Here is a 53,923-nt window from a genome sequence, read left to right as displayed (position 1 = left end):
CTCGCTGAAACTGAGCGACGCCGGCCAGCGCTATGCGGCGGCGTGTCGGCGCATTCTCACCGAGCTCGAGGAAGCCGACATCTCGGCGGGCGGCGAGCGGTCGGTGCCGCGCGGCACGCTGACCGTCACCGCGCCTGTCGTCGTCGGCGAGGACGTGCTGCGGCCGGTGCTCGATGCTTTCATGGCGGACTATCCGGCGGTGTCGGTGCGGCTCGTGATGCTCGATCGTACCGTCAATCTGATCGACGAGGGGATCGACGTCGCGCTGCGCATCGCCCATCTCACCGATTCCAATTTCATCGCGATCAAGCTCGGCGAGGTACGCCGCGTGGTCGCGGCATCGCCCGGCTATCTCGCGCAGCATCCGCTGATCAGCGAGCCGGCGGATCTGGCGAAGCACCAGATCATCGCCATGACGCATTTCGGGCTCGACTCCTGGAGCTTCCCGCCGGCCGCGAAGTCGAAGATCGCGCGCGCGGTCCAGTTCACGCCGCGGCTGGTCGTCAACACGGTGCGCGCGGCAGTGGCCTCGGCCAGCGGAGGACACGGCGTCACCCGGCTGTTCTCGTATCACATCGCCGATGAAATCCGCGACGGGCGGCTGCGGATATTGCTTGCCAAAGACGAGCATCCGCCGTTGCCGGTGCATCTTTTGGCGCCGCAGGGCCGCTTCGACGTGCCCAAGGTGCGCGCCTTCGTCGATTTCGCGACGCCGCGGCTGAAGCGCTATTTCGAGCGGCTGTCGCGCGAGGCCAGCAAGGCCGGCGCGAAAGCCCGATGACGTCAGTCGTTCGCGCCGCGGAAGAGTGTTTGCCGAATAGCGGGCATTCGCGCGGAAAGCGGATGTATCTAGCTTCCCCTCCATCGAAGCGGCGCTGGGTCGCTTCAGCAACAGATGGAGAGAGATCATGGGTGCAGAGCAGAAGGTTGCCATCATCACCGGTGCGTCGCAGGGCCTCGGTGAGGCCATCGTCAAGGGCTATCGCGACCGCAACTGGCGCGTGATCGCCAATTCCCGCAGCATCAAGCCGTCGACCGACAGCGACGTTCTAACCGTCGCCGGCGACATCGGCGACCCCGAAGTCGCCGACCGCATCGTCAAGCAGGCGCTCGGGCGCTTCGGCCGCATCGACACGCTGGTCAACAACGCCGGCATCTTCCTGGCGAAGCCCTTCACCGACTACACCGACCAGGACTACGCGCAGGTGCTGGCGACCAATCTCAACGGCTTCTTCTACATCACCCGGCGCGTTGCCAGGGAGATGGAGAAGCAGGGATCCGGGCACATCGTGCAGATCACGACCAGCCTCGTCGACCACGCCAACAGCAACGTTCCCTCGGTGCTGGCCTCGCTGACCAAGGGCGGCCTGAACGCCGCCACCAAGTCGCTCGCCATCGAATATGCCGCCAAGGGCATCCGCGTGAACGCGGTCTCGCCCGGTGTGATCAGGACACCGATGCACGCGCCCGCGACGCACGATTTCCTCGCCAGGCAGCATCCGGTCGGACGCATGGGTGAAGCCAAGGACATCGTCGATGCCGTGCTGTTCCTGGAGAATTCGGGCTTCGTCACCGGCGAGATCCTGCATGTCGACGGCGGCCAGAGCGCCGGCCACTAGCGAACACGATGGAGCGTGCCATGCCTATCGTCACCATCCAGGTCACGCGTGAGGGGACGGCGCCGGGTGCGTCGTCCACCACGCCGGAGCAAAAAGCCGCACTGATCAAGGGCGCCAGCGAGCTGCTGCGCGACGTGCTCGGCAAGCCCATGGAATCGACCTTCGTCATCATCGAGGAAGTCGACACCGACAATTGGGGCTGGGGCGGACTGCCCGCGCTCGACTATCGCAAGAAGCTCGCTGCTTCTGCGGCGGCATCGTCCCGCTGACGGCTTTCATCACATCGAACCGCGCACCTCTCCCGATCGGGAGAGGTGCGCTGCGATCGCCGTGAACGATTGCTGCGATCGCAACTAATCATTTTTCACGAACGGCCGGAGCGCCTACTGCGATGTCCATGTCAGCCAATGTCGATCATCACAGCCGCCATCATCACGCCGAGCGGCACCGGGATGCAGGCGGGCCGCTGTGGCTGTCCGCGGCCGCGGGGCTCTGCGCCTCGCTGGTCGGACTCGGACTGGCGCGCTTCGCGTATACGCCGCTGATCCCGGCTTTGATCGCCGCAAAGTGGTTCACGCCGGCGGATGCGGTCTATCTCGGTGCCGCCAACCTTGCCGGCTATCTCGCCGGCGCGTTGATCGCCCACGATCTCGGCGCGCGCATCGGTTCGGTGCGGGCGCTGCGCGGCATGATGGTGCTGGCCGCCATCACCTGCTTTGCCTGCGCGGTGCCGATCTCCTTCATCTGGTTCTTCGGTTTCCGCTTTCTCGCCGGCGTCAGCGGCGGCGTGATCATGGTGCTGGCGGCAACGGCAATCCTGCCGCATACCGCGCCGAGCAAGCGCGGCCTGGTCGGCGGCGTGATCTTTGCCGGCGTTGGCCTCGGTGTCGCCGCATCAGGAACGCTGGTGCCGCTGTTGCTGCAGCAGGGCGTCAAGCAGGCCTGGTACGGCCTTGGCGTGCTGTCGGCGGTGCTGACACTGATCAGCTGGAAGGCGTGGCCCGCCGAAGCTCCTGCCGCGCGTAACGTGGCGGAGCAGCCCGTCGCGTCGCATGGCGTGCGCTCGCCGCTGGTGATCGCGCTGTGCCTGGAATACGGCCTCAACGCGCTGGCGCTGGTGCCGCATATGGTGTTCCTGGTCGATTTCGTCGCGCGCGGGCTCGGGCAGGGGATTGCGGCGGGATCCCAATACTGGGTGCTGTACGGTATCGGCGCCGTGGTCGGACCGTTGCTCACGGGACACCTCGCCGATCGCGCCGGCTTCGCCGCGGCGCTGCGCGCGGCGTTCCTGATCGAGGCCGCTGCGGTCGCGCTGCCCGCCGTGACGAATTCGCCCGCCGCACTGATCGTGTCGAGCCTGATCGTCGGCGGCTTCACGCCCGGCATTGTGCCGCTGGTGATCGGCCGCATCCACGAGCTGATCCCGCATTCCGCGGCGAGCCAGCGCTCGGCCTGGGCGCGGGCCACCACGACCTTCGCGCTGTTCCAGGCGGCGGGCGCCTACGGCCTGTCGTATCTGTTCGCGCACAGCGGCGGCGACTATGCGCTGCTGTTCGTGATCGGCGCGGCCGGTGTGACTGCCGCGCTGGCGATTGAATTGCTTGGCGTCGTCGGACGGCGGCACAAGTCCGGCTAGCCGCGCAGCGATTTCGTGAGCACGGCGACGAGGCGGTCGACATCGGCCTCGTCGTTGAAGACGTGCGGCGAGATCCGCATCCGGCCGAGCCGCAGCGCGACATGGATGTTCTCTGCGGCGAGGCGCGCGATCAGTTCCTTCGGGATGCCGCCTGCCATGCCGAGGCTCAGGATATGCGGCGCGCGCACGCTGCGCGCCGGCACGTCGAGGCCGAGGTCACGCACGCCGCCCGCGATCCGCTCGTTGAGTATCCCGAGCCGCGCGCTGACGGCAGCGGCGCCCCATTCCGCCATCATCTCCATGCCGATCGAGGCCATCTCCAGCGTGATGAAATGATCGCGCTCGCCCATGTCGTAACGCGTGGCGTTGTCGACATAGGCGAGATCGCCGAAATAGACCGGGTTCTCGGAATTGACGTTGCGGCGGCCGCTGGAGGTCTGCTCCAGCGGCACGCCGTTCTGGTGGCGTTTTGCAATGTAGAGGAAGGCGCGCCCGTAGGGGCCGATCAGCCATTTGTAGGTCGGAAACATCACTGCGTCAGGGTCGAGTCTTGTCACGTCCATCGCCACGACGCCCGCGCTTTGCGTCGCGTCGATCACGAACATCGCGCCCTGCTGACGCAACGCGGCCTGCACCTTGTCGACGTCGATCATGCTGCCGTCCGACCAGTGCACCGAGGAGATCGAGGCGAGGCCGACCGGCGGCGCGCCTGGCCGCTCGATCGTCGCTGATACGGCCGATGTCCAGTCGCCATCGGCGGGCTGGCGCACGGTGTCGACGACAAAACCCTGCGCCTCGGCACGGGCGTGCCATTCCAGCACCGGCGAGGAATGGTCGTTTTCCAGCACGATGACGCGGGTGCCACGCGGAATGCTCAGTGCTTTCGCCACCGTCGCGACGCCGTAGCTGATCGCGGGGATCAGCGCGACATCGTCCGGTGCGGCATTGATCAGGCGGGCCGCCGCGCTACGGGCGCGCTCATGCTGGCGGCTAGCGAAGCCGGGATCGATCGTCCAGGGCTGGCCCTTGCGTCCCACCGCCGCGCGGCCGGCGTCGAGCGTCTTGAGCGGCAGCGGGCTGTAGGACGCCGAATTCAGGTAGCAGACCTCGCGTGGAATCTCGAACAGATGGCGCTGGGAGGGAAGCATGTCGTCTCGTTGCTGGCATTTGCGGATAATAGCGTGACGCGGAAGAGCGCGCGCTCAGCCGTCATACTGGTCCGGCCCCATCGCCCATGGCGCCTGGTCGTAGCCGTTGGCGAAGGTGCGGTTGGTCTGCGCCGGATTGCGGTTGACCAGGGGCCGCAGATACATCGGGTGGGTGGCGCTGCGCACCTCGTGCTCGACGGTGAACAGATGCCGGCCGTCGACGGGATCGACGATGTCGCAAAAGCGGTACTGGTATTGATTGTCTTCGCGGGAGATCAGATTGCGTTCGCGCAGCCGCTGGTAGGGGCCCGAGAAGTCCGTGATGTAGATCTGGATGTGATGGCCGTCGAATTCGCCCGGCGCCGCGTCGCTCTCGCGGAATTGCAGATACTGATCCTTGCCGACTTTTGCCCGCGCGACTGTGCCGTCGCCGTTCACCACGCTGGCGGGGATGCCCATGATCTCCGGATAGAACCGGCTGATCGCCTCAGCCGTGCCGCGCGGCACCTCGAACTCGACATAGGGCATCCCGAGCGCGATGCGCCCGAACCGTTCGGCGTCCGGCTCAAAGCAGCGCAGGCGGTTGCCCCAGGGGCAGATGGCCTCGACGTGATCGTTGCGCTCGCGATAGCTGAACGCGGTGCCTTCGAGCTTGGGTGCGACCGCGGCGAGCCGTTGCAGCAGGGCCTGCCGCCCGGCGATCACGATGCCGGTGTGGCCGCGCAGTACCTGCGGCCGGCCGCTCGGCAGATGGAACTGGCTGCGGCCGACATTGACCCACATGTTGCTGTCGGAGACCATCAGATAGGGATCGCGGGTCAGCCCGATGCCCGCGACGTAGAACAGCGTGGCGAGGCGCTGGTCGGGTACCTGCACGTTGACATGTTCGAGATGAATGGAGTTGCCGAGGTCTTCTGCGGCGCGGTCGAATGGCTGCTGCACGGCGCGGCTCCCTGGATGCGGTGCCGCGCATGATAGTGCAACGGTGTGGCCGATCCAGCTGACCGGCCATGAATGTTTCGCAGGGCTACCCCCCGTAACTCTGCACCAGGCTGCCGGCGACCAGGGCCCAGCCGTCGACCAGCACGAAGAAGATCAGCTTGAACGGCAGCGAGACCACCACCGGCGGCAGCATCATCATGCCCATCGACATCAGGACCGAGGCGACCACGAGGTCGATGATCAAAAACGGCAGGAACAGCAGGAAGCCGATCTCGAAGGCGCGTTTCAGCTCGGAGATCATGAAGGCCGGCACCAGGATGCGCAGCGACATCTCCTCCGGCGTCGCCGGCGGCGGCTCGCCGGAGAGGTCCATGAACAGCTTCAGATCCTTCTCGCGGACGTTCTTCTGCATGAAGCCGCGCAAGGGGACCGAGGCGCGCTGCAGCGCGTCCTCGACGCCGATCTGGTTGGCGACCAGCGGCTTGATGCCGTCGTCATAGGATTTCTGCAGCACCGGCCCCATCACGAAGGCGGTGAGGAACATCGCGAGCGCGATCATCACCGAGTTCGGCGGCGCGGTGGCGGTGCCGAGCGCAGTGCGCAGCAGCGACAGCACGACCACGATGCGCGTGAACGACGTCATCATGATCAGGATCGACGGCGCGATCGACAGCACCGTGAGCAGCGCGATCAGCTGGATCGCGCGCTCGGTGACGCCGCCATTGCCGCCGCCGAGATTGATGCTGATATCCTGCGCCATCGCCGGATCAGCGAGGGATCCGGCGGCGATCAGGACAGCGATGAAAAAAACTCTACGCGGGACTACCCTTGGCCTCACGAAGGATTCTTCGGTCGGCCGAGCAGCGAGGCCATCTCGTCCTCGAGATTCTCGAACCCGCTCTTCTGTCCGCCGGCGGGCGGGGCGGGCGGCTCGCTGCGCTGCGGGCGCACCGGCGGCGCCTCAGGCGCAACCGGCGGCGCGACGGTCTCGCCGGCGCCGGTCGGGCGGCGCAGCGCCGCTTCGAGCCGTTGCGCCATCTCGGCGAGATTGGCGTCGGCGTTCGATGGAGGCGGCGCGGCCGAAGGCGCTTGCGTCGCGGCCGGCGGCGGTGCCTGGGGAGGCGGTGGCGGCGTCACGGCGCGCTCGGTTGTGCGCAGCGGTGGCGGCGCCTTCGGCGGCTCGGCGGCGCGCGGCGGGCGCGGGACCACCGGCTCGGAGCGCGGCGGCAGGCGTGGCGGCATCGGATCGGGCCGCGGCTCGCCGCGTTCGGGCGTGAAGCCCGCGAGCGGATCGCTGCGACGCTCTGCGAGCGGCGGCGGGGGCCGGCGCAGCTCGTCGGCGAAGGAGGGCCGCGCCTGACGCGGCGGCAGCTCCGGCTCGGGAAGCTCGAAATTGTCGGAGCGGGCGGCTTCGCTCTCGTTCCAGGCTGCGTCCGGAAGCGGCGCCACACGCGGCGGCGCTGCATCGGCCGCGACCGCGGGGCGGGTCGACATTTGATCGCGCGCGGGCATCGCGCGGACGATATTCGGCTCGACGACGATATCGGTGGGGCCGCCGATCATCAGGAGATGCTCGATATTGTCGCGGCGGACCAGCACCAGGCGGCGCCGCCCGTCGACGGCGGCAGCGTCGATCACCGCCAGGCGCGGCATGCGTCCTCGGTTGGCGTTGGCCCCGAGGCGGTTTCCGGCGAAGCGGCGGACGAGCCATGCGGTCACGCCGATCAGCGCCAGCACGACAACGAATGCCAAGACGAATGTAATGACCTGCATATTGGAGTCCCCGGCCATCTTGGCCATCCTCAGCTTTCGCCATCAACGGGCGCGGATTGACAGGTGCGGTTTGCGCAGCGAATCGCGCCCGAGATTCGCCTTATTTCTTAATTCCCAGCGGCTTGCAGCCCACTGTTCTATTAATAAACCAAGAATCGCTTGTCCCAAAACGACTTCTCAGCGCCCCGCACTGTCTTGGTTTATGCTGGTTAACGCAGCATTCGTGGCGAAAATGCGCTCGCAGGCCGCAGTTGCGGCGTTCTCCACGGATCCGTCCGGCATTTTAACCACCCGTTAACCATACACCGGGCAAATTCTGCCTACCTCGGAAGAGCCCAGAGGTTAACGGAGCCGCGGCGATGGCCATGAACGATCTCCCGATCCTGTCGGCGTTGCGCACCAAGATGCAGTGGCACCAGGAGCGCCAGCGGGTGCTCGCCGAGAACATTTCCAATTCCGACACGCCGAGCTTCCGGCCGCGCGACCTGGTCGAGCCGAAGTTCGACCGGGCCGGCGCCACGGTCGGCGGCGGCGTGGGCACGCTGCCGATGATGCAGACCAGCGCCACCCACATGGCGGCGTCCGGGGCGCCCGACAGCTTCGACAACGATCGCGGCAAGAGCGGGTTCCAGACCCGTCCGGCCGGCAACGCGGTCAATCTCGAGGAGCAGATGCTGAAAGTGTCGGCCAACCAGATGGACTATGCGGCCGTCACCTCGCTCTACAGCCGTAGCCTGCATCTGCTGAAAACCGCAATCGGCAAGGGCTAGAGCAAGAATTAGCCCGCCTGACGACGGCAGGAGGATCCCATGGCAGATGGAACAAGCGATTTCGCCCGCTCGATGAGCATCGCGACCTCAGGCCTGCGGGCGCAGGCGGGGCGCATGCGGGTGATCTCGGAAAATATCGCCAATGCCGATTCGACGGCGCAGACCGCGGGCGGCGACCCCTACCGCCGCAAGGTGCCGACCTTCTCCTCCACGCTCGATCGCACGCTCGACGCCCAGGTCGTGGCGCTGGGCCGGATCCGCCCCGACCAGTCTTCGTTCCGTGTCAAGCACGAGCCGGGCAATCCGGCGGCGGACGCCTCGGGCAACGTCAAATATCCGAACGTCAATGCGATGGTCGAAATGACCGACATGCGCGACGCCCAGCGCTCCTACGAGGCCAACCTCAACATCATCAGCGCGACGCGGCGGATGATCCAGCGCACGCTCGACATCCTCAAGTCCTGACGCAACAAGAACAGGGAACCTAAATCATGGCTTCACCGACAGTCGCCGCCAACGCCTACGCCAACCTCGCCAAGATGATGGAGCGCGGCGGCGCCGAGAAGGCCGGGCAGGCCGTCGCCGGCCCATCGTTCAGCGCGCTGCTGAAGGACTCCGTCGGCAGCGTCCTGGAGGCGGGCAAGAAGTCCGACGCGCAGACCATGGCGATGGCCTCGGGCAAGGCGAACGTGATGGACGTGGTGACGGCGGTCGCCGACACCGACGTTGCGGTGTCGACGCTGGTTTCGGTGCGCGACCGCGTGATCCAGGCCTATGAAGACATCATGAAGATGCCGATCTGACGTCGCTTGCGACGTCATCCCGGGGCGATGCGCAGCATCGAGCCTCAGATGTGCAATTGCACATCAAAGATCTCGAGGTTCCGGGTCCGATGCGTTGCATCGCCCCGGAACGACGGTGCAAACAACTGACAGCGAGAACTCAACAATGACCGGCCCCGAAACCCTCGACGTCGCGCGCGATGCGATCTGGACCATCGTGGTGGTGTCTTCGCCCCTGATGGTGGTCGGCCTCGTGGTCGGCGTCGTGGTGTCGCTGTTCCAGGCGCTGACGCAGATCCAGGAACAGACCCTGATTTTCGTGCCGAAGATCCTCGCGATCTTCGTCACATTGCTGCTGGCGCTGCCGTTCATGGCGGACTCGCTCTCCAGCCACATGATGCGGATTTCATCGCGAATCATCGGCGGTTGATGCACTAATGCCGCGGTCATGCGCATCGATGTCTCCCTGGTGCCGGCGCTGGCCGCGATCTTCGTGCTGGTCTTCGCGCGCGTGGGCGCGATGGTGATGCTGCTGCCCGGTTTCGGCGAGAGCAACATCCCGGCGCGGGTCAAGCTGTCGATCGCGCTGTTGCTGACGCTGATCATCCTTCCCCTGCATCGCAACGCCTATCATGTCGACCTGACGTCGATCTCGTCGCTCGGCGTCCTGATGGTGCATGAGCTCATCATCGGCATCGTGCTCGGTGCGACCGCGCGGGTGACGCTGTCGGCGCTCAACGTCGCGGGCTCCGTGATCGCGCAGCAGCTCGGCCTCGGCTTCGTCACCGCGGTCGATCCGACCCAGGGGCAGCAGGGCCAGATCATCGGCAACTTCCTCACGATCCTCGGCCTCACGCTGCTGTTTGCGACCGACAGCCACTATCTCGTCATTGCGGCGCTGAGCGAGAGCTACCGCATCTTCTCGCCGGGCGAGATCATGCCGACCGGCGATGTCGCCGCACTTGCGACCTCGGCCTTCTCCGCCGCCTTCAAGATCGGCCTGCAGCTGTCCGCGCCGTTCCTGGTGTTCGGCCTGGTCTTCAACATCGGGCTTGGCGTGCTGGCGCGGCTGATGCCGCAGATGCAGGTCTATTTCGTCGGCGTGCCGCTCTCGATCATGGTCGGGTTCCTGATCTTCGGCGTCGTGCTCGCCGCGATGATGAACACCTATCTCGACTATTTCCTCGGCGTCATGCGCCAGCTCGCTCCGATGAATTAGGGGGAGAAGAAGTGGCGGACGATACCGAAGACAAAACAGAAGACCCTACGCAAAAACGTCTCGATGAAGCCCTCGAGAAAGGTGACGTCGCTAAGAGCCAGGAGGTCAACACCTGGTTCGTGATCGCCGGCGGCACCTTGGTGCTGTCGACCTTCTCGGGCTCGATCGGCAGCGGCATCTTGATGCCGCTGCGCAACCTGATCGCCAATTCATGGATGATCCGCACCGACGGCGCCGGCCTGCTGGCGCTGACACAGTCGCTCGGCTACGCGGTGGTCGCCGCGATCGGCGTGCCGTTCCTGTTGCTGGCGCTGGCCGCGATCGCGGGCAACATGGTGCAGCATCAGCTGGTGTGGTCGGGCGAGCAGCTGAAGCCGAAATTCTCCAAGATCTCGCCGGCTGCCGGCTTCAAGCGGCTGTTCGGCAAGCAGGCGGTGGCGAATTTCCTGAAGGGCCTGTTCAAGCTGATCGCGCTCGGCGCCGTGATGGTCGCGGTGCTGTGGCCCGATCGGATGCGGATGGAATCCTTCCTGCGGGTCGATCCGGCCGAGCTGCTGCCCGCCATCACCGGCATGACGGTGCACCTGTTGGCGGCGGTGGTGGCCATCCTCGCTGCGGTCGCGATCGCCGATTACTTCTTCCAGTACCGGACCTGGTACGAGCGTCACAAGATGTCGCTGCAGGAGATGAAGGAGGAGTTCAAGCAGTCGGAGGGCGACCCGCACGTCAAGGGCAGGATCAAGCAATTGCGGGTCCAGCGCGCCAAGAAGCGCATGATGGCCCAGGTTCCGAAGGCCTCAGTGATCATCACCAACCCGACCCACTATTCGGTGGCGCTGGCCTACGACCGCAGCATGTCGGCGCCGATCTGCGTCGCCAAGGGCGTCGACATCATCGCGTTCAAGATCCGCGAGATCGCCAAGGAGCACGACATTCCGATCGTGGAGAACGTGCCGCTGGCCCGGGCGCTCTATGCGACGGTCGAGATCGACCGGGAGATCCCGGTCGAGCACTATCACGCGGTTGCCGAAATCATCGGTTACGTGATGCGGCTGAGGCGCGGCCTGTCCGGCCTGCGTCAGTAAGGGGCGGAAAACCCGCTTGAAATGCGCGTAACTTGCGAAATTGACACCTGATGGACTTGCGTTTTCGGGTCCGATTCAGGCACTCAGGGGCGAGGTGGCCGGCCGGTCGCCTTCGTGATGCAGACGAGCCATGTCTCTCCAGATGACCGCCGATAGCAACGATCCTTCCGTGACCGAGCCGTTCGTGGCCCACGGGCCAGCGCGGCGGAACGGCAGCATCCTGCTGGTGGTCCTGATTGCCGCCGGCATCGTCGCGGTGGCGGTCTGGCTGATGACCATCGGCCGCAGCCAGGCGCAGCCCTATATCCTCGGCGTGCTGGCGCTGCTCGCCACCGTCGGGCTGTTCAACCTGTTCGCCCTTGCCGCCGGCATCATCCGCTTCTCCGACCGCGCCACCGATGATCCGGTGATGGCGCGGATCGCCGACCAAGCCCAGGAAGGGCTCGTCGTCACCGACTCCCGCGGCCACGTGGTCTATTCCAACGCCGCCTATCTCACGCTGACCGGCGCGGCCGGGCCGCAGGACGTCCGTCCGGTCGAGCGCGTCTTCATCGGCAACCCCGACGTCTCCGAGGCGGTGTTCCGCCTTTTGAAGGCTGCCCGCGAGGGCAAGCGGCAGCAGGAGGAGGTCCGCGTCGCCGGCCACGAGGCCGGCCTGGGCCGCTGGCTGCGCCTGCGGGTCCGCCCGCTCGGTGAGGGCAAGCGCGATGCGAAATACGCAGTTTGGTCGATCGCCGACGTCACCCGCGACCGCGAGCGCCAGGAAGACGTGTTCCAGGAGCTGCGGCACGCGATCGAATATCTCGATCACGCGCCATGCGGTTTCTTCTCGGTCAATCCGGCCGGCGAGATCGCCTATGTCAACGCCACGCTGGCCAACTGGCTGGATTACGATCTGGCCGAGATCGGCTCGGGCGGCCTGAAACTGACCGACATCGTTTCTGGCGACGGCGCGGCGCTGTTGACTTCGATTGCGGCGGTGCCGGGCGAGGTCAAGACCGAGGTGTTCGACATCGACCTGCGGATGCGCGGCGGCAAGACCGTGCCGGTGCGGCTCTATCACAAGCTCGCCTTCGGCGCCGACGGCGCGGCGGGCGCCTCGCGCACGCTGGTGATCAGCCGCGCCCGCGACGAGCATTCCGATCCGGAGCGCGCCGCCGAAGTGCGCTTCATGCGCTTCTTCGACCATACGCCGATGGCGATCGCGACCGTCGATCGCGGCGGCAATGTGGTCGGCGCCAATGCGCGCTATGCCAAGCTGGCGCAGGGCCTGAACGGCGACGGCGGCGCCGCCAAGTCGATCTTCCGCGCCGTCAATCCGCGCGACCGCGGCCTGCTGATCGCCGCGATCAACCAGGCGGCCGAGGGCCAGGGTGACATCGCGCCGGTCGAGGTGATGCTCGACGGGCCCAAGGAGCGCTTTGCCCAGTTCTTCGTCACCACCGTCGAGAAGGACGAGCGCGACGCCGAGACCGCGATCGTCTACATGCTCGAGACCACCGAGCGGCGTGCGCTGGAAAACCAGATCAACCAGTCGCAGAAGATGGAGATGGTCGGCCAGCTCGCCGGCGGAATCGCGCACGACTTCAACAACGTGCTGTCGGCCATCATGATGGCCAACGACTTCCTGCTGAACGCGCACAAGCCGACCGACCCGTCGTTCCAGGACATCATGCAGATCAAGCAGAACGCCACCCGCGCCGCGACGCTGGTGCGGCAGCTGCTCGCATTCTCGCGCCGCCAGACGCTGCGGCCGCAGGTGCTCGATCTCGGCGATGCATTGAGCGACCTCACCATGCTGCTGCGCCGGCTGATCGGCGAGAAGGTCAAGCTCGACCTCGTGCATGGCCGCGACCTGTGGCCGGTGAAGGTCGACGTCTCGCAGTTCGAGCAGGTGGTGGTCAATCTCGCGGTCAACGCGCGCGATGCGATGCCCGACGGCGGCAAGCTGATCATCCGCACCGCCAATGTGCCGACCGAGGAGGCCGCCCAGCTCGCCAACAAGGGCATGCCGGCGGCGGACTATGTGAAGATCGAGATCGCCGACACCGGCACCGGCATTCCGGCCGAGATCATCGACAAGATTTTCGAGCCGTTCTTCTCGACCAAGGAAGTCGGCAAGGGAACCGGCCTCGGCCTGTCCACGGTCTACGGCATCGTCAAGCAGACCGGCGGCTTCGTCTATGTCGATTCCGTGCCGGGCGGCGGCACCACGTTCCGGATCTATCTGCCGCGGCATCGCCAGGAGCAGGAGGTCGCGCCCGAGGCCCAGGTTGGCAACGGTGCGGCCAGGGAAACCGCCGTGGAAGCCGCCAAGCCGAAGCCCGATCTCACGGGGCAGGGCACCATCCTGCTGGTGGAGGACGAGGACGGCCTGCGCTCGCTCAATGCGCGCGGCCTGCGCTCGCGCGGCTACAGCGTGATCGAGGCGGCGAACGGCGTCGAGGCGCTGGAGGCGTTCGAGGAGAAGAACGGCGCCGTCGATCTCGTCGTCTCCGACGTCGTGATGCCGGAGATGGACGGCCCGACGCTGCTGAAGGAAATGCGCAGCCGCAACGCAGAGCTGAAGATCATCTTCGTCTCAGGCTATGCCGAGGACGCGTTCGAGAAGAGCCTGCCGGAGAACCAGCAGTTCGCGTTCCTGCCGAAGCCCTTCACGTTGACGCAGCTGGTCGCCGCGGTGAAGGAAACCATGACGGCGAACTAGCCGCGCGGCGGTGCGCGCTGCGGATTCACCTGTTCCTGGGAGCTGGCGGGCGGGTGCTGTTCCGGTTGAACCTCGGCCGCATCTCGGGCTAGGACGCGCTGTCGCAGCCACAACGACCATAGTGTCACATCTCCGCGACCGAGCGCCGCAGCCGCGGTTCCCGTTTCCCGCTTCACTTTTAACCGGCCCTGCCCATCTTAGGGGCGTTTCCCCATGCCGGGGAATCCTTTGAGGAAACCAACATGAATTTCTCGCAACGCACGCGTGGAATTGTTCGGGCGATCGCCGTCGCGATGGCGCTGGCGCTGCCCGTGATGATGACCGTTTCGGCGGCCGACGCCCGCGTTGGCGGCGGCGGCTCGCGCGGCTCGCGGACATTCTCCGCGCCGCCCTCGACCAACACGGCGCCGGGCTCGGTTGCGCCGATGAACCGGACCTTCAGCCAGCCTGGTAGCCCGAACATGGGCTCGCCGGCGGCGGCGAATTCCGGCGGCCTGTTCGGTCGCGGCGGAATGGGCCGCGGCCTGCTCGGCGGCCTGGCCGCGGGCTTCCTTGGCGCCGGCCTGTTCGGCATGCTGTTCGGCGGCGGGCTGTTCTCGGGTCTCGGCGGCCTGTCGTCGATGCTCGGCCTCCTGCTGCAGATCGGCCTGATCGTGCTCGTGGTTCGCCTTGCGATGTCGTGGTGGCAGCGCCGCAACACGCCGGCAGCCGCCTATGCGGGTGGCCCCGACGTCGGCCCCGGTCCGCAGGCGAACGCCCGCTCGGGCTTCGGCTTCGGCCTCGGCGGCGGATCGAATGCGCCGGTCGAGATCGCGCCTGGCGACTACGAGACGTTCGAACGCCTGCTCGGCGACATCCAGACCGCGTGGTCGAACGAGGACATCGCGAAGCTGCACACGCTCGCGACGCCGGAGATGGTGTCGTACTTCTCGAAGGATCTCGAGGAGAACAAGGCGCGCAACGTCACCAACAAGGTGACCAATGTGAAGCTGCTGCAGGGCGATCTCGCGGAAGCCTGGCGCGAAGGCGACAGCGAGTATGCGACGGTCGCGATGCGCTACTCGCTGGTCGACACCGTGCTCGAACGCGGCACCGGCCGTCAGGTCGGCGGCAGCACGCAGCCGGAGGAGGTCACGGAGGTCTGGACCTTCGTGCGCCAGCGCGGCGGCAATTGGGAGCTTTCGGCGATCCAGCAGACCAACTGATCGATTGCCGGAGATGACAGATACAAGGCGCCGCGGCTTGGTCCGCGGCGCCTTTGTTTTGCGCGTTCATTCACACGTCGCGGCGCCGGAATATCTGGACAGGCCGCGGGTTGATCTCAGCGGACCATAACAACCATCGGGAGGATTGAGATGAAGATCATGGCGCAGATCGCGGTTCCGGCCTGTCTTGCGTTCGTCGTCGTGGCCGCGCCGCCGGCGGCGGCGCAGACCGCCGACACCAGCTTCTTCCTGACCAGCAACGGCATCGGCAACGGCGGCAATCTCGGCGGCCTCGCCGGCGCCGACAATCATTGCCAGACGCTGGCGCAGGCCGCCGGCTTCGGTGCGCCGAAGACCTGGCGCGCCTATCTTTCGACCCAGGCGGCCGACGGTAAGGCAGCGGAGAATGCGCGCGATCGCATCGGCAAGGGACCTTGGAAGAATGTGAAGGGCGTCGTGGTCGCCAAGGACGTCGCCGACCTGCACAGCGCCGGCAACAACCTCACCAAGCAGACCGCGCTGTCCGAGAAGGGCGAGGTCGTCAACGGTGCCGCCGACACGCCGAACCGCCACGACGTGCTGACGGGATCGCAGGCAGACGGTACGGCGTTTGCGGCCGGCGAGGACCGTACCTGCAAGAACTGGACAAGCAGTACGCAAGGCGCCGCCATGCTTGGGCATTTCGACCGCAAGGGCCTGCGCGACGACGAGCCGTCGAAATCCTGGAACACGTCGCATCCCTCGCGCGGCCCGGACGGCGGCTGCTCGCAGGCCGACCTGAAGAGCACCGGCGGCGACGGCTTGCTGTACTGCTTCGCGGCGAATTGAGGGAGATAACGAACAGAGAATGAGCGGCGGTCGTCCGGTGCCGCCGCTCTTGTCTCAAGCGATCGCTCAGCTCTTCTTGCGCTTCACGGTTTTCTTAACCGTCTTCTTTGCGGTCTTCTTTTTCTTCGCGGTTTTCTTCTTCGCCGCGAAATAGGCTTCGACCTTCTTCGAGGAATGTCCGACCGCTCCGACCGCGGTCTTGAGCCGGGCAGGGGTCACCTTGAACTTCTTCGACCAGTAGCGGACCTCGTAGGGCTCGCTGATCGCGATGCGCGCGCGGTCGGCGGCCTTGTGGCGCTGCTCCTTGAAATAGGCTTCCACCTTCTTGGCGGAATGCCCGACCTTCTTGACGGCAGCTTTCAGCTTCGCCGGCGTGACCTTGAACTTCTTGGACCAGTACGCAACTTCGTAGGACTCGCTCAACGCGATCAGAGCGCGATCTGCCGCGCCCCGCTTGTTCTTGCTATCCGCCATAAGATGATCCTTCATCGAAGATTCGACGTTGGAACCTTAGCAGCCTCTGTGCGGTTCGCACAGGCAGCGGTGCGCGATGGACGATCTGACCGCGGCGTGGCTACGGCCGAGCTGAAGCGAAGCGATGCGGCGAAGTTTTCGGAGGTAAGTGCATGCACTATCAGCTTTACTACTGGCCGATGATCCAGGGCCGCGGCGAATATGTCCGTCTCGCGCTCGAGGATGCCGGCGCTGGCTACACCGATGTCGCGCGGGCTAAGGGCGGCACGGGCGCCATGATGAAGATGATGGAGGCACACAAGGGCACGCCGCCCTTCGCGCCGCCCTTTCTCAAGGCCGGCAGTCTCGTGATCGGGCAGACCGCCAACATCCTGCTCTATCTCGGCGTGCGCCACGGCCTCGCGCCGAAGGCGGAGGGCGGAAAGCTCTGGGTGCACCAGCTGCAGCTGACGATCGCGGACTTCGTGCTGGAGATCCACGATACCCATCATCCGCTCGGGCCGTCGCTGTATTACGAGGACCAGAAGGCTCCGGCGAAGAAGCGCACCGAGGAGTTCTGGGATTCGCGGGTGCCGAAATATCTCGGCTATTTCGATGACCTCGTGCGAGCCAACCGCGGTGCGTTCGTCACCGGCCGCCGGCTGACCTACGCCGACCTGTCGCTGTTCCAGATCGTGGAAGGCCTGCGCTACGCGTTTCCGAAGCGGATGGCGGCGTTCGAGAAGACCGTCCCGCGGCTGATCGCGCTGCGCGATCGCGTCGCCGAGCGGCCGAACATCAAGGCGTATCTGGCCAGCGAGCGGCGGATTCCATTCAACGAAGAGGGCATTTTCCGACGATACAAGGCGCTGGATTTGTAGGCCTGGTCATTCCGGGGCGCGAAGCGAACCCGGAATTTCGCGCCACAATCTCTGGATTCCGGGTTCACGCTCCGCGTGCCCCGGAATGACGGAAGGCTACCGGTTCCTTCCATCCACCGGCGTCATCGCGATCTTCGACAGATCGATGCCATCGATGCAGCTGACATTCAGCGCCACGATGTCGGTGCCGTCCGGCTTCTTGCCGCGCGCGAACACGTCGACGCCGCAATCGACGCAAAGCTGATGGCGGATCGCATGGCGGTTGAAGAGATATTCCTTGAGGTTCTCGGCGCCGGCGCGAAGCTGGAAGCTCGACGGCGGCATGAACACGAAGTGCAGGCCCTTCTTGGTGCAGATCGAGCAGTTGCAAGCCGTCACCATGGCCATATCGGTGGTGCATTCGAAGCGGACCTGTCCGCAATGGCAACCGCCGGTGTAGGTCTTGCTCTCCGCCATGATGATCCCTCACCACAGCCCGGGCACGAGGCGGTAGCGCACCCGTGCCGCATAATCGGCGTAGCCTGACAATCCCGTCACCAGCGTGCGCTCTTCGATCCGGGTGCGGATCGCGAACATCACGAAGAACACCGGCACGAAGGCGAGGCCCCACCAGGAGCCGAGCGTCAGCGGCACTCCGATGAAGAACAGCATCACGCTCGTATACATCGGATGGCGGACCAGTGCGTAGGGACCGGTCGAGATGACGTGATGGTCGCGCTCGGTCTGCACCTTCACGACCGGCGCGGCGAACGAGTTGGTGCGGAACACCCAGAGGATCAGCACGGTCGACAACAGGTACAGCGCAAGGCCGAGCACGATCAGCGGTACGCCGTCATTGACGCCGTCAAAGCGCCGGTCGAGCCCCATCGCGACGAACCACAGCACGGCAACGACCAGGAACACCAGCATGAACCGCTTGTCCTCGGTGGGCTGGCCTTCACGCGCGGTGAGGCGCATGCGCTCGGCCAGCAGCCCGGGATCGACCTTGGCAAGCCACAGTCCGCAGGCCGGGCCGATCAGGGCCGAGGCGATCAGATAGGCCCATGCGCCGGGCCAATGCAGCGTACCTGCGAAGGCAAACAGCAGCACGGCCATGGCGATGACGAAGAAGGTATTCTGCAGAAGGAGCTTTGCGATCATGAGCGGCTCCGCGCGATTCCAGTCGATATTATCGCACCCTTTTCCCGGCAAACATGCGACCGCAGCGATCAACTTTCGGAGCAGGCGGGACGTTCCTGCGTCGCGACTGTATTGACAGCCATATAAGCGACCGCTTATATATCTTTATGCCCGCCGCCGCGCAGCTGACCGATGTGTTGAAGACCCTCGCGGACCCGACGCGGCGGGCGGTGTTCGAGCGGATTGCGCGGGAAGGCGAGATCGCCGCGACCGGCCTGGTGCAGGGTTCAAAGGTGTCGCAGCCGGCGGTGTCGCAGCATCTGCGCGCGCTGCGCGATGCCGGGCTGGTCGCCGAGCGGCGCGAGGGCCGGCATATCCATTATCGCATCGCGCCGAAGGGGCTCGGCCCGCTGATCGACTGGCTCGGCCACTACGAGACGTTCTGGGCCGAGCGCTTCGCAAACCTGGAACGGCTGTTGAAGGAGAGTGAGTGATGGGTGAGACGCACGCGATCACGGTCGAGAAGGTGCTGCCCTACGCGGCCGAGAAGATCTGGCGGACGCTGACGACGAGCGATCGGATCACGAAATGGCTGATGCCGAACGATTTCGTGCCGGCCGTTGGCCATCGCTTCAATTTCCACACCAAGCCGATGGGCGACTGGGACGGTGTCGTGCATTGCGAGGTGCTGGATTGCGATCCGCCGCGTCTGTTGCGCTACTCCTGGAAGGGCGGCGCTGATACCAATCCGCAATACGGCTCGAGGCTCGATACGATCGTCACCTGGACGCTGACGCCGGTCGAAGGCGGCACCCATCTGCGGATGGTGCATGACGGCTTCGTGCTGCCGGGCAACCGCTTCGCCTTCGACATGATGAGCCCGGGATGGGGCAGGGTGCTCGACGCCATCGCGCGCCTTACCAGCGAAGGCTGATCACTCGTTGTTGCCGCGACGAACCGTGATCGAGGCATCGGTCTTGTTGCGGGTGCATTCGAGATTGAGGCGGCGATAGCGCATCGTGATGGTGTTGCCGCGCAGGATGCCCATGCGCTTCAGGCAGCGCGAGGTGCCGGTGACGGCGTCGTCCTTCGGCACGGTGAAGATCAGCGCCGTGGCGGAGCCGACCAGGTTGAAGAACTCCGGCTTCATCTTGCGATCGGTCTTGGCGTAGAGCTCGATCGAATAATCCTTGCCGCGGCAGCCGAGCGACAATTCCTTCGCCGCCGGGTGCGTGAGATAGGTGACGTTGGCGGCGCTGAAATTCACCTTCAGCCCGTCGATCTGGCCGGCGAGCTGCTTGGCGATGTCCACGCAGGGATCGGCATGCGCAGGCGCTGCGACGAAAACCGTCGCCAGCGCGATCAGCGCGGCCGGCAGAGTGGAGCGGATGCTCAAAGGCAAGCGTCGGCGCAACGATGCTGTCACGAAATACCCCCCGCGGTATGAAAATACGCGAAGCTACATGCAGGCTCCCGCGGAGCGCGTCAATATGGCCGCGTCAGGACGAGCACTTGCCGTCCTGCGCCCTGGAAGCCCCGGCCGCTCGGCGCTCGCAATCATTGCCATAGGTCTTGCCGTCGCAGCCGCATACGGGCTTGAAGATCTTGTTGCAGATCGTCGGCCGGAACGCGCAGGTGCCGGTCTGGTCGAAGCGGCCGCAGGTCCCGGGCTTGAACTGGCAGAACTGGCCGCGACTGCCGCATTGCAGGCCGGCAAGGCCGCCGCACGGCTTGCCGAGGCGGGCGGCATCGGCGCCGGTCGGGACCGCGATCAGCAAGGCGAGCGCCGCGAACCAGACGAAGAGCGCTGTCTTCATGAAGGTCTCCTGATGATTTCCGGATAGTTTCCTTGGCCGTTTCGCGGCTTGCCGGCGTTGTGGCAACCTGGGATTACGATGTCATGAAGCATAGCACGTGGATTGCCGGTCTCGCGCATGGCTGGAAGGCGGCCAGCTTCCCTTTCCTTTGTCCGAAAAAGGCTTAGAACGGCTCTACATTGCCGGCGGCCCCGCGGCCGGCACCGGCCTTTCGAAACCGACGAGCAACTCATGAACGCCCCCTCAGCCTTCCCCGACCAGCAGAAGCCCGTTCCGCCCTACAAGCACACGCCTCTGTTCCCGCTTGGTGCCGACACCACGCCCTACAAGAAGGTGACGAGCGAGGGCGTCCGGGTCGAGAAGGTGTTGGGCAAGGACATGCTGGTGGTGTCGCGGGAAGCGCTGCGCGCGCTCTCCGAGGCCGCCTTCGGCGACATCAACCACTATCTGCGCCCGGGCCACCTGAAGCAGCTGCGCTCGATCCTCGAGGACAAGGAAGCCAGCGACAACGACAAGTTCGTCGCCTTCGACTTCCTGAAGAATGCCAACATCGCGGCCGGCGGCGTGCTCCCGATGTGCCAGGACACCGGCACCGCGATCATCATGGGCAAGAAGGGATGCAACGTCATCACCGACGGTGACGACGAGGCCGCGCTGTCCGAAGGCGCGCGCGATGCCTATCTGCGCCGCAATCTGCGCTACTCGCAGGTAGCTCCCTTGTCGATGTATGAGGAGAAGAACACCGCCAACAACATGCCGGCGCAGTGCGAGATCTACGCCGAGGGCGATGATGCCTACAAATTCATGTTCATGGCCAAGGGCGGCGGCTCGGCCAACAAGAGTTTTCTGTTCCAGGCAACGCCCTCGGTGTTGACCAGGGACCGGTTGCTCGCCTTCCTGAAGGAGAAGGTGCTAACGCTCGGCACCGCGGCGTGTCCGCCATATCACCTTGCGATCGTGATCGGCGGCACCTCGGCCGAGCTCTGCATGAAGACCGTGAAGCTCGCCTCCGCGCGCTATCTCGACGCGCTGCCGACCCACGGCTCGGCCGACGGCAATGCGTTCCGCGACCTCGAGATGGAGCAGGAAATCCTCAAGATGACGCAGTCGCTCGGCGTCGGCGCGCAGTTCGGCGGCAAGTATTTCTGCCACGACGTGCGCGTGATCCGCATGCCGCGCCACGGCGCCTCGCTGCCGATCGGGCTCGGCGTCTCGTGCTCGGCGGACCGCCAGGTGCTCGGCAAGATCACCAGGGACGGCGTCTATCTCGAGGAGCTCGAGCATAACCCGGCGCAGTATCTGCCCGCGGTGGAGCAGTCGCTCGGCGGCGAGGTGGTCAAGATCGACCTCAACAAGCCGATGAAGGAAATCCTCGCGACGCTGTCGCAATATCCGATCAAGACCCGCGTCTCGATGACCGGCACCATGATCGTCGCGCGCGACTCCGCGCATGCCAAGCTGCGCGAGCGGCTGGAGAAGGGCGAGCCGCTGCCCGACTACTTCAAGAACCACCCGGTGTATTACGCGGGTCCGGCCAAGACGCCCGATGGCTATGCCTCCGGCGCGTTCGGCCCGACCACGGCGGGCCGCATGGATTCCTTCGTCGACCAGTTCCAGGCCGCCGGCGGCTCGATGGTGATGGTCGCCAAGGGTAACCGCGCGGTCGCGGTGCGGGAGGCCTGCAAGAAGCACGGCGGCTTCTACCTCGGCTCGATCGGCGGCGCCGCGGCCAACCTCGCCGAGCACTGCATCAAGAAGGTCGAGGTGGTCGAGTATCCCGAGCTCGGCATGGAAGCGATCTGGCGCATCGAGGTGGTCGACTTCCCGGCCTTCATCATCATCGACGACAAGGGCAACGACTTCTTCAAGGAATTGAATCTGGGTTGATTGCGGTCGGCCTCGACGGGTTCTCCAGGGGCTGGATCGCCGTCACGGTTGACGGCGACCGGCGCAGCATTTCCTTTCACACCGATATTGCGGACGCGCTGTCGCGTCCGTTCGACCGCGCCGGGATCGATATCCCGATCGGCATGACCGATGACGGCAAGCGCGATTGCGACCTGCTTGCCCGCGCGCGTTTGCGTCCGCACACCTCGCGGGTCTTCACCGGCGCGCGGCGCTGGCTGTGGCAGCGGTTTGACGATCCCGATCTCGCGAATGCGGAAGCGGTGCGCCGCGGCCAGACCCGTGTGTCGCGCCAGCTCTGGCATCTTGGCAACAAGATCATGGAGGTCGACGCGTTCGTGCGCGCGAACGCCGCGCGCGACATCCGCGAGGTGCATCCCGAACTGGTGTTCCTGCGGCTGAACGGCGGCGAGCCTTTGCCGCGCAAGACGTCGGAGGAGGGCGATGCGCTCCGCCGCAGGCTGCTGAGGCGATCAGGCTTCCTCGAGATCGATCGCTGGCTGACCGTGACGCGGATCGGCACTGGTGCAAAACGCGACGACGTGCTGGATGCGTGTGCGGTGGCGTTGGCTGCGCGCGAACCTTGCGGAGGCGTTCCCGAGGCAGCGCCGCGAGACGCGCATGGTTTGCCGATGCAGATCTGGTTCTAGCTGCAGTTCGTCACCTGGTTGGAACACAGGCTGCGCCACCAGCCGCGCACGCCGTCATGGCTCTCCACCAGTGCCCAGTGCCCGCTGCAGGCGAGGATGCGTTTCGGACCATCGTCGGTATCGAACTCACCGCCGAGCTTGCGCAGCGCCGGCGTCCACTTGGCATCGACGAAGGGCGCCTGGAACAGCCCGCCCATGCGGGTATAGCCGTTGGCGTAGCTCGCGCCGACCTTGTTGGCGGCGACCCATCCGCGCCCGGCATAAGGCTTTGGCGCGTTGCGCGGATAGCGCTTGTCATCCTCATAGGCCTTGCCCGGCGGCATCGCGCCCTGGATCAGAAACCAGCCGTCCTTGAAACCGATGATACGAAACTCGGTGAGCCAACCGCCCTCCGGCGTGTTCTCGGCCCCGCCCATCTTGAGATGGTAGGGCGGCGGCAGCTTGCCGAGCACGCGTGCCTTCGCCGACGGCTCCGCGCGCACGTTGAGGCCTGCGAGGTCCTTGTCCTCCGACCAGGCGCCGAGGTCGCATGGTTCGGTGCCAGCGGGCAGTGCGCTTCGCTTCGCGTCAAGTTCGGCCTGGCGGGCGGCAAAATCATTGTCCGTCCCATCGGCGTTTCCGGTCGCGATGTCGCTGGGACCGCGCGGCTTCAATTCGGCCGATAGCGCACGCGTGCCATCCTTGCTTAGCGTCACGACCATCATCTGACGTGGCGCGAAGACGCTTGTCGGCGTCTTCGGGTCGTCTGCGCTCGCGGCATAGACCGCAAGGTAGCCGGTGGTGCCAGCGGCATCCGTGCTGGAAGAGGTGCCCGCAACATATCCGGCCGGCACCAGCGCGACCGCGCTTGCGCGCCACGCCGGTTCGGCTTCGCTTGCTTGCTGCGCGGAAGCCGTCGTGGCTGATAACGCCATGACGGCAACGGATCTCAGGATGCGCATGCGTGCGCGCGTGCTGCGGTTACGCTCGCGTGCCGGTGAACGGGAAGCTGCCCATCGGGCCGATACCCATCTCGCCGGAGATGCCGTCGCCAGAGACCTTGCCGGTGAATTCGAGCGTCAGCGGCATCGGGTTGGTGATGGAAACCTTCCAGGCGACGTCGTCGCCGTTCACGGTGCCGTCGAAGATTTCGGTGGAGTTGCCCTCGGCGCCCTGCGTGCCGGTAAGCGTGCCGCCGGAGCTCGCCAGCGACAGCGTCGCCTTGCGCTCGCCCATCGGCGTCGTCATCGTGAGATTCCAGTTTCCGTCCACCGCCATTGATGTCTCCCCTCGAGATGTAAGCGTGCGCGGGTATAGCCCATCTTGCCGCGCGCGCCTAGTTCGCGGCTGCGGCGATCAGGCGCGGGCGGCGGCGCGCAGCCGGCTTCCGACCAGGAAGCGGAAGGCGACATACTGGATCGCGAAGGCGGCGACCTTGGCGCCGACCAGCACCACCGACACGTAGAACGCCCACAGCTTCATGTCGCCGGTCGCTGCGATCACGATGGTGCCGGCGGCCAGGATGAACATCAGCCCGGCCCAGGCATAGCCGGCGAGGGTGGCGTATTCCGGAATCGTCTCGGTCACGATCGGCGGCAGATAGCGCAGCATCCAGCCACGCTTGAGCATGATCGCGCCGATCGCGATGTGGCCGATCGCGGGCTTCGCCAGCACGAAGCGCGGATCGTTGGTGAAAAGCGTCGCGCCGCCGAGCACGATCACCAGCCCAAGGCTCGCCCAGGTCATGTAGCCGAGCGCTTGTCCCTTGACGCGCGCATAGACCACTTGGGCAATCGCGCCCGCGATCGCAACGCCGGTGGCGATCAGGACGTTATCGGTGGCGAAATAAACCATCAGGAAGACGATGGTGGAGAGGAAGTCGCTCGCAAGCCTGGCAAATACGCTCTTCATCGTCGTGGTTTCCGTTTCCTCGGGATGATCGTGGTGATGTTGTTATGGCAGCGTTTAGCGGGACGGCAGCGCGCCGGCCGGCGGCGCCGCGTCCTTGGCCGCCCGATAATGCGGATACCAGTGGGTGAAGCCGACCGCGGCATTGCGTGCGGCGAAGGCGATCAAGAGGCCGGTCCACAGCGGCAGCGCCGGCACGTAAAGCACCGCAATGTTGCCGATCAGCATGAGCAGCATTGCGGCGGTCCAGGCGCCGGTGATCAGGTAATTGGCGTGGAGGAAGCCGGGCAGCTTCGCGGTCTCGGCATCGACCTGCTCCAGCGCATATTGCCGCGTGAAGGGATGGCCGATCATGATCGAGCCGAGCGACACCAGCAGGATGCCGGCATCGACCGCGATCTTCACCGCAGTGCTGCTCGGCGTCGCGTCGACGAAGGTGAGGTAGCAGCCGATCGCGGCGAACACGACGACCGAACCGGCGCCGAGGATCTTGATGCTGCGGCCGCGTGCGACATCGAACGCGATCACGGCAAGGCAGATCAGTGCGGCACAGAGCAGGCTCACCGTGGCCGAGGTCACCAGCATCAGCATGGCGAAGGCGCCGTAGGGAGCGAGGATCAGGAAGATCGTCATGGTGAGCCTCATCGGCTGATCTTTACATTGTAAAGATACCCTAGAGGCGAGCAATGAAAGCGTCAAGCGAAATCTTTACAGTGTCAAAATCGTGAGGTGACTGAGAAAAAACAAGACTTGGCAATGACATAGAGTGGCCGCCGCACTTGGCGTTCGCCGGTCCCGTTGTCGTGGCCGGGCTTGTCCCCGGCCATGACGGTCTTTCCGGTGAACAAAGACGTGGATGCCCGGGACAAGCCCGGGCATGACGAATGGAGAGATTGGCGCTCTGATCCGGAGCGATCGTTCGCTACTCCGCCCCCACCCAATTGCCGTGGAATCCATCCGGCACGCGGTGACCGAGATGGACCAGCGCGGTCGGGCCCGCTTCGACATCTTGCGCGTTGAACACGGCGAGGTCGCTGCGGTTTTCGCGGGCGCGCCAGACCACCGCGAGCAGCCAGCCGTCGCCTTCCGCGGCGTCGGCGCTGCGCTCGACGAACACAGGCTCGGAGATCGTATCGCCGGCGGGCAGCAGATAATGGCCGAGCCGCTTGCCACGCCCGTCGACATGCACGACGCCCGACAGCGCACCGAACATCGGCAGATCGGGGTTGGCGCAGGCGTACCAGCCGTGATTGCTGGCAAATCCGGCGCGGCGATCGTCGACGCGGGGAAATTCTCCGGTGAGGTCGTCGAGATAGGTTTGCGTGAAGCGGTCGGTGTTGCCGGAGAGGTCGAAGGTCCAGCGGCAATAGCGCGCGCGGTTCTTGCGCGGGTCGGTCGGCGAGCCGTCGGGATGGTTGAACAGCGGCGCTTCCTCGAACTGCATCACGTCGGCGATGATGCGGTTGCCGTCTTCCCATGCGTTCATCACGTGGAAAACGTAGCAGGTCTCGGCGCGGAACCAGACGATATCCTTTGATACGCCGCTGCGCTTCATCACGCCGACATAGGCGCCTTTCTCCGGCTCCCAGGCGTAAGGCTCCTGTCCTTTCATCGCGCGCTGCATGCTGCCGGTGATCGGCAGGATCGGAAACAGCACATGATTCTCGGTGACGATGAAGTCGTGCACCATGCTGGCATAGGGCGCCTCGAAGCGTTCGAACCGCGTAACCACGCCGGACGAGCTCACCGCGCCGAACGACAGTGCCGGCGTCAGCGGGCCCGCGGCATTGTAGCTGAAGAACACCATCTCGCCGGTGACCGGATCGATCTTCGGATGCGCGGTAAAGGGGCCGGTGATCGCACCCTTGTAGTCGCAATAGCCGAGGCGATTGAGCGTCCCGGGCTCGATCTCGGTCGGCAGATGGCCTTCCTCCAGCGCGAGCAGGCGGCCGCCATGGAAGATGATGTTGGTGTTGGCGACGCCGCCGTCGGTCGTGGTCGTTGCCGGCGCATCCGGCAGCTTGCGGCCGAAGCCGCCGAACAGCGCGCGGCCGGCATCGTGCTCGGCCTGCCATTTCGGCGTGCGGACCCAGCGGTTGCGATAGCTGGCGCGACCGTTCTCGAGATGGAAGGCGTGCAGCATGCCGTCGCCGACGAACCAGTGCGCACCCGGCGCCTCGAACTGCGGATTGGGACCGTTGCGATAGAGCGTGCCGTTCAGCTCGCGCGGCAATTCGCCCGAGATCTTCAGGAACGGCGCGTCGGCCTCGAATGGGATCGGCGCCAGATTGGTGCGCGCCGCATTGGATGTGACCTGGTCGAGCATTCCGCATCTCCCTGCACTATGATCTTTACATCGTAAAGATATCAGTAGGGTTGACGCCGCCGATCGTCAAGCAAAATCTTTACAGTGTAAAAATTGCGACATATAACGGCCGCATGGCAAGAATCTCCAAAGAAAACAAGGCGACTCGCGCGGCACGCGCCCCGACCCGCCGGATTGCACGGACCGCGGCAGCTCGTCCGGCCCAGCGGCGCCGCGCCAACGACACGCCATATCATCACGGCGATCTGCATGAGGCATTATTGAAGGCCGCCGAGCGCGTGCTCGAGCGTGATGGATTGGCGGGACTGACATTGCGTGCGGTGGCCCGCGAGGCCGGCGTGTCGCACGCCGCTCCGACGCATCATTTCGGCGATCTCACCGGTTTGCTCAGCGAACTCGCGGCGATCGGTTTCCGGCAATTTGGCCTGGCGATGGCGGCTGCGGACGCTTCGGCGGCCACGACGCCCGAGAAGGGCGTGGCGAGCGCCAAGGCTTATGTTGCCTATGCGCAGGCACATCCCGGCATGTACGGGCTGATGTTCCGCAGTGAGCGGCTCGATCATTCGCGGCCGTCGCTGCACGAGGCGTCCGAGGCTTCGTTCGCGGGGCTGACCCGCGGCGTCGGCGCCAGCCGGCACGAGCAGATTTCCAAGGAGCAGCTTACGTTGGACCAGGCCGCCGCGATCGCGTCCGCCTGGTCGCTGGTGCATGGTTTCACCATGCTGCTGCTCGACGGACGCCTCAAGACGATTCTGGATCGGTCGCCCGAGGGCACATCCGCGGAAATGTTGTTGACCGCGATGCTGCGATTGTCCGCAGGCCGCTCCGCGCGGCCGTAACGAAGCAACCCTTGTCGTGCCGGCGCGTTGACCGCGGCATGGCACGATCACCGCGCGTTCCCTGGAAACCTCCGAACCACCCGAACCGGCGTCGACTTCGCTCGAAGACGCTCGCTAGCGTTTGGTCAGCGACGTGGTCCGGCCGCTCTGTCCGATCGTCTTCACCGGATCCGTGCCGCATTTGAAATCGCGGGCGAAATCGTCGGCGACCTGCCGCGCCAGCGCGTTGGCGTCGGGATTGGCCGCGACGTCGACATAGGCGACATGACAGACATCGCCCGGCGGCAGCCGGGTCACGGCGAGCATCGCCCGCGAGACGGGGCCGCCGCGCTTGTCCTGCTCGCTGTTGTCGGCGATCTGCCAGCGCTGGATGATCGCGAACGGCTTGCCGCCGGCTGTACGCCATTCGACCGTATCGCCGGTCGAGCTGAACGGGCCGAACCAGGCCTGCGCCGCCGGTTCCCTGGCTGCCGCCTCGCGGTTTCGGCCCACCGAGACCACTTCGCGCAGATCGCCCTCGTTGATCAGCACCACGAGCCCGGATTTTCCCGGACAGACCCTGGTGGTGCTGCCATCCTCCTCGCTGGGCCTGCCGATCATGCGGCAGGCCTTCGGCGCGGTCGATGTGTAGCTGCTGCTGATCGTCTCAGAGCCGGCCCGACCAGGATTTGCACCGGCAAGCGCCATAACGACTGTTGCAAAAGCGAGGTATTTCATCGGGGGAAACCTGGGATCCGGACGTTACTTTGTGTCTGACATATGCAATCTGGGGAAGGTTCAATAGACACGCGGGAAACACCTGACAGGCGCGCGGAATCGTCCTAGAAGGGCGGCTTCGCAACTTCTGTCGCGTGCACTTGCGTGCCGTAACCTTGATCGTCATGCCCACGATATCATCCAACAAGCCCTATCGCGTCGGCCGTTCCCGGACCGGTCTTGGCCTTTTCGCCACCAAGCCGATCAAGAAAGGCACCAAGATCATCCGCTATTTCGGGCCGTTGCTCGATTCGAAGAAGAAGGATGAGGACGCGATCGAGAACAAATATCTGTTCGAGCTCACCAACCGTTGGACCATCGACGGCTCGGTCCGCGAGAACGTCGCTCGCTATATCAACCACGCCTGCAGGCCGAACGCGGAATCCGACGTTCGCCCACGCAAGCGCAAGGTGTTCATCCGCGCCATCAAGGACATCGAGCCGGGCGACGAAATCAATTACGACTACGGAACCGACTATTTCAAAGCCTATCTGAAGCCGATCGGCTGCAAGTGCGATGCCTGCGAGAAGAAGCGCAAGAAGAAGCGCGCGGAGGCGAGGGCGGAGCGGGTGCGGCTGAAGGAAAGGGCCGAGCGGAAGGCACAGCGCAAGGCCGAGAAGCTCGCCGAGGAGCGGGCCAGGCAGCGGAAGGCGAAGGCGAAGAAGGCTGCCCAAGCAAACGGCAAGCTCGCCAACGGCACGGCGCTGAACGGCAAACACCTCAATGGCCACAGCCTGATTAACGCGGCGGGCAAGAAGGTTGCCTCGTCGAAGCGCGGCACCGCTCGGGCGCTGAACGCCTGAGAGATCCCTAGCCGCTCGGCCGGTGCGCCGCCCGTGGCAACGGGGCATTGCCGAAATCCAGCGTCGAGCGCTGGATGATCGTGCCGTGCTCGTCGATGACGAGACGGAAACGCTTGCTCCCCGAGAAGAATGTGAGGCGATGGCGTCCCTGATCGGCGTCGAGCCCGCGCTCCGAGCGCGTCGTGATCGCGCCTGAGCGCATCCCGGCCTGCAGCAGCGGAACTGCGATACCGAGGCCTTCGGCGACGATATGGGCGTCAACCTCGAACGCGCCGTCCGCGAATGCGATCGTCTTCATGATGCCCTCGCGGTATGGCGGAGGGGACGCGGCAGGTAGGCGCATTCGGCGAGCGTCGTTCCGTCGAGCTCGCGCATGAAGGCCTCGCGTGCCGCCGCAAGCTTCGCCTTCAGCCGGCAGCGCGGCAGCAGCAGGCAGTCTCCGCCATCATCCCTGAAGCATTCGACCAGCGGGCTGCCGCCCTCCAGCGCGCGCACCACCTCGCCGAGGGTGATGGTCTCCGCCGGCCGCGCCAGCGAGAAGCCGCCGCCAGCGCCGCGCTGGGTGGCAATGAAGCCGGCCTCGGCGAGGTCGCGCACCACCTTGGCAAGATGATTGCGGGAAATCTCGAATTCGGCCGCGATCTCGCCGGTGGCGAACGACCGGTGCGGCTCGCCGGCCAGCCGCATCAGGGCGCGGAGCGCAAAATCCGTGAACGATGTCAGGCGCATGGAAGCCCTTCGAAATCAGCACTTGGCGGATCAGTTATAGCAGTCTAAATAGGCATATGAAATACTTATTTAGGATGTGAGCCATGACAGGGGCGGAGCGCCGCGAGCAGATCACCGCCGGGATTGTCGCGCGGACCGGGATCACCGAGGCCATGATCGAGCGGCTGGTGCACGCCTTCTACGCCAAGGTCCGCAAGGACCCGATGATCGGGCCGGTGTTCGAGAGCAGGATCAGCAATTGGGAGCCGCATCTGGCCCAGATGTGCGCGTTCTGGTCCTCGGTTGCGCTGATGACCGGGCGCTATCACGGCACGCCGATGGTCAAGCATATGCCGCTGCCGATCGACGCCGCGCATTTCGACCGCTGGCTCGAACTGTTTGAGGGGACCGCGGCCGAGCTGTGCCCGCCCGCGGCCGCGGCGCATTTCATCGATCGTGCGCGGCGCATCGCCTCGAGCCTCGAGATGGGCGTCGCCAGCGGACAGGGCGTGATGCTGGCGGTCGGCGAGCGTTACAGGCGAAGCGAAGCAGGAGCAGTGTAATGAGGAACAGGGCGAAGGCAATCGCGCGCGCCATCGACGGCGCATGGTTTCATCAGGATCAGGCCGATCCGTTTTCCGGCAGCAGCCTGGTGCCGATGCTGATCATCGGCCTGGCGCTGACCTTTGCCGGCATGATCGTCGCGGTCGTGCTGAGCTGACAGAAAGGGCCGCCGCGTTTGCCGCGACGGCCGCTCGTCACGTCCGGTATTCGGTTTACGCCGCGACCGCCTCACCGCTGCGGCGCAGGCCGACATATTGCAGCTCGGCGAACACGCCGGTGGCGATCGCCTGGGCGAGGATCACGATGGTCCCGAAGAGGTTCGGCGACACCGCGCCCGACAGCAGCAGCGCGATGCTGGCGAGCGTCCAGGCCGCATTGCCGACGACCACCAGCATCACCAGCGGCTTCGGCACCGACATGCGCGTGCCGAGCCAGCCGACCAGCGCGGTATAGGCGATCAGGAACAGCCCGGTCTCGCGCAGCAGCGCTTCCGGCAGGCCGAGCAGCGGCGCCAGCGCGCCGGCGTCGAGCACCATGGCTATGGCGGATACGCCGCTGAAGATCGCGTCGGCAAGCAAGGCGCGGCGCAGCAGCTGGGACGAATGGATCATGGCAGGATCTCCTCTGGTTGGCGTGGGTGGTCAGCGGAACAGGGACTGCAGCTGACGCCACAGTCGGAGCGGACACAGCGCCTTGCCGACCCTCATCTCGACCGCATAGACCTGCGCGAACACGAACACGCCGGTCGCGTGCACGAGCGGCTGCGGCATGTTGAGCGAGCGCGCCAGCAGCCAGGTGGCCAGATGCACCAGCCACGGGAGCAGGACGGCGAGGGCGCGGACAAGGGACAGCATCAGCATGGTCATCTCCTGTGCCGTCAAAGATGAGCCGGCCGGCGCGCCAATTCGATTACCTCAGGCGTAATGGAACGGGCGAATTCCGCATGGTAGGTTTTGCACCATGAACGCACATGCATCCATGGCGCGGGCCGAGCCCGCGAAACCCGTCCCGATCGGCGAGCATCTGCGCGAGTGGCGGCAGCGCCGTCATCTCAGCCAGCTGGACCTTGCCGTCGATGCCGAGATCTCGGCGCGGCATTTGAGCTTCGTCGAGACCGGCCGCTCGGCGCCGTCGCGCGACATGGTCCTCAAACTGGCGGAGCGCCTCGACGTGCCCCTACGCGAACGCAACGTGCTGCTGGTCGCCGCGGGTTTCGCGCCCGCATTCCCGCAACGCTCGCTGGACGATCCGGCGCTGAAATCGGCGCGCGAGGCGATCAACCTGGTGCTGAAGGCGCACGAGCCCAATCCGGCGCTGGCCTATGACCGGCACTGGAATCTGGTCTCCGCCAACCGCATGGTGGCGCCGCTGCTCGAGGGCGTGCCGCAGCGGCTGCTCGGCCAGCCTTTCAACATCCTGCGGCTTGCTTTCCACCCAGAGGGCCTCGCGCCGCGCACCGTGAACCTCGCGGAATGGGCCGCGCATCTTCTGGAGCGGCTGCATCGGCAATGCGAGGCAACGGCCGATCCGGAGCTGCTCAGGCTCTATCAGGACCTGAAGTCCTATCCGATCCCGGCGCGGTCGGCGCCGATCACCACCGACAACAACGTCGCGCTTCCCTTCAAGCTCCGCCTCAATGGCGAGATCCTGAGCTTCATCTCGACCACCATGGTGTTCGGCACGCCGGTCGACATCACGCTGCAGGAACTGGCGCTGGAGACGTTCTTCCCGGCCGATGAGCTGACCGCCGAGCGGATGCGGCAGATGGCAGCCAGTATGAAATAGCGGCTTGTCTCGGGCCGCTTTCGGCCTACCTTTGCGGTTCCATTTCCGCCGGGAACCCCGCCATGAGCGATCTGAAGCCGCTTCGCCTCGACATCGTCTCCGACGTCGTTTGCCCCTGGTGCTATATCGGCAAGCATCGCATCGAGGATGCGCTCAAGCTGGTGCCGGATGTGCCGGTCGAGGTGCATTGGCGGCCGTTCTTTCTCAACAATTGGGTGCCGCGCGAGGGCATCAGCCGCGAGGAATATCTCACCGCCAAGTTCGGCTCGGTCGAGGCCTACAAGGGCATTGCCGGCCGCGTGGTTGCCGCCGCCAATGAGGAGGGGCTCACCTACCATCCCGAGCTCGTCAAGCGGCAGCCCAACACGATCGACTGCCATCGCCTGATCCACTGGGCCGAGGCCAGCGGCAAGGCGGCCGAGATGAAGCAGCGGCTGATGGAGCTGTATTTCCGCGACGGCGGCGATCTCACCGACAGCAACGTGCTGGTGCAGGCAGCAAGCGATGTCGGGCTCGATGCCGACGACGTGCGCAAGCGTCTTGCCACCGACGAAGATGTCGCGCTGGTCTCGGCGCAGGCCCAGGAAGCCGCCGAGAAGGGGATTTCGGGCGTGCCGACCTTCGTGTTTGCGCAGAAATACGCGGTGTCCGGCGCTCAGCCGGCCGAGCAGCTCGCCCGCGCCATCCGCCAGGTCTCGGCCGAGATCAACGCAGAGGCCGCGGAGTAGTCCGCAATCCAGATCGAAAGCCCGGCTCATGCCGGGCTTTTTCGTTTGCCCACATCGTCCATCGGAAACAGTCAGGGAGACCATCATGATCTATGAGCTGCGCACCTACACGGTACGTCCAGGCGCCGTCGGCGAGATGGTGAAGGCGGCGAGCACGATCTCGCGCGATATCCGCGCCGACAATTTCGGCAAACTGGAAGGCTACTGGATCACCGAGATCGGTCCGCTCAATCAGGTCATGCATATGTGGAGCTACGCCGATCTCAACGAGCGGACCCGGTTGCGCGCGGAGCTCGCCAAGAATCCGCGCTGGACCGGCGAGTATATTCCGGTGATCCGTCCGCTGCTGGTGCGGCAGGAGGTGCGGCTGCTCAATGCAATCATCCCGCCGGTGGCGCCGGCGACATCTGGCAACATCTACGAATTCCGCAACTATCGCGCCAAGCCGGTCGGCGGCGCCAAGCAATGGCTCGATCTGATCACCGGCGTGATGCCGGAGCGCGAGAAATACTCCAAGATCGTCGGCCTCTGGACCACCGAAGCCGGGCAGCCCAACGAGGTCTGCCACATCTGGGCCTATCCCGATCTCAACGCCCGCGCTGCCGCACGCGGCAACGCGATGAAGGATCCGGCCTGGCTGGAATTTTTGAGCAAGGGCACGCAGGTGCTCGAGGAGATGCACTCGACCATCATGCTGCCGGCGACGCATTCGCCATTGCAGTAAGGCAGGCGCTGGTCGCGCCGCGGCGCGCCACCTTCCCAATGGTTCGCCGAGCGCAAGACAGGGTGGCCGCCGGTTGAGGCGGCCTTTTCGTTTTTGGCGTCAGGACGTCGCGAGCGCGGGCAAAAAGCCCCATCCAATGTTTCCATCAGATGAGGCTTTCGAAGCAAGGGCGCGCGCCGTCTGAGAACCAGCGCGCCGCAACGCTAGTCGGGCCAGCTGACACCAACCTGACGGCGGCGGCGCGTTGTTTCCCGATGTGTCTGCATGCCTACGAAAGGGTAAACCGCATTATCCGGGCTTGCCGCGCCGGCTGCGGATGAAGCGGACGGCGCCGCGCGCGGCTTCGTAGGCAAATTTGTTCAGGGTCAGCGCGGCGTGAATGGCCGGCACCAGCGGATCGCGGCGCCGCAGCGGCAGCAAGACGTCGCCGATCGCGAAGCGGCCGCGCCAGATCGGGTCGATCATGGGGTGGCCGGGCGCCGCGGTGGAATCGGCCGACTTGATCGCGGGATCGGCGCAGAGATGGCGCGTCAGCTCCAGCGTCAACTGCGTGCCGGGCGAATGTTTCGCAAAGCGCTCGTCGACGCCGATCTTGAAGAAGAAGGCGCGGTCCTGGTGGCGAACCACGATACCGCCCGCGACCGGCGTGTCGCCCGCATGCAGCGTGATGATCTCGCAGCGGCCGGCTTCGGCCATTGTCGACGTCGCGCGGCGGATGAAGGCCGCATCGCCGGCATGCTGGCTGAGCGCCGTGCCGCGCTCTCCCTTCCAGCCACCGGCTTCGAGGACAAGGAAAGTCTCGAGCGCCGTCGCAACCTCGTACGGCGTGCGGGCGACATCGAAGCGCACCGCGCCATGGTCGGACAGGCGATGGTGCTGACGGCGCAGCTCCTTCAGCTTTTTAGGCCCGAGCGCATCGCGCAACAATTCGTCGGCATCGCGCGTCGCATCTAGCTCGGCGCGCTGATAGGCGCTCAGTATCCGCGGCTGCAACCCGTCTCGCGCCAGCACCGCGCGGATCGCCGCCATGGCGGGGCCCTCGAGCGACATGGTGCGCAGGATCAGCGCATGCGCGCCCGCATTTCGCGCCTGCCGCAGCATCTTGCCCACCGCTTCCTCGGCGGCGTCGCGGTCGAGCAGCGGCGTGCACAACGTGCCATAGGGTTCGGCGCCGACCAGCGCGGGCAGGGGAATGCGGTAGATCCGCCGCATCGGAACGACCGGCAACAACCCGATCAATTGCCCGCCATCGCCGGCGGCGCTGAGCAGCGTCGCGCCGGTGCGGCCGCGCGCGGAGGCATCGACCGCCAATTCCCAGTCGGGCTGATAGTAGCCATTGGCCTCGATCGCGCGCGCGGCAAGCGCACGCCATGCATTGAGCGGCGCGGCCGACAGCGGCGGCAACGTGCGATCGTCCGTGGCATCCCTACGCGATGCACGGTGGATCATTGCCTGGTCAGCAATATCGGCCACGTCCCTGTTTCCCCAGTCCGCGAGGCCGATCGGCCTTGCGTTCGTCAGGGCAACGCTAGCGGAAAGAAATGCAAAATGCCGTTGAGGCCAGCAGGCAATTTGAGCGGTCGTGTTAACCGGCCGTTCAGCATACCGGTGCGCGGCGGCCCGGCCGGCTCGCCGGCTCACGCCCTAGGGTTTGGCACTCCGTTGCGCTTCCGCCGCAACGGTGCTCTCGACCGGCTCGTAAGTCTCCGTCACGCAATTGTCGTCGGCCTCCACCTGCCGGCGATCGAAGATCGCGCCTTCATTGATGAAGACACGATAGGTCTGCGTCCCCAGCGGCTTGCCGATCACCGATGTCAGCTCGGCGCGCACGCAGGCGGTCCAGCCGGTGCCGCGCGGGTCGTGCAGCGGGGCGGAGACCCGCACATGGGTCGGCTGTGAACCGGCGGTGAACACCGAATCCAGCTTGCCTGCGACCAGCCGTTTGACGTCCGGAGGCGTCTCGAGCGGCGCCGGCTCGGCGGCCTTGACCTTCAAGGCCTCCGGCCATACCGCGTGGCTGTCCGCCAGCCCGCAGCCACTCAATATTAAGGCGGCGCCGGCCAGCAGCGCCGCCAGATGTACTTGTCCCTGTCCCATTGAGCGAATTTAATGTGCCACCGCCAAGATTGCGCCCCCCTGGTGGCGCTGAATTCGCATCATGCGGCGGTTTGTCGATCAACAAATGTCGAGCGACAAGTTATCGTTGGGGTAGAGGTATTACCGGATGTTGCTGCGGCGGCGGGGGAGACAGACTGACATGAAACGCTTCACGGTTGCTGCCGTCATTCTGGCGCTGCTCGCGACACCCACGCTGGCCCAGGGCCGGCGCGGGGGCGGTGGGGGCGATACGAAGACGGAGCAGAAGCCCAAGGTCGACGAGAAGGCCTACAAGGCTGCGCTCGATCGGATCCCCGAGCCCAAGGAGAAATACGATCCCTGGGGCGTCACCAAGCCGGCAGCCGATCCGGCCAAGAAGCCCAAATAGAAGCCGAAATAGCCGGGCTCGCGAGGTCTCGGCAGCCATTCGACATCCGAAGCGGCGTCGGTCGGCAGCACATTGCCGCACGGCATGAACCTTGGCCTGACGGCCTCCGACCCATCTGCGATGTCATTGTCGGAGGCCGCCATGCTTCGCCGTTCGCTCATCAGCCTGATCGTTCCGGCAGCGATCCTGCTCGGCGCCGTGCCGGTGTCGGCGGAAAACCGGCTGGCACTGGTGATCGGGCAGTCGGCCTACAAGTCGGTGCCCGCGCTGCCGAATCCGGCCAACGACGCCAGGGCTGTGTCGCAGATGCTGACCGATGCCGGATTTGCGGTGACGGCCGCATCGGACCTGTCGCAGGACGAGATGCGCGCACGGCTCAGCGATTTCGCCGGTCAGGTGGCGGCGAAGGGCGCCGACACCGTGGCGCTGGTGTTCTATGCCGGGCATGGCCTGCAGATCGACGGCGAGAACTATCTGGTGCCGGTCGATGTCGATCCGAAGCGCGAGGCCGATATCCCGATCCAGGCGGTTCGGCTCAACGACATCCTGAACACGCTGACCTCGGTGCCGAGCCGGATGCGCATCGTGCTGCTCGATGCCTGCCGCAACAATCCTTTCCCGGAGCTCAGCAAGACCGCGGGGCACGGGCTCGCCATCGTCGATGCCAAGGTCGGCGCGCCCGGCACGTTTGTCTCGTTCTCGACCTCGCCGGGCGCGGAAGCGGAGGACGGCAGCGGCGCCAACAGCCCCTACACGACCGCGTTGCTGGCCTCGGCGAAGGAGCCGGGCATCCCGATCGAGGACACCTTCAAGCGCGTTCGCCTCGCGGTGAACAAGGCAACCGACGGCCGCCAGACGCCGTGGGACTCGTCCTCGCTCACCGACGACTTCCGCTTCATCGCGGGGGCTGCGACGTCGCCCACACCAACGCCGCCGCCGGCCGCGGCCAAACGCAGCGTCGACGAATGGAAACGCGAATTGCAGGGCAAGCCGATCGAGGCCGCGAATGAGATGATGGTCGTCGACGGCACCGACGAATCCTACGAAGCCTTCGCCGCGATCTTCGCCGGCACGCCGCGTGGCCTGCAGGCACGCGACTGGCTCGATCGGCATCGCCGCATGATGGCGTGGAATAACGCTGTTCTCGCCAACACGGCGGCGGCCTATCGCGGTTTCCTCGCGCAATATCCTGACACCGACCTGACGGCGACTGCGCGCAAGATGATCGAACGGCTGCGCTACCGTCCCGATCCGGCACCCGCCGTCGCGCTCAGTGTGCCCGCGACCAACGTCGCGCTGGCGGCGCCGACCTGTCCCTGCAATGCCGCGCCGCCCCAACAGCCGCTGCAGCAGAGGGCCAACGTGCCGGTGAAAAAGCGTGCCGATCCCGATCCGCCGCGGCGCGCGGGCAAGCGCCCGCCGCGCGTCGTGGTCGAGGACGACGTCGTGGTGGTGCGCCGTCCGCCTCCAGCCGTGGTCTATGAGCCTGCCGGACCGCCGATCGGAATCGGGATCGGCATCGGCATCGGTGGCGGCGGTGGTTATCGCGGCAACTACGGCGGCGGCAATCGCCGGGGTGGATACTGACGCGTCGATCGCGTAAATGCTTTCTCCGCATGAGATGCGGTGCCTGGTGATCGCATCCTGGGGGAGGACGCGATGCGGTCGCTGCTTTGCCTGCTTGCCGCGCTGCTGCTGTGTTCTCAACCGGCGCGCGCCTGGGAGTATTGGGGCGGCGGCCGCGGCGGACAGCGCTTCTCGCCGCTGACGCAGATCACATCAGACAATGTCGGCACGCTGGTGCGCGGCTGGGAATTCCGCACCGGCGATCTCGATACCCGCCCGCCCGAGGTGATGAGGCGCACCAAGTTCGAGGTGACGCCGCTGTTCGTCGAGGACAGCCTGATCTTCTGCACGCCGTTCAACGAAGTGATCGCGCTCGATCCCGGCACCGGTACGCAGAAATGGCGTTTCGATCCGAAGGTCAGCATGGCGCAGCGGCCGGCCAATCGCTTTGTCTGCCGCGGCGTCGCGCACTGGACGGATGAACGTGCGGCGGAAGGCGCGGCCTGCAAGTCACGCATCTTCACCGGCACCAACGACCGGCGCCTGATCGCGCTCGATGCCAGGACCGGCAAGCCCTGCGCCGATTTCGGCAACGCTGGCGGGATCAAGATAGACGTTGGGATGAAGCTGGAATGGCCGGGCGAGTTTCAGATCACGTCGGCGCCGGTGACGGGACGCGGCGTGGTCGTGGTGGGGTCCGCGATCGGCGACAACCGGCGGGTCGACGCGCCGCTCGGCGCGGTGCGCGCGTTCGATGCGCGGACCGGCCAGCCGCGCTGGAGCTTCGATCCGCTCGTGCACAATGGCATCGAGGCCGGCCACAGCAATGTCTGGGCGCCGATGTCGGTGGACGAGGAGCGCGGCCTGGTGTTCCTGCCGACGACATCGCCCAGTCCGGACTTCTGGGGCGGCAAGCGCCCCGGCAATGACGAGCACGCCAATTCCGTCATCGCGCTGCGCATCGAGACCGGCGAGCTCGTATGGGCATTCCAGACCGTGCATCACGACGTCTGGGACTACGACTTGCCGGCGCAGCCGACGCTGGCGCGGATCGACACCGGCAATGGTGAGCGCGACGTCGTGATCCAGCCGACCAAGCAGGGTTTTGTCTTCGTGCTGGATCGCGACACCGGCAAGCCGGTGTGGCCGGTGGAAGAGCGCGCGGTGCCGCAGAACGGAGCCGAGGGCGAGAGGCTGTCGCCGACGCAGCCGTTCCCGACCCATGTGCCGCCGCTGCTGACGCAGCGGATAACAGCCGATGATGTCGCCGGCCTGCTGCCCGGTACCGGGAGCTCGGCCTGCGAGACGCTGCTCGCGCAATCCCGCAATGAGGGCCTTTACACGCCGCCGACGACGCAAGGCACTGTGATCTATCCGATGACCGGCGGCGGCGTGAACTGGGGCGGCGCGGCGTTCGATCCGGTCAATCAGATCCTCTACGCCAATGTCAGCCATGCGGCGCACATCGTCACACTGATTCCGCGCGACCAGGCCAAGGGCTTCAATCCGCCGCCGGGTCACGAATTCGGGCAGCAGGAAGGGGCACCGTTCGCGATGTCGCGGGCGCTGGCGAAGTCGGCGGTCGGGTCGCCCTGCAACAAGCCGCCATGGGGCGAGACGGTGGCGGTCGATCTCAAGGCCGGCAGGATCCTCTGGCATGCGTCGGTCGGCACCAGCGAGGATCTCGCGCCGCTCGGCATCGCGCTCAATACCGGCACGCCGCTGGTCAATGGCGTTATGATCACCGCGGGCGGCCTCGTGTTCACCGGCGCGATGGATGCCTATCTGCGCGCGTTCGACGCCAGGTCGGGCAAACAACTATGGCTCGGCCGGCTTCCGGTGCCGGGCGTCGCCAATCCGATGACCTATCTCTGGAAGGGCGAGCAGTACGTCGCGATCGGCGCCGGCGGTCATTCCGAAGCCGGCACATCGATCGGCGACAGCGTGGTGGCATTTCGCCTGCCGCGTCAGGGCGAGGGCGTTGCGCTGTGGTCGCGCCTGATCGATCGCCCGGGCGGACGGTTTACTGCCAAGGCTGTGGCCGGCGGTCTCGTCCTCGTCGCCCTCGTTGCGCTGTTGTGGCGCTGGCGGCGGAGCCGCCGCTCGCGATCCGCTTAGCTGCTCCCTGCCGCAGATGCGCGCTGCCAAAATATCGAAAACAACCCCATGCAAAGGAGCCGGCGGCTGCCGAGGTTCGAGAAGCAGCTTGACACGCCGGGCAACTCAGGGGTATGTTTCTAATATTCCGAAATGGTGCAGGCGCCGCCTCGCTCCCGCGAAAGCGGGATGAATTCAGGTTGAATCAGCTTGGCGGCATCTCCCCCGCAACCGGAGAGGGAGCGCAGGTTGTTCGGTTGAGGAAGAGTTTCCGACGCGCCCCGATCCACGCAACAAGCGAAGAGCGCTGTCGCTTCTTGGCCCGTTCGAGACATCCGGCGATATCTGCTCTGTGGCCGCTATCGGGGGAAAGTGGAAGTCCCCCGGCGTGCGCAATGTTGGGCGCGGACTGGCACGGCTATCCAGTTGCCCGCGGGTCGGTTACCGGCTTCTCGCACGAGCGTTCGCGCGCCATCGCTCGGGGAGGCTCTGCGGCGAGGCGGCCGGTTTCCACTGCAGGGACACGACCCAGTTGTCGAAGACCGTGTTGAAGCTCCCGGACTGGTACGAGAAGTTCTCGCCCGCCGGCCAAAAGTAGCCGGCATCGGCTGCGTAGGTAAAGAGCGTCCAGGTATGGGGCTTCTTCCAGAACGCGTTGCCGCCGTCCGGGTCCGCGTCGAGGGCGCTGAAGTCGAGGAAGAGCCAGAGAGGTGCATTCTTGGTGCCGAGGTTCGTATCCGGCGAGTTGAACTGCAGCGCGTTCCAATAGATCCCAGGTCCGGCTCCGGGATCAGCATCGTCCACGAGCTTCTGGAGCCGCCAATAGAAGCTCGCGTCGCCGGTCATAGCGGTCTCGCCGGTGAACGTGATCAGGCCAGCCTGCGGGCCTGACCGGATGATGCCGCTGATGGAGGTGGTCCCGCTGATTGTTCCGCTCCCTTGTAGTATGCCGCCGGGAGCAGGCGAATCGGTGCCGGTCGCTGCAATGGTGACCGGGCCCGAGACCGTCCCACCGTTCATGAAGAGTGTGCCAGACTCGCCGACAACAACCGCGCCGGACACCGTGCCGGCGACCTCCAGCGTCGCCGCGTAGGATACCAGCACCTCGCCGGCACCCGTTGCTGATCCACCGGTACCGCCGGCAATCAGCGTACCCCCATTGACCCTGATCAGACCGGAAAGCGTGCCGCTGCTGTCTGCACTCAGGGTCAGCGTGCCGGGACCGAAGATCGTCAGGCCCGCCGATCCCTCGATGGCGGCTGCGATCTGCGAACTACCGCCGGTAGCATTGGTGTAGATCAGGCCTTCTGCCGCGCCGAACGAAAGGCTCGCAGTAGCGATGCTGCCGCCGTTCATGATGAGGCCCGCGGCGTCGCCGCTCGCCTGGCTTCCGACCAGAATGCTCGCATCGCCGCCCGTAATCGCCCCGCCGTTCACTTCGAGCGCCGCTACCTGCGGTACACCGTCGCTCTCGACCGCCTGGCTGTCGACGACCTCGTAGACGGCATCGGCCGGAACGTCGTTGATGCTGACATCCGTCGACGACACGGTCGCCGCGCTCGCGAAGCCCTTGGAGGGCGAATAGGTCAGGAACTTGCCCGAGCTGGCCGCGTCGTCGTCCTCTCCGAGAATGTAGGGAGCGACGATCCCGTTCGTGACGATGGGCAGGTTTGCTCCCGTTCCTGCTACGAACACCTGTTGCGTCAGCCCAAGCTGGGCCATGCCGCCGCCCGGCACGATAACAAGAGTCCCGCCGGAGTTGCGGACAATGTTCGTCAGGGTACCGTCATCATTGCCCCCGATTACGACGCGATAGTTGCCGCTTCCGGAAAGCTGCAAGGCGCCTCCCGTAGAGCCGATGACGAACGTCGCCAGAGATCCCGAGGCGATCTGCACATCGACCGTCGCGCCGTCCGAACGAAGCTCGAGTATTCCGCCGTTCGTCACCGTCACCCTGAAGCTGCCAAATGGTGTGCCGGATGTCCGGGTACTTGCCAGCGTCCCAGCGCCGACGGTGTTGTGTCCTATCAGCTGGTTCGTGTTGGTGAGCAGGAGCGTGCCTTCGCCGTATTTGTGGAGGCCGCCCAGCCCAGAGATCGGCGCGACGACGGTCAGCGTGCCGCCGTTCGTGTTGATGACCTTAGGCTGGTTGATCGTCCAAGTGCTGGGTTCATATCCGGATGTCGAGGGCAGCGCCGACGGCGAGATCGCCCAAGCTTGCCCCTGCCAGAGCACGGCGTAGACGCCCCACCCGGTGAGCGCGTCGGTGACGACCTGGCTGTAGTCTTCGGAGGGTAGCGGCAGATTTTCCAGCGTCCATCCGCTGGGCATCTGCGCGATCTGGACGGTCTGCGGATTGCTAGACGGGAGGTTGGGTACGTTCTCGAACGAGGCGGGGAAAGCGTTGTTGATGGTGATCGTGCCGCCCGTCAGGTTCACCGTGAGCGGCGCGAGGACATGGCCGCCGTTATTTTCCATGTATCCCTTCGTCGTCTGGGAAGCGGAATACCAGCCAACCGCGAAATTGGCCAAGACGATCGTCTGCGGACTCTCGGACACGTTCGGGGCCAACTGATCGGCGAGCCACGCGAGGTCCGGATTAGAAGTGCTCGTCAAATTATAGAGATCAGGCCCGATTCCGCAGGCCGACAGATAGTCGGCCATCCCGTTCGTCATACCGTCCACGAAGCTGCCGCTCTCGCTCGACGTTCGCATCAAGCCCGCGACCACGCTTTCTAGGTTGATTGCCACGGGGTCGTCCTCGCCGTTGTAGACCACAGGAGCAACCTGCGTGAAGCCGTTTGCAGACAGCCAGTAGAGGCCCATGACCATCGACGTCGGGCCGCAATAGGCTTCACCGTCCCCCGGCAGGCTCTGCCCGAAGGGCCCGAAATCGGTCTGGATGATCGAAGGCGTGCTCTTGATGGGATCTTTCCACATGGGGCTGGTCCACTCCTGTCCGACAGGGCCACGGTGCGCGCTTGAGCCGCAAGTTAATGTCCCGTTAAATTGCGTGGCACAACTTGTAGATACTTTATCGAGTCTATGCTGTCTAAGAGTGTATAGCGGAATCTTGAAAGTACACAAGCTGGGTCTCAAGCTTGGCCGGCAGGGACGGCTTAGGAGTTCAAGCGCGGGCCGCCGAGCGGCAGCATGTTCATCGTGAGTGGCGCATATCTGCCACCAGCGGCGATGTCCTGCGGCAGGGCCTGATAACTGGTGGTGCTGTGGCCGGTCCGCGTAACGCGAACGTCTACTTCTGAGGCGTGCTGCGAATCCTGGAAAGTGGAACCTTTGAGATATGGCGACCGGCTCTGAAGATGTCGGTTCATTGGGGTAGACCGGAAGTATCCGACCGACTGCAAAAACGACGCGTTTGACCCTGAGCGGACATTCACCACAGCATCGCCGATGTCGGCTCTTGAGAGCGACACGGACCTCGCACACGCCCCGTTCCCATCACGCATTAGCGCGGCGCCGTCACAAATCAGAAACACGAATTCTCAATCCGTGCACTGAAGCGACATGCAGGCAAACTTGCGCGATGTCATGCTTGCGTTAGGCGACGCTGCGCAGCTCCTCCCGCGACGAAGGCGAGGCCTTTGCGCGGGGATGAGGAGATACACCGTCTATGATGCGAGAGGCCTATCCCGGCAGCATCGCGAAGGCGCTCGACACCATCGCCACCGGCTTGTTGTCGGCGGCGGAGGATAGCGTGACGCGACCAAAGCTCATGGTGCGGCCGAGCCGGACCACGCGGGCGTCGGCCAACACGTCGGAGGCGGTCACCGCGCGCATGAAATGCGTGGTCTGGTCGACCGTCGTCATCGGGCGATAGCCCTTGTTGGCCGCGAGGTTAGCCAGCACCATCGCGGTGTCGGCGAACGCCATCAGCGCCTGGCCGCAGACGATGCCGCCATTGCGGCACAGCCGCTCGGAAAACGGCATGCGCAGGATGGCGCCGGGCTGCCAGTCGGGATCGCCGCCGGCGGGCGGCGCAATGTCGAACAGCTCGACCGCCAGATTGAGGTCCTGCACCCAGGGCGCAAAGACGTCGCCGAGCACGCGTTTCGCGTCGTCGATCCCGAATTCACCGGTCTGCTGCATGACGTCCCGCTTCCTCCGCTGATGGTTTTGCCATTTATTGCCTAGTTGCGCGTGACATGCACGCGTGGCGTCCTGCCGTCATTCCACTTGCCGTCGATCGCCCGTTCGATCTGGGCGGCGAGCTGCAGGAGCAACCCGTCATCGGCCTGCTTTCCGATCGCCTGGATGCCGAGCGGCAGGCCGTGCTCGTTGGTCGCGAGCGGCAGCGAGATCGCGGGGATGCCGCAGAGATTGGCGAGCGGCGTGAAGGCGAAGTTGCGCCAGAGATTGCCGAACCAGTCCAGCACCGATGGATTGTCGCTGATGGTGAGATATTCCGTGGTGCCGACCTTCGGCGTCGGCAGCGCCGTGACCGGCGTCAGGATGATGTCCCAGTCCTCGAAGAAGGCGCCGAAGCCGCGTGCCGTGGTGTTGAAGACGGCCTGCATGCGGGCGCGGTCGGCGAAGCTGTAGTGCCGGCCGTGCTCCCAGATGCGGATATTGATCGGCTCGATCAGGTCCGCCGGCGGCCGCTCCAGTCCGCGCGCAGCGAGCATGTTGCCGATCACGACGGCGAAATTGCTGATGTAGCAGGCGGTCTGCGCCGCGAAGGCTTCCCGGTAGTCGATCGCCGGCAGCGCGTAGTCGACCTGATGGCCGAGGCCTTCGAGGAAGCGTCCGACCCGCTCGAGTTCGGCTGCGATGTGCGGCGTCGCGCGATAGTCCCCCCACGTGTGCGACAGCGCGATCCTGAGCCGGCCGGGGTCGCGCGCGATCATCGCGGTATATGGCTCGGGCGAGCTCCAGAACGGCATGAACTCACCGGGTGCAGCTCCGCGGCAGGCGTCGACGAATGCTGCGGTGTCGCGCACCGAGCGCGACTGGCAGCCCTGAATCGAGACCAGCCCGGTGAGATCGGACAGATGCGGCGCGAGCGAGAACACGCCGCGCGAGACTTTCAGCCCGATATTGCCGTTGACGCCGGCGGGGATCCGGATCGAGCCGCCGCCGTCGGTCGCATGCGCGATCGGGACCGCGCCGGCGGCGACCATTGCCGCGCTGCCGGCCGACGAGCCGCAGGTGGTGTAGTCGGTGTTCCAGGGATTGCGCGTGACATAGACCGCGGGGTTCTCCGCCGAGCTGCAGACCCCGAACTCCGGCGTCGTGGTGCGGCCGATCAAATTGAGGCCGGCCTTGCGCATCTTCGTCGTCAGGAAGGTGTCGGCCGCGGCGCGATTGCCGCGCATCATCAGCGAGCCCATCTCCTGCAGCCGCCCCTTCAAGGTCGGGCCGAGGTCCTTCATCAGGAAGGGCAGGCTGGCGAACGGGCCGTCGAGGTCGGCGCCGTCGCGCGCGGGGTCGGCGATCACATCGTCGAACAGCTCGACGACACCGCAGAGAGCAGGATCGACCTTGGCGACGGCGCTGGCTGCCTGCGACGCCAGCTCACGGGGCGTCAGCTCGCCTCCGCGGACGCGCTCCGCGAGCGCCGTCCCGTCATGCTGCGTCCACTCGTCCCAGCTCATCGCCAACGTCATTTGATCGATTCCTTTTCTGCTTTGTTGCGCACTGTAATTTGCGCGGCCGCCCGGTCAAACCGACGCGCTTGCGCTGCGTTCCGATGCGCGCTTGCGCTACGTTCCGACGCGCGATTGCGCTACGTTCCGACGCGCGATTGCGCTGCGTTGCAAGCGCCGTGCCCGGCTTGAAAATGCCCCAGTTTCGGCGCCCAGTCGCCTCCTCGCGAGTGGTGGGGGCGTACATGTTCCGCAGGTTGATGGTGCTCGGCGGCGTGGTTGCGATCGGGCTTGCGCTCAGCGGTTGCACGCGCTGCGGTCCGATCTGGGACGACTGGATGCAGTCGCCGAAATCCTGCAAGTCAGACCATCTCTAGGGCCGGGGCAGGCGCGCTTGGCGGCGGCTTTCTTGCGGTGATATACCGGCGACGAAAATGCAAGGAGCGTACCCATGAGAGTTTTGTGCGCAGTCGCGGTTGCGGTGCTGCTGTCGGCGCCGGCCTACGCGCAGATGCCGAACGTCAACCTGATGCCTGAGGTCAAGACCAAGACCCAGGAGGAGAAGGAGCAGGACGCGGTCAGGGACAAGGCCTACAAGGACTCGCTCAGCAAGATTCCCGATGCCAAGGGATCGGCCGATCCCTGGGGCGTCGTACGCAGCGATCCGCCGAAGGCGGCCGCCCATCCCGCCAAGCCGAAGACCAAGACCGGAAGCTCGGCGCAGCCCGGAAGCGCCGCGCCGCGCAGCCAGTAACGCCCGCTCGGGGCGACTTCATCCGTCTCCCGCAGACTCGGATTCTCCCGCCGCCGCCCCTATATTGGGGTGTCGTCAGTTGGTCCGGAGTTGCGGCATGGTGTCTCGTCCGCGCGATCTCGCCAGCCGGATGGCCGAGCGGCGAAAGCCGGACGACGGCTATCTGCGCGAGACCTTCAGCCTGCCACGCGATCAGGCCCGCGCGAGGGCGCGTGACTTTCTCAAGCGCTACCCGAAGGCGGCCTATATGAGCGCCGTCGAGAGCTGGCGCGAACTCCCCGGCGGCGACATCGAGTTCACGATGCGGCGGCTGGCAAGCGCGGACTGAAGCGTTTCAGGGCACCGCAGCGTGCACGATGGACCGTGCCTCAGTCCCCATTGCTGCCGCGGGTGCGTTCCCGCTCCAGATTGTTCAGTTCGCGATCGATCCGCAGCTGCACGCGGCGGATCGCCAGAAGATCGAGCTTTGCTTCGGTCTTGCCCGTGAAGACGCGATCGCCGATCTGGAAGCGCCATTTCCAGACGCCGGCCATCAGCTGGGTGACGCTGAACTCGATGCCCCTGTGGATCATCTGTAACGGTTCCGCGAATGAAGGCGGTCGTCGATACTTAAACCATTAGTTGCGGTAATGATTGGTACCCGTAAAAAGATCGTGTGAAAGGCCGCGCCCGTTCGAGCCGTCGTTGTGGATTAAGGGGTTCGTCCGTCGGCAGCGTCGCCAGGGAACGGTCGCCAGCCGTGTTGCCTGCCCAGCGCGGCGCAATTCGCGTTGGTTGAGCAGGCCAATGTTACGAGCACTGGCGGAACCCGAGTCTTCCGTCGAACGCTACGGAGTTTTTCCAGGGCTCAGGAGGGGTACGAAGGTAGTATGCAGATTGTGCCAGGCAGTTTCCCGACGCCGTCGAGCTTGTCAGGCTAACTGGTTGATTATCAGGGGAACTTCGGGCGCGCGGCACATCGCAACGCCCGGAACTTTGTTCTTGGCCGGAGAACTACGGAATTTTAAACGGCCCCAACAGGGGGCCGCCAACCCGTCCCGGAGGCGGGTTTTCCTCCAGCAGTCGGGGGGCTACCTGTCTGGCTGGAAGCCCTCAATTAGAGGCACTGCCGGATCGATTGTTCCAGTAAACATTCCGCGAGAACAGATCGCGACCCGCAGAAAGTTATGGGGCCAGAACACCTGAGAGCCTCCTCAGTAGTCCTACCGAGAACATCGGCTAACCGTTGGTTGCGATAGGGTTAAACCCAAACCGGGCCACTCGGAAAATCAAAGCAGGCCACTAGGGATGGAAACAGGCCAGCGCCTGCCTGTCGGTACTGTCCGTATTTAAGCCCCCGTGTCCTAAGTTGATTTTGGGAGTGTCCTAATTCCGATTAGGCGAACAGTAACCATCCCTTGGCCGCTGTTCTCAGTAGTCCTACCGAGACGGCATATTCCATGTCCTGGGCATATAGATTTGGACGACCCCCGATTCGTTCTCAATCAACTGCGGAGACGGATTACCGGGGGTTCTCCGTGCGTGAACGTGACCATATCGGTGAATTTTTATAGGTATGTCGGCTTCAATGGATATGCAGTTTGTGCCAGTATCGCTGAATGAACCGAGAACGGGATCGACGTGCGCTAGAAGCGCAGTTGAAATTCTGCCGCGCTCTGGCCGGAGAGTTTCCGGACGGTCCAACCGCTGACAATCTGCAAAGGCTGGAGAGCGAAATCATGCGCCAGCTCGACGCAATTGCTGATGAGGCTCAGCGAGAGATTCTGCGCCAATTTCAAATGAGATTGAATTAAGGCCGCCTCAGTTGGCGGCCTCAAGCGTTCTTGCCAGTAGTGCTTGCGCGGCGCTGCATCTTTTTGATGAACAGGTCCAAATGGGCTTTTAGATCATCAAAACTTTCAGGCGACAAATCAGCTGGAAACGAAAGAACCACGTCCCCCTCATCGAGGGTGATTACTTCCTGCCGACGCACTTGATGGCCCCCCGGGAAGTGATCGTCGGGAGGTAAATATGGCGCTCCAAGATGTTGAGTTTTTGGCTCACTAGCCGGGGTCATAATCGTTGGCTCCGCAGGTTGACCCCCACTATACCCGCCTGATTCGCTATCCACAAACGTTTTTGTATCGCGATAGGCCCGAATGGCTGCATCGGCAGCGCTCGGAATGAACTTATTAGTCAACAGGTAAGAGCGGATTGCCTGATCGCTTGCCTTGCCATCAGGAAAACGAGTGTCCAGTTCGGCGAACAAATCAGCATTCTTGGCTGCCTGCACGAGGGCTGCCATCCGGTCGGGCGCACCCGGTGGATGAGCAATGATAGAGACCGCTAAATCAGAGACTCGCGTTTCATCCCCCCGGCCCTCAATCAAGCCGAATTTGGTTAGCGCCGACAGCACGGGCAAGGACGCGCCACTAAGCCCCTTGTAGCCCATATGCTCGGCGAGCACGGCCTTGGGTAGGCGGTTCTGGTAGTCCTTGTCGTAGATCATTTTCACCCGCTCCACCGCCTCCTTAAGGCTGATCGCGGGGTATTCCGGGCTGCGGGCGCGCGCCATAGCAGAGTCCTCCTGATGCCGGAACTCATAGCCGATTGCATTTTTCTCCGCAAGAATTATTTATCTAGATAGCAAAGATTAGTTATTGCGAACTCAATCGCGTCGTGGCAGATTGGTTCCAGATTAGGAGGCCGACATGGTTAGGAGGGTCTAAGCCCCCGATGCGCTAGCCGAGCTAGGGGGCGCAAAAGGAAGGGCCGCAGCGTCAAACCTCGGGGGAGGAGCGCTACGGCCCTGCAATCGGCTCTAGGACTTTCAGGGATCGTCTAATGGTAGGACACCCGCCCCTACAAGTGTGGAGATGTCGGTCCGAGTCCGGCTCCCTGAACCATCGAACTAGTGGGACCGCTTTGGCTGCAACCGCAGCGGCCCCGATCAACCGCCCAGGGATGAGCCCGAAGCGAATGACCATCCGGCAAATATACGCGCTGCAACGCGGTTTTGCTAGGTCTCGCGGAAGCCATCCCTTCAACCCGAAGGATGAGCTTCGTGAACAATCTCTCCCGCGACCAGCAGATCGCAATCATCGCCTGCCTGACCGAAGGCCAGAGCATCCGCGCCACTGAGCGCATCACCGGCATTCACCGCGACACGATCATGCGCCTTGGGGCGCGCGTCGGCCGTGGCTGCGCCGAACTGCACGACCGCATGATGGTCGGCATTCGCTGCGGCCGTTTGGAGCTGGACGAAATCTGGGGCTTCGTCGGAAAGAAGCAGAAGCGCGTTGAGCGTCACGAGATCGGCCACAAGGGTGACCAGTACACGTTCATCGGCATGGCCTCCTCTGCCAAGGCCATCATCAGCTACCGCACCGGCAAGCGCGACACCGAGAACACGGACCTGTTCGTGCAGGATCTTCGCCAGCGCGTGATTGGTGCGCCTGAGATCAGCACGGACGGCTTTCATCCATACAAGATGGCGATCCGCGATGCCTTCGCTGGCCGCGCCCATCATGGCGTGATCGTAAAGACCTACAGCGTAACGAACCTGGCTGTAAAAGAAGCCGCGCGCCGCTACAGCCCGGCTGAGGTAGTAGCAGTAAGCCGTGAGGTAGAGAGCGGCATGCCGGCGAACATCTCGACCAGCTACGTTGAACGTCAGAACCTCACGCTGCGGATGACGCAGAAGCGCTTCGCGCGGTTGACGAATGGCTTCTCAAAGAAGCTGGATCACCACGCCGCCGCTGTGAGCCTGTACGTGGCTCACTACAACCTGTGCCGCGTCCATGAGGCGCTGCGGACTACGCCAGCCGTTGCGCTGGGCGTCGCCGAACGGGTCTGGGCTATCGGCGACTTGCTGGACGCAGTTCTGCCGTTGGAGCCGAACCGGCCCGTGCGAGTACAGCGCAACTTCACGGTAATCGATGGCGGGCGCTCTTAAAGAGCTTGGATAAATCCACGTTTTGCCAGCCGGGCTCGCAGCCGTACTATTTCGTGGCCGGTGAGCGGCCCGGCAACGACATAAAGTGAATGCTCTGGAGGTTGGAAAAACTCGTGCACCCACGGCAGCCAGTTCGCCGTACTCAGGTCAAATCTGACGGCCATCGGCAATCCGAGCTGATCCAGTCGCCCTGCATTCTGAATGATGAGGTCAGTTTGACCGTACTTATTGCTTTCGAGCTTCGTGGTGCCATAGGACACCCACACGGCACCCCGCTTAGTTGGCGGGTGCCGCTTTGTAGCTCGGATTAAAGCAGGTCTAACGGTCGAACCCGGATGACCATCGGGGTCTGGCAGACAGCACCAGACTACGTGATGGATGCGCGGAAGAGTTGATATGTGATGGTAATGCAACGGCCCCATGGGCCGTCCATATCACGACTCTTGTTCGACCGTCATCCAACCTTCGTCTTGGAACTCGTTATGCACAAGGTCATCAATTCGGCGCACCTGATCTTCCGTAACCTCGTCCGCATAGGCAACGGGTAGACCGTTGTGCAGGGCCTGCTTACGAAGTGCGTTCATGGTGAACCTCCCGAGACCGATTCTTCAGCTTGCGCCGATATCGTTAAAATCAGCTTAACGACCATCGCAACTGCTGAACATCCCTCAAACGTATGAACCAACGGAATAGTTGCTACACCGCAACCAGCACCGGTTGTATGACCTAGATCATCTTGAAGCATGATTTATGCCGTCGCATAAACAACGTCAACAAACCTGACGCAAGCGTAATTAGGTCCGATTTGGTACAATCCGGTGTGCTGTTGCACTGCATATAATGCGTAGATGAAGGACACAAGTTCAAATAGCCGGCATCAAAGAAACGGCCCCAGCGAGGGGTGCAGGCCGAGGCCAAGTTACACTTTGCGTCCTAACGCTGTCGGCAGAAAAGACTGCGCTAGGAGCCTAGACAACCCGAGCGCGCCCGCACCCGTTCCTATGGTCAAAGAAACGGCCCCAGCAGAGGACGCAGGTTGCATGAAATAGGGGCCGCCTAAACGCCAGCGGCCCCTGCCGGATAATCAAAAAATGATCTTTATGAAATAGCCCGGTATCAGGACCCTAGGCCCCTTCTGCGACAAAGCAGACTCCGTAGAAGCACGGGGCGCGCTGGGATGTGCACGCGGAGCGGCCTAACCTATGCAAAGGACAATTTGGCCGAGATCGTCTCCAATCCCTCCCATGACTCCGAAAGAGATGCGAGCAATGGCGGCGCGGTGTGATGAGGTGGCATTAAAGCTGCGCGCTCATGACCGCGCCCTTGTTAGGAAGGCCGCCGCTCAATGGCGCGTGATGGCGGATCAAGCCGATATGCTGAGCAAGGAATGGCGGTCTATCCGAACCTCGCCGAAGGTGTCCTAATTCCCGGCTGCGAGTGTCCTAACTAGGACAGCACCTGCCCGAAAGAACATATTGCGAACTTAGAACAAACGTGGTACGAGGTTCCAATCAACAACGCATTCCACCCGATCTCATCGCCCGTTTTTCCCGCTAGCGAATCCCCGCCATAAGGAGCACATCCCAAATGTCCGCCACCGCACTGCGTATCGTCGAAGGATCCTCCATGGACAAGTCCAAGGCCCTCTCAGCCGCGCTCTCCCAGATCGAGCGCCAGTTCGGCAAGGGCTCGGTGATGAAGCTCGGCAAGAACGACCGTTCGATGGATGTCGAGACGGTGTCGTCGGGATCGCTCGGGCTCGATATCGCGCTCGGCGTGGGTGGCCTGCCGAAGGGGCGCATCGTCGAGATCTACGGGCCGGAATCGTCGGGCAAGACCACGCTGGCGCTGCACACGGTGGCGGAGGGGCAGAAAAAGGGCGGCATCTGCGCCTTCATCGACGCTGAACATGCGCTCGATCCGGTCTATGCACGCAAGCTCGGCGTCAATATCGATGAACTGCTGATCTCGCAGCCCGACACCGGCGAGCAGGCGCTCGAGATCGCCGACACGCTGGTGCGCTCCGGCGCGGTCGACGTGCTGGTGATCGATTCGGTCGCGGCGCTGGTGCCGAAGGCCGAGCTCGAGGGCGAGATGGGCGATGCGTTGCCGGGCCTGCAGGCGCGTCTGATGAGCCAGGCGCTGCGCAAGCTCACCGCCTCGATCAACAAGTCGAACACGATGGTGATCTTCATCAACCAGATCCGCATGAAGATCGGCGTGATGTACGGCTCGCCGGAGACCACCACCGGCGGCAACGCGCTGAAGTTCTACGCCTCGGTTCGCCTCGACATCCGCCGCATCGGCGCGATCAAGGAGCGCGACGAGGTGGTCGGCAACACCACCCGCGTCAAGGTGGTGAAGAACAAGCTGGCGCCGCCCTTCAAGCAGGTCGAGTTCGACATCATGTACGGCGAGGGCGTTTCCAAGATGGGCGAGATCCTCGACCTCGGCGTCAAGGCCGGCATCGTCGAGAAGTCGGGCGCCTGGTTCTCCTATGACAGCCAGCGGCTCGGCCAGGGTCGAGAGAATTCCAAGGCATTCCTGAAGTCGAATCCCGACATCACCGCCAAGATCGAAGCCGCGATCCGGCAGAACTCCGGCCTGATCTCCGAGCAGATCCTCGCCGGCACGCCCGAGCGCGACGCCGAAGGCGAGGAGCCGACGGAAGAGTAAAAGCCTCCAGCATGATCCGGAAAAGTGCGCAGCGGTTTTCCCTCGCGACAAACGCGAAGCGTTTGCGCGGAGATCATGCTCAAACGATCACATGACTTCGCTGCAAGCGGGTGCTGAGGACGTTGAGTTGCCGACGTCTTCGGCGCCCGTTTGGTTTTGTGTGTCGTCGAGAGAGTTGGGCCGATGAAGCGCCTGATCCTGACCAGTCCGTCCGGCCTCAGCCTGACACGTTCGGGGTTTGCCGAAGTCGCTATGACATCTGCCTTTCGCTTTGTCGGTGGACCGCTGCCGTCGCCAGCCGGCTGTGGCGCTGGGACACCGAGAGCCGCACCCTCGTGGCCCCATAAGCTTGACCTTCGCAATGTGCGTGGGCCTATCCCCGCGCCAGCGCCTTTTCGCGGCTCGCGATCAGCGCCCGCAAGTCCTCGGTCACGGCGACCGACTGATGCGTCTTCTGGTCGGTCGCGACCCAGATGATCTCGCCGGTGGCGCGGAGGTCATCGGAGCCCTTGGCGAAGATCGCGAGCGCAAGATTGATCGAGGAGCGGCCGATCCGCGCGACCCGCACGCAGACCTCGATGTCCTCGTCGAACCGGATCGGCGCCTTGTATTCGACGACCGACTTCACGGTGTGAAAGTCGATCCCGGTCCGCGCCACTTCGCCGAGATAATCATAGCCGAGCGCGCGAAAATATTCCGTGATCGCGGTGTCGAAGTAGGTGAGGTAGTGGGCGTTGAACACCACGGCCTGCGCGTCGACCTCCGAATAGCGGACACGAAACGGGAAATGAAACCAGAATTCCTGGCGCATGTTTCCTCCTGCCGCGAGCGGCCCTGTCTTCTACCGTTCGTCCCGCGATCCGCTTCGACCGATGCTGGTCGCGGACAAGCGAAACGACGGGCCTCTTTTCTTTTGAAATGGTGGGTTGAGCCGCAGGGCTCAACCCTTGCTTCGATATCCGGATGAGGCGCGCGCCCCAGCTACTCCGCCGCCTGCGCGTAGTCCTCGACCGGCGGGCATGAGCACACCAGGTTGCGGTCGCCATAGACGTTGTCGACGCGGCCGACCGGGCTCCAGTATTTGTCGGAACGCGACACGCCGGCCGGGAAGCAGCCCTCGGCGCGGGTATAGGCCCTGTTCCAGGCATC

General features: G+C 64.6%; 63 protein-coding genes (2 of these 63 running past the window's edge). 33 read left to right on the top strand and 30 right to left on the bottom strand.

Annotated elements, in window-relative coordinates; translation table 11 throughout:
• The 4 genes from E2I15_RS16980 to E2I15_RS16965 all read left to right on the top strand — a co-directional run.
• On the top strand, positions 1–781 hold the 3' portion of the coding sequence (locus E2I15_RS16980; protein ID WP_137480107.1) for a LysR family transcriptional regulator. Its footprint begins 161 nt before the window's first position; only the last 781 of its 942 coding nucleotides appear in the window; its start codon lies beyond the left edge, outside the window; it ends in the stop codon at positions 779–781.
• A gap of 127 nt (positions 782–908) precedes the next feature.
• Positions 909–1,619 carry an SDR family NAD(P)-dependent oxidoreductase gene (locus E2I15_RS16975; RefSeq protein ID WP_137480106.1) on the top strand — a complete coding sequence of 237 codons (711 nt, stop codon included), beginning with the start codon at positions 909–911 and terminating at the stop codon, positions 1,617–1,619.
• A 20-nt stretch (positions 1,620–1,639) separates the two neighbouring features.
• A complete protein-coding gene (locus tag E2I15_RS16970) occupies positions 1,640–1,888 on the top strand; it encodes a tautomerase family protein (RefSeq protein WP_137480105.1) in 249 nt (82 codons plus the stop codon).
• A 122-nt stretch (positions 1,889–2,010) separates the two neighbouring features.
• Entirely contained in the window at positions 2,011–3,255 is a 1,245-nt protein-coding gene (locus tag E2I15_RS16965) for a YbfB/YjiJ family MFS transporter (protein ID WP_246668189.1), read from the top strand.
• Here the strand turns inward: E2I15_RS16965 and E2I15_RS16960 are convergent.
• From E2I15_RS16960 to E2I15_RS16945, 4 genes are all read right to left on the bottom strand, one after another.
• Positions 3,252–4,403: an aminotransferase class V-fold PLP-dependent enzyme gene (locus tag E2I15_RS16960; RefSeq protein ID WP_137480104.1), complete on the bottom strand. Its 1,152-nt coding sequence runs from the start codon at positions 4,401–4,403 to the stop codon at positions 3,252–3,254. The two genes, E2I15_RS16965 and E2I15_RS16960, sit on opposite strands and share 4 nt — an antisense overlap.
• 54 nt (positions 4,404–4,457) lie before the next feature.
• On the bottom strand, positions 4,458–5,345 hold the full coding sequence (locus tag E2I15_RS16955) for a hypothetical protein (protein ID WP_137480103.1): 888 nt from the start codon (positions 5,343–5,345) through the stop codon (positions 4,458–4,460).
• 85 nt (positions 5,346–5,430) lie between these two features.
• Positions 5,431–6,183, bottom strand: coding sequence for a flagellar type III secretion system pore protein FliP (gene fliP, locus E2I15_RS16950; protein WP_137480102.1), 753 nt, complete (start codon positions 6,181–6,183; stop codon positions 5,431–5,433).
• Positions 6,180–7,118, bottom strand: coding sequence for a flagellar biosynthetic protein FliO (locus E2I15_RS16945; RefSeq protein ID WP_246668188.1), 939 nt, complete (start codon positions 7,116–7,118; stop codon positions 6,180–6,182). Before E2I15_RS16945 ends, fliP begins: the two co-directional genes overlap by 4 nt.
• A gap of 359 nt (positions 7,119–7,477) precedes the next feature.
• On the opposite strand from E2I15_RS16945, the gene flgB reads away from it, so the two are divergent.
• The 9 genes from flgB to E2I15_RS16900 all read left to right on the top strand — a co-directional run bounded on the left by flgB (position 7,478) and on the right by E2I15_RS16900 (position 15,714).
• Complete coding sequence (gene flgB / locus E2I15_RS16940; protein WP_016844763.1) at positions 7,478–7,888, top strand: flagellar basal body rod protein FlgB; 411 nt, start codon at positions 7,478–7,480, stop codon at positions 7,886–7,888.
• A gap of 39 nt (positions 7,889–7,927) precedes the next feature.
• On the top strand, positions 7,928–8,353 hold the full coding sequence (gene flgC, locus E2I15_RS16935; protein WP_018272466.1) for a flagellar basal body rod protein FlgC: 426 nt from the start codon (positions 7,928–7,930) through the stop codon (positions 8,351–8,353).
• Between the two features lie 26 nt (positions 8,354–8,379).
• Complete coding sequence (gene fliE, locus E2I15_RS16930) at positions 8,380–8,691, top strand: flagellar hook-basal body complex protein FliE (protein ID WP_016844765.1); 312 nt, start codon at positions 8,380–8,382, stop codon at positions 8,689–8,691.
• 145 nt (positions 8,692–8,836) lie between these two features.
• Complete coding sequence (fliQ, locus tag E2I15_RS16925) at positions 8,837–9,100, top strand: flagellar biosynthesis protein FliQ (protein WP_016844766.1); 264 nt, start codon at positions 8,837–8,839, stop codon at positions 9,098–9,100.
• An 18-nt stretch (positions 9,101–9,118) separates the two neighbouring features.
• On the top strand, positions 9,119–9,889 hold the full coding sequence (fliR, locus tag E2I15_RS16920) for a flagellar biosynthetic protein FliR (RefSeq protein ID WP_137480100.1): 771 nt from the start codon (positions 9,119–9,121) through the stop codon (positions 9,887–9,889).
• An 11-nt stretch (positions 9,890–9,900) separates the two neighbouring features.
• Positions 9,901–10,974, top strand: a complete 1,074-nt coding sequence (flhB, locus tag E2I15_RS16915) for a flagellar biosynthesis protein FlhB (protein ID WP_137480099.1) — start codon at positions 9,901–9,903, stop codon at positions 10,972–10,974.
• A gap of 142 nt (positions 10,975–11,116) precedes the next feature.
• The gene (gene cckA, locus E2I15_RS16910) at positions 11,117–13,681 is read left to right on the top strand and encodes a cell cycle histidine kinase CckA (RefSeq protein WP_137480274.1); all 2,565 of its coding nucleotides are present in this window, start codon (positions 11,117–11,119) and stop codon (positions 13,679–13,681) included.
• A 242-nt stretch (positions 13,682–13,923) separates the two neighbouring features.
• Entirely contained in the window at positions 13,924–14,886 is a 963-nt protein-coding gene (locus tag E2I15_RS16905; RefSeq protein ID WP_137480098.1) for a Tim44 domain-containing protein, read from the top strand.
• A 150-nt stretch (positions 14,887–15,036) separates the two neighbouring features.
• A complete protein-coding gene (locus E2I15_RS16900) occupies positions 15,037–15,714 on the top strand; it encodes a lectin (RefSeq protein ID WP_137480097.1) in 678 nt (225 codons plus the stop codon).
• Between the two features lie 66 nt (positions 15,715–15,780).
• Here the strand turns inward: E2I15_RS16900 and E2I15_RS16895 are convergent, their stop codons facing one another.
• On the bottom strand, positions 15,781–16,188 hold the full coding sequence (locus E2I15_RS16895) for a DUF3606 domain-containing protein (protein ID WP_137480096.1): 408 nt from the start codon (positions 16,186–16,188) through the stop codon (positions 15,781–15,783).
• Positions 16,189–16,340: 152 nt separating this feature from the next.
• On the opposite strand from E2I15_RS16895, the gene E2I15_RS16890 reads away from it, so the two are divergent.
• Complete coding sequence (locus E2I15_RS16890) at positions 16,341–17,048, top strand: glutathione S-transferase (protein WP_137480095.1); 708 nt, start codon at positions 16,341–16,343, stop codon at positions 17,046–17,048.
• A 96-nt stretch (positions 17,049–17,144) separates the two neighbouring features.
• On the opposite strand, the gene E2I15_RS16885 is transcribed toward E2I15_RS16890, so the two are convergent.
• Positions 17,145–17,504: a GFA family protein gene (locus tag E2I15_RS16885; RefSeq protein WP_137480094.1), complete on the bottom strand. Its 360-nt coding sequence runs from the start codon at positions 17,502–17,504 to the stop codon at positions 17,145–17,147.
• A 9-nt stretch (positions 17,505–17,513) separates the two neighbouring features.
• Entirely contained in the window at positions 17,514–18,188 is a 675-nt protein-coding gene (locus tag E2I15_RS16880; RefSeq protein WP_137480093.1) for a methyltransferase family protein, read from the bottom strand.
• 146 nt (positions 18,189–18,334) lie between these two features.
• On the opposite strand from E2I15_RS16880, the gene E2I15_RS16875 reads away from it, so the two are divergent.
• Together E2I15_RS16875 and E2I15_RS16870 are read left to right on the top strand one after the other, a co-directional pair.
• Complete coding sequence (locus tag E2I15_RS16875; protein ID WP_137480092.1) at positions 18,335–18,661, top strand: ArsR/SmtB family transcription factor; 327 nt, start codon at positions 18,335–18,337, stop codon at positions 18,659–18,661.
• Positions 18,661–19,101, top strand: coding sequence for an SRPBCC family protein (locus E2I15_RS16870; RefSeq protein WP_137480091.1), 441 nt, complete (start codon positions 18,661–18,663; stop codon positions 19,099–19,101). Before E2I15_RS16875 ends, E2I15_RS16870 begins: the two co-directional genes overlap by 1 nt.
• On the opposite strand, the gene E2I15_RS16865 is transcribed toward E2I15_RS16870, so the two are convergent.
• Both E2I15_RS16865 and E2I15_RS16860 read right to left on the bottom strand, forming a co-directional pair.
• Positions 19,102–19,563: a hypothetical protein gene (locus E2I15_RS16865; RefSeq protein ID WP_137480090.1), complete on the bottom strand. Its 462-nt coding sequence runs from the start codon at positions 19,561–19,563 to the stop codon at positions 19,102–19,104.
• Between the two features lie 103 nt (positions 19,564–19,666).
• Positions 19,667–19,984 carry a Kazal-type serine protease inhibitor family protein gene (locus E2I15_RS16860; RefSeq protein WP_137480089.1) on the bottom strand — a complete coding sequence of 106 codons (318 nt, stop codon included), beginning with the start codon at positions 19,982–19,984 and terminating at the stop codon, positions 19,667–19,669.
• Positions 19,985–20,215: 231 nt separating this feature from the next.
• On the opposite strand from E2I15_RS16860, the gene E2I15_RS16855 reads away from it, so the two are divergent.
• Positions 20,216–21,871: a fumarate hydratase gene (locus tag E2I15_RS16855; RefSeq protein ID WP_028337141.1), complete on the top strand. Its 1,656-nt coding sequence runs from the start codon at positions 20,216–20,218 to the stop codon at positions 21,869–21,871.
• Entirely contained in the window at positions 21,868–22,539 is a 672-nt protein-coding gene (locus tag E2I15_RS16850; protein WP_137480088.1) for a DUF429 domain-containing protein, read from the top strand. The genes E2I15_RS16855 and E2I15_RS16850 overlap by 4 nt, the downstream gene beginning before the upstream one ends.
• Here the strand turns inward: E2I15_RS16850 and E2I15_RS16845 are convergent.
• The 5 genes from E2I15_RS16845 to E2I15_RS16825 all read right to left on the bottom strand — a co-directional run bounded on the left by E2I15_RS16845 (position 22,536) and on the right by E2I15_RS16825 (position 26,752).
• A complete protein-coding gene (locus tag E2I15_RS16845; protein ID WP_137480087.1) occupies positions 22,536–23,480 on the bottom strand; it encodes an SH3 domain-containing protein in 945 nt (314 codons plus the stop codon). The genes E2I15_RS16850 and E2I15_RS16845 overlap by 4 nt on opposite strands.
• A 19-nt stretch (positions 23,481–23,499) precedes the next feature.
• Positions 23,500–23,796, bottom strand: coding sequence for a hypothetical protein (locus E2I15_RS16840; RefSeq protein WP_028337138.1), 297 nt, complete (start codon positions 23,794–23,796; stop codon positions 23,500–23,502).
• 78 nt (positions 23,797–23,874) lie between these two features.
• A complete protein-coding gene (locus tag E2I15_RS16835; protein ID WP_137480086.1) occupies positions 23,875–24,429 on the bottom strand; it encodes an inner membrane-spanning protein YciB in 555 nt (184 codons plus the stop codon).
• A gap of 54 nt (positions 24,430–24,483) precedes the next feature.
• Complete coding sequence (locus tag E2I15_RS16830) at positions 24,484–25,059, bottom strand: hypothetical protein (RefSeq protein ID WP_170991621.1); 576 nt, start codon at positions 25,057–25,059, stop codon at positions 24,484–24,486.
• A gap of 289 nt (positions 25,060–25,348) precedes the next feature.
• Positions 25,349–26,752: a carotenoid oxygenase family protein gene (locus tag E2I15_RS16825; protein WP_137480083.1), complete on the bottom strand. Its 1,404-nt coding sequence runs from the start codon at positions 26,750–26,752 to the stop codon at positions 25,349–25,351.
• A 113-nt stretch (positions 26,753–26,865) separates the two neighbouring features.
• Between E2I15_RS16825 and E2I15_RS16820 the strand changes: the two genes are divergently transcribed.
• On the top strand, positions 26,866–27,591 hold the full coding sequence (locus E2I15_RS16820; protein ID WP_137480082.1) for a TetR/AcrR family transcriptional regulator: 726 nt from the start codon (positions 26,866–26,868) through the stop codon (positions 27,589–27,591).
• 114 nt (positions 27,592–27,705) lie between these two features.
• Here E2I15_RS16820 and E2I15_RS16815 read toward each other — a convergent pair whose 3' ends face one another.
• A complete protein-coding gene (locus tag E2I15_RS16815) occupies positions 27,706–28,278 on the bottom strand; it encodes a hypothetical protein (RefSeq protein ID WP_137480272.1) in 573 nt (190 codons plus the stop codon).
• Positions 28,279–28,472: 194 nt separating this feature from the next.
• On the opposite strand from E2I15_RS16815, the gene E2I15_RS16810 reads away from it, so the two are divergent.
• Positions 28,473–29,150: an SET domain-containing protein gene (locus tag E2I15_RS16810; RefSeq protein ID WP_137480081.1), complete on the top strand. Its 678-nt coding sequence runs from the start codon at positions 28,473–28,475 to the stop codon at positions 29,148–29,150.
• Between the two features lie 7 nt (positions 29,151–29,157).
• Here E2I15_RS16810 and E2I15_RS16805 read toward each other — a convergent pair whose 3' ends face one another.
• Together E2I15_RS16805 and E2I15_RS16800 are read right to left on the bottom strand one after the other, a co-directional pair.
• Complete coding sequence (locus E2I15_RS16805) at positions 29,158–29,448, bottom strand: DUF6522 family protein (protein WP_137480080.1); 291 nt, start codon at positions 29,446–29,448, stop codon at positions 29,158–29,160.
• On the bottom strand, positions 29,445–29,879 hold the full coding sequence (locus E2I15_RS16800) for an RrF2 family transcriptional regulator (RefSeq protein WP_137480079.1): 435 nt from the start codon (positions 29,877–29,879) through the stop codon (positions 29,445–29,447). Before E2I15_RS16800 ends, E2I15_RS16805 begins: the two co-directional genes overlap by 4 nt.
• 83 nt (positions 29,880–29,962) lie before the next feature.
• On the opposite strand from E2I15_RS16800, the gene E2I15_RS16795 reads away from it, so the two are divergent.
• Together E2I15_RS16795 and E2I15_RS38750 are read left to right on the top strand one after the other, a co-directional pair.
• Entirely contained in the window at positions 29,963–30,421 is a 459-nt protein-coding gene (locus E2I15_RS16795) for a group III truncated hemoglobin (protein WP_137480078.1), read from the top strand.
• Positions 30,421–30,579, top strand: coding sequence for a hypothetical protein (locus E2I15_RS38750; RefSeq protein WP_016844794.1), 159 nt, complete (start codon positions 30,421–30,423; stop codon positions 30,577–30,579). Before E2I15_RS16795 ends, E2I15_RS38750 begins: the two co-directional genes overlap by 1 nt.
• 55 nt (positions 30,580–30,634) lie before the next feature.
• Here the strand turns inward: E2I15_RS38750 and E2I15_RS16790 are convergent, their stop codons facing one another.
• Both E2I15_RS16790 and E2I15_RS16785 read right to left on the bottom strand, forming a co-directional pair.
• Entirely contained in the window at positions 30,635–31,033 is a 399-nt protein-coding gene (locus tag E2I15_RS16790) for a hypothetical protein (protein ID WP_137480077.1), read from the bottom strand.
• Between the two features lie 30 nt (positions 31,034–31,063).
• Complete coding sequence (locus E2I15_RS16785; RefSeq protein WP_137480076.1) at positions 31,064–31,288, bottom strand: hypothetical protein; 225 nt, start codon at positions 31,286–31,288, stop codon at positions 31,064–31,066.
• A 94-nt stretch (positions 31,289–31,382) separates the two neighbouring features.
• Between E2I15_RS16785 and E2I15_RS16780 the strand changes: the two genes are divergently transcribed.
• The 3 genes from E2I15_RS16780 to E2I15_RS16770 all read left to right on the top strand — a co-directional run bounded on the left by E2I15_RS16780 (position 31,383) and on the right by E2I15_RS16770 (position 33,659).
• Positions 31,383–32,207, top strand: coding sequence for a helix-turn-helix domain-containing protein (locus E2I15_RS16780; protein WP_137480075.1), 825 nt, complete (start codon positions 31,383–31,385; stop codon positions 32,205–32,207).
• A gap of 62 nt (positions 32,208–32,269) precedes the next feature.
• Complete coding sequence (locus tag E2I15_RS16775) at positions 32,270–32,935, top strand: DsbA family oxidoreductase (RefSeq protein WP_137480074.1); 666 nt, start codon at positions 32,270–32,272, stop codon at positions 32,933–32,935.
• Positions 32,936–33,020: 85 nt separating this feature from the next.
• The gene (locus E2I15_RS16770; protein ID WP_246668186.1) at positions 33,021–33,659 is read left to right on the top strand and encodes an NIPSNAP family protein; all 639 of its coding nucleotides are present in this window, start codon (positions 33,021–33,023) and stop codon (positions 33,657–33,659) included.
• Positions 33,660–33,947: 288 nt separating this feature from the next.
• Here E2I15_RS16770 and E2I15_RS16765 read toward each other — a convergent pair whose 3' ends face one another.
• On the bottom strand, positions 33,948–35,132 hold the full coding sequence (locus E2I15_RS16765; RefSeq protein WP_137480072.1) for a GNAT family N-acetyltransferase: 1,185 nt from the start codon (positions 35,130–35,132) through the stop codon (positions 33,948–33,950).
• A gap of 171 nt (positions 35,133–35,303) precedes the next feature.
• On the bottom strand, positions 35,304–35,756 hold the full coding sequence (locus E2I15_RS16760) for a hypothetical protein (protein ID WP_137480071.1): 453 nt from the start codon (positions 35,754–35,756) through the stop codon (positions 35,304–35,306).
• 160 nt (positions 35,757–35,916) lie between these two features.
• Here E2I15_RS16760 and E2I15_RS16755 point away from each other — a divergent pair, with 160 nt between their 5' ends.
• The 3 genes from E2I15_RS16755 to E2I15_RS16745 all read left to right on the top strand — a co-directional run bounded on the left by E2I15_RS16755 (position 35,917) and on the right by E2I15_RS16745 (position 39,828).
• The gene (locus E2I15_RS16755) at positions 35,917–36,144 is read left to right on the top strand and encodes a hypothetical protein (protein WP_016848541.1); all 228 of its coding nucleotides are present in this window, start codon (positions 35,917–35,919) and stop codon (positions 36,142–36,144) included.
• 141 nt (positions 36,145–36,285) lie between these two features.
• Complete coding sequence (locus E2I15_RS16750) at positions 36,286–37,731, top strand: caspase family protein (protein ID WP_170991614.1); 1,446 nt, start codon at positions 36,286–36,288, stop codon at positions 37,729–37,731.
• A gap of 72 nt (positions 37,732–37,803) precedes the next feature.
• Positions 37,804–39,828, top strand: a complete 2,025-nt coding sequence (locus E2I15_RS16745) for a pyrroloquinoline quinone-dependent dehydrogenase (RefSeq protein WP_137480069.1) — start codon at positions 37,804–37,806, stop codon at positions 39,826–39,828.
• 420 nt (positions 39,829–40,248) lie between these two features.
• On the opposite strand, the gene E2I15_RS16740 is transcribed toward E2I15_RS16745, so the two are convergent.
• The 3 genes from E2I15_RS16740 to E2I15_RS16730 form a co-directional block, all read right to left on the bottom strand.
• Positions 40,249–42,747 (bottom strand): autotransporter outer membrane beta-barrel domain-containing protein, encoded by a 2,499-nt coding sequence (locus E2I15_RS16740; protein ID WP_137480068.1) that lies wholly within the window; start codon positions 42,745–42,747, stop codon positions 40,249–40,251.
• A gap of 705 nt (positions 42,748–43,452) precedes the next feature.
• Positions 43,453–43,914 carry a PaaI family thioesterase gene (locus E2I15_RS16735; RefSeq protein ID WP_137480067.1) on the bottom strand — a complete coding sequence of 154 codons (462 nt, stop codon included), beginning with the start codon at positions 43,912–43,914 and terminating at the stop codon, positions 43,453–43,455.
• 41 nt (positions 43,915–43,955) lie between these two features.
• Entirely contained in the window at positions 43,956–45,431 is a 1,476-nt protein-coding gene (locus tag E2I15_RS16730) for an amidase (RefSeq protein WP_170991613.1), read from the bottom strand.
• Positions 45,432–45,655: 224 nt separating this feature from the next.
• On the opposite strand from E2I15_RS16730, the gene E2I15_RS16725 reads away from it, so the two are divergent.
• The 3 genes from E2I15_RS16725 to E2I15_RS16715 all read left to right on the top strand — a co-directional run bounded on the left by E2I15_RS16725 (position 45,656) and on the right by E2I15_RS16715 (position 46,492).
• Entirely contained in the window at positions 45,656–45,787 is a 132-nt protein-coding gene (locus E2I15_RS16725; protein ID WP_155262436.1) for a peptidylprolyl isomerase, read from the top strand.
• 74 nt (positions 45,788–45,861) lie between these two features.
• Entirely contained in the window at positions 45,862–46,164 is a 303-nt protein-coding gene (locus E2I15_RS16720) for a hypothetical protein (protein WP_137480066.1), read from the top strand.
• Between the two features lie 97 nt (positions 46,165–46,261).
• Positions 46,262–46,492: a hypothetical protein gene (locus E2I15_RS16715; RefSeq protein ID WP_137480065.1), complete on the top strand. Its 231-nt coding sequence runs from the start codon at positions 46,262–46,264 to the stop codon at positions 46,490–46,492.
• Positions 46,493–46,532: 40 nt separating this feature from the next.
• On the opposite strand, the gene E2I15_RS16710 is transcribed toward E2I15_RS16715, so the two are convergent.
• Together E2I15_RS16710 and E2I15_RS16705 are read right to left on the bottom strand one after the other, a co-directional pair.
• Positions 46,533–46,736: a hypothetical protein gene (locus E2I15_RS16710; RefSeq protein WP_016848526.1), complete on the bottom strand. Its 204-nt coding sequence runs from the start codon at positions 46,734–46,736 to the stop codon at positions 46,533–46,535.
• Between the two features lie 1,241 nt (positions 46,737–47,977).
• Entirely contained in the window at positions 47,978–48,718 is a 741-nt protein-coding gene (locus tag E2I15_RS16705; RefSeq protein WP_137480064.1) for a hypothetical protein, read from the bottom strand.
• Between the two features lie 489 nt (positions 48,719–49,207).
• Here E2I15_RS16705 and E2I15_RS16700 point away from each other — a divergent pair, with 489 nt between their 5' ends.
• On the top strand, positions 49,208–50,098 hold the full coding sequence (locus tag E2I15_RS16700) for a transposase (RefSeq protein ID WP_137480063.1): 891 nt from the start codon (positions 49,208–49,210) through the stop codon (positions 50,096–50,098).
• On the opposite strand, the gene E2I15_RS16695 is transcribed toward E2I15_RS16700, so the two are convergent.
• A complete protein-coding gene (locus E2I15_RS16695; protein WP_137480062.1) occupies positions 50,095–50,358 on the bottom strand; it encodes a hypothetical protein in 264 nt (87 codons plus the stop codon). The genes E2I15_RS16700 and E2I15_RS16695 overlap by 4 nt on opposite strands.
• Positions 50,359–50,532: 174 nt before the next feature.
• Positions 50,533–50,682: a hypothetical protein gene (locus E2I15_RS16690; RefSeq protein ID WP_155262434.1), complete on the bottom strand. Its 150-nt coding sequence runs from the start codon at positions 50,680–50,682 to the stop codon at positions 50,533–50,535.
• A 1,003-nt stretch (positions 50,683–51,685) separates the two neighbouring features.
• Here E2I15_RS16690 and recA point away from each other — a divergent pair.
• Positions 51,686–52,774 (top strand): recombinase RecA, encoded by a 1,089-nt coding sequence (recA, locus tag E2I15_RS16685; protein WP_028337774.1) that lies wholly within the window; start codon positions 51,686–51,688, stop codon positions 52,772–52,774.
• Between the two features lie 373 nt (positions 52,775–53,147).
• Here the strand turns inward: recA and E2I15_RS16680 are convergent, their stop codons facing one another.
• Both E2I15_RS16680 and gcvP read right to left on the bottom strand, forming a co-directional pair.
• Positions 53,148–53,585 carry an acyl-CoA thioesterase gene (locus E2I15_RS16680; protein ID WP_137480061.1) on the bottom strand — a complete coding sequence of 146 codons (438 nt, stop codon included), beginning with the start codon at positions 53,583–53,585 and terminating at the stop codon, positions 53,148–53,150.
• Between the two features lie 170 nt (positions 53,586–53,755).
• Positions 53,756–53,923 carry the 3' portion of an aminomethyl-transferring glycine dehydrogenase gene (gene gcvP, locus E2I15_RS16675; protein ID WP_137480060.1) on the bottom strand. The gene runs 2,706 nt beyond the window's last position, so the window shows 168 of its 2,874 coding nt (coding positions 2,707–2,874); its start codon lies beyond the right edge, outside the window; the stop codon is at positions 53,756–53,758.

Origin of the sequence: Bradyrhizobium sp. BR2003 (assembly GCF_009720285.1) — a bacterium.
GTDB classification, from domain to species: Bacteria; Pseudomonadota; Alphaproteobacteria; order Rhizobiales; family Xanthobacteraceae; genus Bradyrhizobium; species Bradyrhizobium elkanii.
Note: the sequence above shows the minus strand (reverse complement) of the source record. Positions and strands in the feature narration are given on the sequence as shown.

Bases quoted from the DNA above. Each gene is read 5' to 3' on its own strand.
- E2I15_RS16820 (WP_137480082.1), top strand. From the start codon at position 26,866: ATGGCAAGAATCTCCAAAGAAAACAAGGCGACTCGCGCGGCACGCGCC.
- E2I15_RS16900 (WP_137480097.1), top strand. From the start codon at position 15,037: ATGAAGATCATGGCGCAGATCGCGGTTCCGGCCTGTCTTGCGTTCGTC.
- E2I15_RS16880 (WP_137480093.1), bottom strand. From the start codon at position 18,188: ATGATCGCAAAGCTCCTTCTGCAGAATACCTTCTTCGTCATCGCCATG.
- recA (WP_028337774.1), top strand. From the start codon at position 51,686: ATGTCCGCCACCGCACTGCGTATCGTCGAAGGATCCTCCATGGACAAG.
- E2I15_RS16725 (WP_155262436.1), top strand. From the start codon at position 45,656: ATGTTCCGCAGGTTGATGGTGCTCGGCGGCGTGGTTGCGATCGGGCTT.
- E2I15_RS16775 (WP_137480074.1), top strand. From the start codon at position 32,270: ATGAGCGATCTGAAGCCGCTTCGCCTCGACATCGTCTCCGACGTCGTT.
- E2I15_RS16835 (WP_137480086.1), bottom strand. From the start codon at position 24,429: ATGAAGAGCGTATTTGCCAGGCTTGCGAGCGACTTCCTCTCCACCATC.
- E2I15_RS16760 (WP_137480071.1), bottom strand. From the start codon at position 35,756: ATGGGACAGGGACAAGTACATCTGGCGGCGCTGCTGGCCGGCGCCGCC.
- E2I15_RS16845 (WP_137480087.1), bottom strand. From the start codon at position 23,480: ATGCGCATCCTGAGATCCGTTGCCGTCATGGCGTTATCAGCCACGACG.
- E2I15_RS16810 (WP_137480081.1), top strand. From the start codon at position 28,473: ATGCCCACGATATCATCCAACAAGCCCTATCGCGTCGGCCGTTCCCGG.
- E2I15_RS16885 (WP_137480094.1), bottom strand. From the start codon at position 17,504: ATGGCGGAGAGCAAGACCTACACCGGCGGTTGCCATTGCGGACAGGTC.
- E2I15_RS16830 (WP_170991621.1), bottom strand. From the start codon at position 25,059: ATGACGATCTTCCTGATCCTCGCTCCCTACGGCGCCTTCGCCATGCTG.
- E2I15_RS16735 (WP_137480067.1), bottom strand. From the start codon at position 43,914: ATGCAGCAGACCGGTGAATTCGGGATCGACGACGCGAAACGCGTGCTC.
- flgC (WP_018272466.1), top strand. From the start codon at position 7,928: ATGGCAGATGGAACAAGCGATTTCGCCCGCTCGATGAGCATCGCGACC.
- E2I15_RS16800 (WP_137480079.1), bottom strand. From the start codon at position 29,879: ATGCGCCTGACATCGTTCACGGATTTTGCGCTCCGCGCCCTGATGCGG.
- E2I15_RS16795 (WP_137480078.1), top strand. From the start codon at position 29,963: ATGACAGGGGCGGAGCGCCGCGAGCAGATCACCGCCGGGATTGTCGCG.
- E2I15_RS16715 (WP_137480065.1), top strand. From the start codon at position 46,262: ATGGTGTCTCGTCCGCGCGATCTCGCCAGCCGGATGGCCGAGCGGCGA.
- E2I15_RS16890 (WP_137480095.1), top strand. From the start codon at position 16,341: ATGCACTATCAGCTTTACTACTGGCCGATGATCCAGGGCCGCGGCGAA.
- E2I15_RS16975 (WP_137480106.1), top strand. From the start codon at position 909: ATGGGTGCAGAGCAGAAGGTTGCCATCATCACCGGTGCGTCGCAGGGC.
- E2I15_RS16710 (WP_016848526.1), bottom strand. From the start codon at position 46,736: ATGATCCACAGGGGCATCGAGTTCAGCGTCACCCAGCTGATGGCCGGC.
- E2I15_RS16870 (WP_137480091.1), top strand. From the start codon at position 18,661: ATGGGTGAGACGCACGCGATCACGGTCGAGAAGGTGCTGCCCTACGCG.
- E2I15_RS16720 (WP_137480066.1), top strand. From the start codon at position 45,862: ATGAGAGTTTTGTGCGCAGTCGCGGTTGCGGTGCTGCTGTCGGCGCCG.
- E2I15_RS16815 (WP_137480272.1), bottom strand. From the start codon at position 28,278: ATGGCGCTTGCCGGTGCAAATCCTGGTCGGGCCGGCTCTGAGACGATC.
- E2I15_RS16895 (WP_137480096.1), bottom strand. From the start codon at position 16,188: ATGGCGGATAGCAAGAACAAGCGGGGCGCGGCAGATCGCGCTCTGATC.
- cckA (WP_137480274.1), top strand. From the start codon at position 11,117: ATGACCGCCGATAGCAACGATCCTTCCGTGACCGAGCCGTTCGTGGCC.
- E2I15_RS16825 (WP_137480083.1), bottom strand. From the start codon at position 26,752: ATGCTCGACCAGGTCACATCCAATGCGGCGCGCACCAATCTGGCGCCG.
- E2I15_RS16905 (WP_137480098.1), top strand. From the start codon at position 13,924: ATGAATTTCTCGCAACGCACGCGTGGAATTGTTCGGGCGATCGCCGTC.
- E2I15_RS16840 (WP_028337138.1), bottom strand. From the start codon at position 23,796: ATGGCGGTGGACGGAAACTGGAATCTCACGATGACGACGCCGATGGGC.
- E2I15_RS16745 (WP_137480069.1), top strand. From the start codon at position 37,804: ATGCGGTCGCTGCTTTGCCTGCTTGCCGCGCTGCTGCTGTGTTCTCAA.
- E2I15_RS16970 (WP_137480105.1), top strand. From the start codon at position 1,640: ATGCCTATCGTCACCATCCAGGTCACGCGTGAGGGGACGGCGCCGGGT.
- E2I15_RS16755 (WP_016848541.1), top strand. From the start codon at position 35,917: ATGAAACGCTTCACGGTTGCTGCCGTCATTCTGGCGCTGCTCGCGACA.
- E2I15_RS16945 (WP_246668188.1), bottom strand. From the start codon at position 7,118: ATGCAGGTCATTACATTCGTCTTGGCATTCGTTGTCGTGCTGGCGCTG.
- E2I15_RS16780 (WP_137480075.1), top strand. From the start codon at position 31,383: ATGAACGCACATGCATCCATGGCGCGGGCCGAGCCCGCGAAACCCGTC.
- E2I15_RS16875 (WP_137480092.1), top strand. From the start codon at position 18,335: ATGCCCGCCGCCGCGCAGCTGACCGATGTGTTGAAGACCCTCGCGGAC.
- E2I15_RS16730 (WP_170991613.1), bottom strand. From the start codon at position 45,431: ATGACGTTGGCGATGAGCTGGGACGAGTGGACGCAGCATGACGGGACG.
- E2I15_RS16805 (WP_137480080.1), bottom strand. From the start codon at position 29,448: ATGAAGACGATCGCATTCGCGGACGGCGCGTTCGAGGTTGACGCCCAT.
- E2I15_RS16680 (WP_137480061.1), bottom strand. From the start codon at position 53,585: ATGCGCCAGGAATTCTGGTTTCATTTCCCGTTTCGTGTCCGCTATTCG.
- E2I15_RS16770 (WP_246668186.1), top strand. From the start codon at position 33,021: ATGATCTATGAGCTGCGCACCTACACGGTACGTCCAGGCGCCGTCGGC.
- fliR (WP_137480100.1), top strand. From the start codon at position 9,119: ATGCGCATCGATGTCTCCCTGGTGCCGGCGCTGGCCGCGATCTTCGTG.
- flgB (WP_016844763.1), top strand. From the start codon at position 7,478: ATGGCCATGAACGATCTCCCGATCCTGTCGGCGTTGCGCACCAAGATG.
- fliE (WP_016844765.1), top strand. From the start codon at position 8,380: ATGGCTTCACCGACAGTCGCCGCCAACGCCTACGCCAACCTCGCCAAG.
- E2I15_RS16705 (WP_137480064.1), bottom strand. From the start codon at position 48,718: ATGGCGCGCGCCCGCAGCCCGGAATACCCCGCGATCAGCCTTAAGGAG.
- E2I15_RS16790 (WP_137480077.1), bottom strand. From the start codon at position 31,033: ATGATCCATTCGTCCCAGCTGCTGCGCCGCGCCTTGCTTGCCGACGCG.
- E2I15_RS16785 (WP_137480076.1), bottom strand. From the start codon at position 31,288: ATGACCATGCTGATGCTGTCCCTTGTCCGCGCCCTCGCCGTCCTGCTC.
- E2I15_RS16855 (WP_028337141.1), top strand. From the start codon at position 20,216: ATGAACGCCCCCTCAGCCTTCCCCGACCAGCAGAAGCCCGTTCCGCCC.
- E2I15_RS16740 (WP_137480068.1), bottom strand. From the start codon at position 42,747: ATGTGGAAAGATCCCATCAAGAGCACGCCTTCGATCATCCAGACCGAT.
- E2I15_RS16750 (WP_170991614.1), top strand. From the start codon at position 36,286: ATGCTTCGCCGTTCGCTCATCAGCCTGATCGTTCCGGCAGCGATCCTG.
- E2I15_RS16960 (WP_137480104.1), bottom strand. From the start codon at position 4,403: ATGCTTCCCTCCCAGCGCCATCTGTTCGAGATTCCACGCGAGGTCTGC.
- E2I15_RS16690 (WP_155262434.1), bottom strand. From the start codon at position 50,682: ATGAACGCACTTCGTAAGCAGGCCCTGCACAACGGTCTACCCGTTGCC.
- E2I15_RS38750 (WP_016844794.1), top strand. From the start codon at position 30,421: ATGAGGAACAGGGCGAAGGCAATCGCGCGCGCCATCGACGGCGCATGG.
- E2I15_RS16860 (WP_137480089.1), bottom strand. From the start codon at position 19,984: ATGAAGACAGCGCTCTTCGTCTGGTTCGCGGCGCTCGCCTTGCTGATC.
- E2I15_RS16965 (WP_246668189.1), top strand. From the start codon at position 2,011: ATGTCCATGTCAGCCAATGTCGATCATCACAGCCGCCATCATCACGCC.
- fliQ (WP_016844766.1), top strand. From the start codon at position 8,837: ATGACCGGCCCCGAAACCCTCGACGTCGCGCGCGATGCGATCTGGACC.